This window comes from Vibrio anguillarum, assembly GCF_001989995.2.
Lineage (GTDB): Bacteria > Pseudomonadota > Gammaproteobacteria > Enterobacterales > Vibrionaceae > Vibrio > Vibrio anguillarum.
This window is the reverse complement of record NZ_JAHGUP010000009.1, coordinates 1-57671: the sequence shown is the minus strand read 5'-3', so window position 1 is coordinate 57671 and position 57671 is coordinate 1. Positions and strand designations below refer to the sequence as shown.

General features: G+C 45.5%; 44 protein-coding genes and 1 other annotated feature (1 of these 45 running past the window's edge). Of the genes, 27 read left to right on the top strand and 17 right to left on the bottom strand.

Annotated features, from left to right (window positions below; genetic code table 11):
* Positions 1-288, bottom strand: the 5' portion of a protein-coding gene (locus PL85_RS01800; protein WP_010317992.1) for a DUF721 domain-containing protein. Its footprint begins 168 nt before the window's first position; only the first 288 of its 456 coding nucleotides appear in the window; it begins with the start codon at positions 286-288; its stop codon lies beyond the left edge, outside the window.
* A 324-nt stretch (positions 289-612) separates the two neighbouring features.
* On the opposite strand from PL85_RS01800, the gene secA reads away from it, so the two are divergent.
* The 6 genes from secA (at position 613) to PL85_RS01770 (ending at position 10648) form a co-directional block, all read left to right on the top strand.
* Positions 613-3339: a preprotein translocase subunit SecA gene (gene secA / locus PL85_RS01795; RefSeq protein WP_081244968.1), complete on the top strand. Its 2727-nt coding sequence runs from the start codon at positions 613-615 to the stop codon at positions 3337-3339.
* 104 nt (positions 3340-3443) lie between these two features.
* A complete protein-coding gene (mutT, locus tag PL85_RS01790; RefSeq protein WP_029388464.1) occupies positions 3444-3842 on the top strand; it encodes an 8-oxo-dGTP diphosphatase MutT in 399 nt (132 codons plus the stop codon).
* Between the two features lie 104 nt (positions 3843-3946).
* Positions 3947-4756 carry a 4-hydroxy-tetrahydrodipicolinate reductase gene (gene dapB, locus PL85_RS01785; RefSeq protein ID WP_026027267.1) on the top strand — a complete coding sequence of 270 codons (810 nt, stop codon included), beginning with the start codon at positions 3947-3949 and terminating at the stop codon, positions 4754-4756.
* Between the two features lie 482 nt (positions 4757-5238).
* Entirely contained in the window at positions 5239-6378 is a 1140-nt protein-coding gene (gene carA, locus PL85_RS01780) for a glutamine-hydrolyzing carbamoyl-phosphate synthase small subunit (protein WP_017047461.1), read from the top strand.
* 16 nt (positions 6379-6394) lie between these two features.
* On the top strand, positions 6395-9625 hold the full coding sequence (gene carB, locus PL85_RS01775) for a carbamoyl-phosphate synthase large subunit (protein ID WP_017042643.1): 3231 nt from the start codon (positions 6395-6397) through the stop codon (positions 9623-9625).
* 243 nt (positions 9626-9868) lie between these two features.
* Complete coding sequence (locus tag PL85_RS01770; protein ID WP_064625867.1) at positions 9869-10648, top strand: TSUP family transporter; 780 nt, start codon at positions 9869-9871, stop codon at positions 10646-10648.
* Here the strand turns inward: PL85_RS01770 and PL85_RS01765 are convergent.
* The 10 genes from PL85_RS01765 to gltB (PL85_RS01720) form a co-directional block, all read right to left on the bottom strand.
* Positions 10572-11444, bottom strand: a complete 873-nt coding sequence (locus PL85_RS01765) for a LysR family transcriptional regulator (RefSeq protein WP_064625866.1) — start codon at positions 11442-11444, stop codon at positions 10572-10574. The two genes, PL85_RS01770 and PL85_RS01765, sit on opposite strands and share 77 nt — an antisense overlap.
* 102 nt (positions 11445-11546) lie before the next feature.
* Complete coding sequence (locus PL85_RS01760; protein WP_017046526.1) at positions 11547-12167, bottom strand: TRIC cation channel family protein; 621 nt, start codon at positions 12165-12167, stop codon at positions 11547-11549.
* A gap of 74 nt (positions 12168-12241) precedes the next feature.
* Positions 12242-13066 carry a vitamin B12 ABC transporter substrate-binding protein BtuF gene (btuF, locus tag PL85_RS01755; protein ID WP_115339273.1) on the bottom strand — a complete coding sequence of 275 codons (825 nt, stop codon included), beginning with the start codon at positions 13064-13066 and terminating at the stop codon, positions 12242-12244.
* The gene (locus PL85_RS01750) at positions 13067-14020 is read right to left on the bottom strand and encodes a cobalamin biosynthesis family protein (RefSeq protein ID WP_017050448.1); all 954 of its coding nucleotides are present in this window, start codon (positions 14018-14020) and stop codon (positions 13067-13069) included.
* 17 nt (positions 14021-14037) lie between these two features.
* Positions 14038-14733 (bottom strand): 5'-methylthioadenosine/S-adenosylhomocysteine nucleosidase, encoded by a 696-nt coding sequence (mtnN, locus tag PL85_RS01745; RefSeq protein ID WP_088729139.1) that lies wholly within the window; start codon positions 14731-14733, stop codon positions 14038-14040.
* 240 nt (positions 14734-14973) lie between these two features.
* Positions 14974-15399, bottom strand: a complete 426-nt coding sequence (locus PL85_RS01740; RefSeq protein ID WP_081244961.1) for a DUF1499 domain-containing protein — start codon at positions 15397-15399, stop codon at positions 14974-14976.
* A gap of 140 nt (positions 15400-15539) precedes the next feature.
* Positions 15540-16952 (bottom strand): FAD-dependent oxidoreductase, encoded by a 1413-nt coding sequence (locus PL85_RS01735; protein ID WP_026029144.1) that lies wholly within the window; start codon positions 16950-16952, stop codon positions 15540-15542.
* 18 nt (positions 16953-16970) lie between these two features.
* A complete protein-coding gene (gene gltB / locus PL85_RS01730) occupies positions 16971-21434 on the bottom strand; it encodes a glutamate synthase large subunit (RefSeq protein ID WP_115339271.1) in 4464 nt (1487 codons plus the stop codon).
* Between the two features lie 412 nt (positions 21435-21846).
* On the bottom strand, positions 21847-23316 hold the full coding sequence (locus tag PL85_RS01725; RefSeq protein WP_115339270.1) for a glutamate synthase subunit beta: 1470 nt from the start codon (positions 23314-23316) through the stop codon (positions 21847-21849).
* Entirely contained in the window at positions 23317-27864 is a 4548-nt protein-coding gene (gene gltB, locus PL85_RS01720; RefSeq protein ID WP_115339269.1) for a glutamate synthase large subunit, read from the bottom strand.
* Positions 27865-28402: 538 nt separating this feature from the next.
* Between gltB (PL85_RS01720) and mnmL the strand changes: the two genes are divergently transcribed.
* From mnmL to PL85_RS01705, 3 genes are all read left to right on the top strand, one after another.
* Positions 28403-29338, top strand: a complete 936-nt coding sequence (gene mnmL, locus PL85_RS01715) for a tRNA modification radical SAM protein MnmL/YtqA (protein ID WP_115339268.1) — start codon at positions 28403-28405, stop codon at positions 29336-29338.
* A 99-nt stretch (positions 29339-29437) separates the two neighbouring features.
* Positions 29438-31777, top strand: a complete 2340-nt coding sequence (gene arcB / locus PL85_RS01710) for an aerobic respiration two-component sensor histidine kinase ArcB (RefSeq protein WP_115339267.1) — start codon at positions 29438-29440, stop codon at positions 31775-31777.
* A 4-nt stretch (positions 31778-31781) separates the two neighbouring features.
* Positions 31782-32228 (top strand): hypothetical protein, encoded by a 447-nt coding sequence (locus PL85_RS01705; RefSeq protein WP_013856107.1) that lies wholly within the window; start codon positions 31782-31784, stop codon positions 32226-32228.
* 92 nt (positions 32229-32320) lie between these two features.
* Here the strand turns inward: PL85_RS01705 and arcA are convergent, their stop codons facing one another.
* Positions 32321-33037 carry a two-component system response regulator ArcA gene (gene arcA / locus PL85_RS01700; RefSeq protein WP_013856108.1) on the bottom strand — a complete coding sequence of 239 codons (717 nt, stop codon included), beginning with the start codon at positions 33035-33037 and terminating at the stop codon, positions 32321-32323.
* A 697-nt stretch (positions 33038-33734) separates the two neighbouring features.
* On the opposite strand from arcA, the gene PL85_RS01695 reads away from it, so the two are divergent.
* A complete protein-coding gene (locus tag PL85_RS01695; RefSeq protein ID WP_459559266.1) occupies positions 33735-34220 on the top strand; it encodes an RraA family protein in 486 nt (161 codons plus the stop codon).
* On the opposite strand, the gene PL85_RS01690 is transcribed toward PL85_RS01695, so the two are convergent.
* A complete protein-coding gene (locus PL85_RS01690) occupies positions 34217-34720 on the bottom strand; it encodes a hypothetical protein (protein ID WP_094129844.1) in 504 nt (167 codons plus the stop codon). The genes PL85_RS01695 and PL85_RS01690 overlap by 4 nt on opposite strands.
* Before the next feature lie 242 nt (positions 34721-34962).
* On the opposite strand from PL85_RS01690, the gene thrL reads away from it, so the two are divergent.
* The 4 genes from thrL (at position 34963) to thrC (ending at position 39839) form a co-directional block, all read left to right on the top strand.
* Entirely contained in the window at positions 34963-35040 is a 78-nt protein-coding gene (gene thrL, locus PL85_RS01685; RefSeq protein ID WP_100208354.1) for a thr operon leader peptide, read from the top strand.
* Positions 34978-35095: a sequence feature (Thr leader region), on the top strand. (Overlaps the previous gene by 63 nt.)
* 29 nt (positions 35096-35124) lie before the next feature.
* Positions 35125-37584: a bifunctional aspartate kinase/homoserine dehydrogenase I gene (thrA, locus tag PL85_RS01680; RefSeq protein WP_115339265.1), complete on the top strand. Its 2460-nt coding sequence runs from the start codon at positions 35125-35127 to the stop codon at positions 37582-37584.
* A gap of 18 nt (positions 37585-37602) precedes the next feature.
* Positions 37603-38559 carry a homoserine kinase gene (gene thrB, locus PL85_RS01675; protein ID WP_026027386.1) on the top strand — a complete coding sequence of 319 codons (957 nt, stop codon included), beginning with the start codon at positions 37603-37605 and terminating at the stop codon, positions 38557-38559.
* Positions 38556-39839 carry a threonine synthase gene (gene thrC, locus PL85_RS01670; protein WP_017047475.1) on the top strand — a complete coding sequence of 428 codons (1284 nt, stop codon included), beginning with the start codon at positions 38556-38558 and terminating at the stop codon, positions 39837-39839. Before thrB ends, thrC begins: the two co-directional genes overlap by 4 nt.
* 109 nt (positions 39840-39948) lie before the next feature.
* Here thrC and grcA read toward each other — a convergent pair whose 3' ends face one another.
* The gene (gene grcA, locus PL85_RS01665; protein WP_026027385.1) at positions 39949-40326 is read right to left on the bottom strand and encodes an autonomous glycyl radical cofactor GrcA; all 378 of its coding nucleotides are present in this window, start codon (positions 40324-40326) and stop codon (positions 39949-39951) included.
* Between the two features lie 298 nt (positions 40327-40624).
* On the opposite strand from grcA, the gene nfo reads away from it, so the two are divergent.
* The 3 genes from nfo (at position 40625) to PL85_RS01650 (ending at position 43133) form a co-directional block, all read left to right on the top strand.
* Positions 40625-41542, top strand: coding sequence for a deoxyribonuclease IV (gene nfo / locus PL85_RS01660; RefSeq protein ID WP_115339264.1), 918 nt, complete (start codon positions 40625-40627; stop codon positions 41540-41542).
* Between the two features lie 271 nt (positions 41543-41813).
* Positions 41814-42494, top strand: a complete 681-nt coding sequence (ung, locus tag PL85_RS01655; RefSeq protein ID WP_115339263.1) for a uracil-DNA glycosylase — start codon at positions 41814-41816, stop codon at positions 42492-42494.
* Between the two features lie 87 nt (positions 42495-42581).
* Complete coding sequence (locus PL85_RS01650) at positions 42582-43133, top strand: hemerythrin domain-containing protein (protein ID WP_115339262.1); 552 nt, start codon at positions 42582-42584, stop codon at positions 43131-43133.
* A 51-nt stretch (positions 43134-43184) separates the two neighbouring features.
* Here PL85_RS01650 and PL85_RS01645 read toward each other — a convergent pair whose 3' ends face one another.
* Positions 43185-43364, bottom strand: a complete 180-nt coding sequence (locus tag PL85_RS01645; protein ID WP_010318284.1) for a DUF3545 family protein — start codon at positions 43362-43364, stop codon at positions 43185-43187.
* A 710-nt stretch (positions 43365-44074) separates the two neighbouring features.
* Between PL85_RS01645 and PL85_RS01640 the strand changes: the two genes are divergently transcribed.
* The 9 genes from PL85_RS01640 (at position 44075) to deoD (ending at position 53706) form a co-directional block, all read left to right on the top strand.
* Entirely contained in the window at positions 44075-45499 is a 1425-nt protein-coding gene (locus PL85_RS01640) for an alanine/glycine:cation symporter family protein (protein WP_013856119.1), read from the top strand.
* 109 nt (positions 45500-45608) lie between these two features.
* Positions 45609-46382, top strand: a complete 774-nt coding sequence (gene yaaA, locus PL85_RS01635; protein ID WP_026027382.1) for a peroxide stress protein YaaA — start codon at positions 45609-45611, stop codon at positions 46380-46382.
* A gap of 16 nt (positions 46383-46398) precedes the next feature.
* On the top strand, positions 46399-46536 hold the full coding sequence (locus tag PL85_RS01630; RefSeq protein WP_174223804.1) for a hypothetical protein: 138 nt from the start codon (positions 46399-46401) through the stop codon (positions 46534-46536).
* Positions 46523-47311: a TatD family hydrolase gene (locus PL85_RS01625; RefSeq protein WP_105977211.1), complete on the top strand. Its 789-nt coding sequence runs from the start codon at positions 46523-46525 to the stop codon at positions 47309-47311. The genes PL85_RS01630 and PL85_RS01625 overlap by 14 nt, the downstream gene beginning before the upstream one ends.
* A gap of 208 nt (positions 47312-47519) precedes the next feature.
* The gene (locus tag PL85_RS01620) at positions 47520-48779 is read left to right on the top strand and encodes a NupC/NupG family nucleoside CNT transporter (protein WP_017043062.1); all 1260 of its coding nucleotides are present in this window, start codon (positions 47520-47522) and stop codon (positions 48777-48779) included.
* Between the two features lie 646 nt (positions 48780-49425).
* Positions 49426-50202 carry a deoxyribose-phosphate aldolase gene (deoC, locus tag PL85_RS01615; RefSeq protein ID WP_115339261.1) on the top strand — a complete coding sequence of 259 codons (777 nt, stop codon included), beginning with the start codon at positions 49426-49428 and terminating at the stop codon, positions 50200-50202.
* A 98-nt stretch (positions 50203-50300) separates the two neighbouring features.
* Positions 50301-51662, top strand: a complete 1362-nt coding sequence (gene deoA, locus PL85_RS01610; RefSeq protein WP_115339260.1) for a thymidine phosphorylase — start codon at positions 50301-50303, stop codon at positions 51660-51662.
* 21 nt (positions 51663-51683) lie between these two features.
* Positions 51684-52907, top strand: a complete 1224-nt coding sequence (locus tag PL85_RS01605) for a phosphopentomutase (protein WP_115339259.1) — start codon at positions 51684-51686, stop codon at positions 52905-52907.
* 79 nt (positions 52908-52986) lie between these two features.
* The gene (gene deoD, locus PL85_RS01600; protein WP_115339258.1) at positions 52987-53706 is read left to right on the top strand and encodes a purine-nucleoside phosphorylase; all 720 of its coding nucleotides are present in this window, start codon (positions 52987-52989) and stop codon (positions 53704-53706) included.
* A gap of 58 nt (positions 53707-53764) precedes the next feature.
* Here deoD and PL85_RS01595 read toward each other — a convergent pair whose 3' ends face one another.
* Positions 53765-54382, bottom strand: coding sequence for a YtjB family periplasmic protein (locus tag PL85_RS01595; protein WP_026027378.1), 618 nt, complete (start codon positions 54380-54382; stop codon positions 53765-53767).
* Between the two features lie 186 nt (positions 54383-54568).
* Here PL85_RS01595 and serB point away from each other — a divergent pair, with 186 nt between their 5' ends.
* A complete protein-coding gene (serB, locus tag PL85_RS01590) occupies positions 54569-55549 on the top strand; it encodes a phosphoserine phosphatase (protein WP_115339257.1) in 981 nt (326 codons plus the stop codon).
* 67 nt (positions 55550-55616) lie between these two features.
* On the opposite strand, the gene PL85_RS01585 is transcribed toward serB, so the two are convergent.
* Positions 55617-57671: PilZ domain-containing protein (locus PL85_RS01585; RefSeq protein WP_208895727.1), on the bottom strand; the 2055-nt coding region annotated here is incomplete at its 5' end.

The following is a 57671-nucleotide window of genomic DNA, read 5'->3' as shown; positions in this document are numbered from 1 at the left end:
TATCTTGAGCTCAATGCTGATCAATTTGGCAAATCCTTGGTTGCGTAACTGATTCAAAATGTGTAATCGGTCATAATCAAGCTTCATTTTTATTGATGCACTGGCCACTTCAACGATTAAGTGACCACCGCGAATGTTGGCGGCTCGGACATGATCGGCCGTTCCTTTGGGAAGCAACTTATTGAGCACTTTATTTAAAGCGAGGATCTCGGTGGCATGTTGCTGTATTTTCTTTAGAGATGAATCGCTGATCAGCTCTTTCGTTAACGTGGGACGGTGATCGCGCATGGTGTCTCCCTCTTAAGTTGCCATTCAATTCTATTGTGGTGCCTATGATGCGTATAGTAATAAATCTATTTTATTGCTTAAACAGTGCTCAAAAAGCGTAAAAATATTAAGTGTGCTTCAAACAAATAGTTTTGCTATTGGTTGTTGCCGCAAAAATTCCTTACACTATGCGTTACATAATTATTTAATACCTTGAAAATAAACCTCACCGTCACAATATCTGTGATACATGATTTATCTCAGTATCCTTAGTTCAAAACTGGTAGAGACTGACGGCATTAAGAGTAGATCGAAAACGATCTAATAAAGAGAGATTCCTGACACATGATAACTAAGCTACTGACAAAGGTTATTGGCAGTCGCAATGACAGAACGCTGCGCCGCCTTAAAAAAATTGTCAAAGAGATCAACAGCTACGAGCCTACTTTTGAAGCACTAACTGATGAAGAATTAAAAGCCAAAACGGTTGAGTTTCGTCAACGTTTAGAGCAAGGTGAAACCTTAGACCAATTACTTCCTGAAGCATTTGCCACCGTGCGTGAAGCGTCCAAGCGCGTATATGGTATGCGTCACTTCGACGTACAGTTGATCGGCGGTATGGTTCTCAACGCGGGTCAAATCGCAGAAATGCGCACTGGTGAAGGTAAAACGTTAACCGCGACTTTACCTGCGTATCTCAATGCCTTGCCTGGCAAAGGCGTGCACATTGTTACTGTCAACGATTATCTTGCTAAACGTGACGCAGAAACAAACCGCCCACTGTTTGAGTTTTTAGGCATGACGGTCGGTATTAACGTACCCAATATGCCACCACAAGAGAAAAAACTTTCTTATCAAGCCGATATTCTTTACGGGACCAATAACGAGTTTGGTTTCGATTACTTACGTGACAACATGGCTTTCCGCAAAGAAGACCGTGTACAGCGTGAACGTTTCTTTGCTGTAGTCGATGAAGTGGACTCGATTCTTATTGATGAAGCGCGAACGCCGTTGATCATCTCGGGTCCTGCAGAAGATAGTTCTGAGTTGTACATCCGCATTAATACCCTCATTCCACTTCTGCAAAAGCAAGATAAAGAAGATTCTGAAGAGTATCGTGGTGATGGTCACTACACGGTTGACGAAAAATCAAAACAAGTTCATTTGACTGAAACGGGTCAAGAATTTGTTGAAGAGTTAATGGTGAAAAATGGTTTGATGGAAGAGGGCGATACTCTTTATTCACCCACGAACATTAGCTTACTTCACCACGTCAATGCCGCATTGCGTGCGCATGTGTTATTTGAGAAAAACGTTGATTACATCGTGACAGAAGAGGGCGAAGTGGTCATCGTTGATGAGCACACTGGCCGCACCATGCCAGGTCGTCGTTGGTCTGAAGGTTTACACCAAGCTGTCGAGGCGAAAGAAGGTGTTAAAATCCAAAACGAGAACCAGACTCTTGCGTCGATCACCTTCCAAAACTATTTCCGTTTATACGAAAAACTTTCTGGTATGACGGGCACTGCCGATACCGAAGCGTTCGAATTCCAATCGATTTACGGTTTGGAAACCGTGGTGATCCCAACCAATAAACCTATGGTTCGTGATGATATGCCTGATGTGGTGTATCGCACTGAAGCTGAAAAATTTGCGGCGATCATTGAAGACATCAAAGCGCGTGTTGCGAAAGGTCAGCCAACGCTAGTCGGTACGGTTTCGATTGAGAAATCTGAACTACTTTCTAATGCGTTGAAGCAAGCTAAAGTGAAACATAACGTGCTTAACGCGAAATTCCATGAAAAAGAAGCAGAAATTGTAGCGCAAGCGGGTATTCCGGGCGCGGTGACGATTGCGACTAACATGGCAGGTCGTGGTACTGATATTGTATTGGGCGGCAGCTGGCAGGCACAAATTGAGCAGCTAGAGAATCCAACACAAGATCAGATCGATGAGATCAAAGCGAAGTGGAAAGAGGTTCATAACCAAGTGTTAGCCGCTGGTGGTCTGCACATTATTGGTACTGAACGCCACGAATCTCGTCGTATCGATAACCAGTTACGTGGTCGTTCTGGTCGTCAAGGGGATGCGGGTTCTTCACGTTTCTATCTATCGATGGAAGATTCACTGCTGCGTATCTTCACCTCAGATCGTATGGCAAGCCTTATCCAAAGTGGTATGGATGAAGGTGAAGCGATCGAAAGTAAGATGCTTTCTCGCTCGATTGAAAAAGCGCAACGTAAAGTCGAAGGACGTAACTTTGATATTCGTAAACAGCTTCTTGAATACGATGATGTTGCTAACGATCAACGTAAAGTAGTTTATGAGCTGCGTGATGAGCTCATGGAAGCAGACGATATCAGCGAAATGATTGAGCAGAATCGTCAAGATGTTCTGACTTCCGTTATTGACGAATACATTCCGCCACAATCACTTGAGGATATGTGGGATGTTAAAGGATTGGAAGATCGTTTGAAAAACGATTTTGATTTAGAGCTGCCATTACAGCAATGGCTAGATGCTGATGATAAATTGTACGAAGAAGCGCTGCGTGAACGTATTCTTGAACAAGCGGTTAGTGTGTATCGTGAAAAAGAGAAAGCAGTTGGGGCTTCTGTTCTGCGTAATTTTGAAAAATCGGTCATGCTACAAACTCTGGATACCTTGTGGAAAGAGCATCTAGCGGCGATGGATCATTTGCGCCAAGGCATCCACCTACGTGGTTACGCGCAGAAAAACCCAAAACAAGAGTATAAGCGTGAGTCGTTTGAGCTGTTTGAAGAACTACTGAATTCTTTAAAAACCGATGTGATTACTATCTTGTCGAAGGTGCGCGTACAGCAGCAAGAAGAAGTTGAACGTATGGAAGCACAGCGTCAAGCGCAGGCGGAAGAAGCCGCGCGTCGCCAACAGTTCCAGCACCAAAGTGCCGATAGTTCGGTTGCAGATGAAGCTTCTGAAGATCAAGGACACCAGCCTATGGTTCGTGAAGAGCGCAAAGTTGGTCGTAATGAGCCTTGCCCTTGTGGTAGCGGTAAAAAGTACAAACAGTGCCACGGACAGATCAACTGATCCCTTGAATGATCACCCCAAGAGTCGCTTAGGCGACTCTTTTTTTAACTCAATATTTCTCATCTTTATTTTCTAGGTTGGGAAGTCGGCGAATCGGAGTCTTTATGAAACGTGTTCATATTGTTGCGGCTATTATCTTCAATAGCGATAAATCAGAAATTTACATTACCAAACGACCAGATCATCTTCACAAAGGCGGTTTTTGGGAGTTCCCTGGCGGCAAAGTTGAAGCGGGAGAAACGATTGAACAAGCCATTTTCCGCGAGCTAGATGAAGAGATTGGTATTCATATTACTGAGCAATCTCCTTACCAATACCTTGAGTTTGACTATTCAGACAAGTCCTTAACTTTTGATTTTATTTGCGTGACACAATTTGATCATCAGCCGTATGGTAAAGAAGGGCAGCAAGGAGAATGGGTAGCGGTTTCTGAGTTGGCAAACTATTCATTTCCTGAAGCCAATGTGCCCATCGTCGAGCGCGTCATGAAAGAGTTTGCCTAAGTCGCTAGCCACCACAAGCAAATGTTGATAGTTTACAGAAACACCTTGAACGAAGAGAAACGATGCAAGCTTAAGCTGATGTCGTCACAATGGAGAATAACGCAATGGTGAGAATTGCGATTGCAGGAGCGGCGGGTCGAATGGGCCGCAATTTGGTGAAAGCCACTTATCAAAATAACCATGCTCGAGTGGGTGCGGGCTCAGAGCGTCCTGAGTCCTCGTTGGTTGGTGTTGATATCGGTGAGTTATGCGGTGAAGGGCGATTTGATATCGCGTTGGTGGATAACCTAGAGAATGCCGTAGATAACTTCGATGTCATCATTGATTTTACAGCTCCTGTGAGCACCTTAGCCAATATTGAGTTATGTAAAAAACACGGTAAGAAGCTAGTGATTGGCACAACGGGCTTTTCTGAAGCAGAAAGAGCACAAATCAATGCTGCCGCACAACAGATTGCGATTGTCATGGCTCCTAACTACAGCGTTGGGGTTAACCTTGTTTTCAAATTGCTTGAAAAAGCGGCTAAAGTGATGGGTGATTACTGTGATATTGAGATAATTGAAGCCCACCATCGTCATAAAGTGGATGCTCCGTCAGGAACCGCAATTGGCATGGGAGAGGCGATTGCTAATGCTATGGGCAACCAACTGAGTGACGTTGCCGTCTATGCGCGAGAAGGTATTACCGGTGAACGTACTAAAAATGAGATTGGTTTTGCTACGATTCGTGCTGGCGATATCGTGGGTGAGCATACCGCGATGTTCGCTGATATCGGTGAACGTGTAGAAATCACCCATAAAGCGACGGATCGTATGACTTTTGCCAATGGTGCAGTGAGAGCGGCGGTTTGGCTTGCTGATAAACCTGCGGGTTTTTATAGCATGACTGACGTGTTAGGTTTGAACGATCTTTGATTACATAATTATGCGTCAGTGTTTGCTGGCGCATCTTTGTTACACCTCTTTTTACCGATTTAATTATCTCTCTTTATTTTCACTTTACTGACTTACTTTTGTTGTATTTTTAGTTGGTATTGCTTTCTTTTTGTTTTAGATCTCTGAAATTGCACTTATTCTCTGCTTGATTAACGTTTGCGTGATTTTGTTTATCGTTGATTGTTTAAAATGCATCAAAGAGTTTCAGTTTGCTGATTCTAATTCCTCCATTCTCATTTTTTTACTCATCAAACCTATTTTTTTGCTGTCTTAGGTTCGCTTTTTATCTCTAACGCTTTAAATGTTGCCTTAATTTATTATGAAATGTTGACAGTAATCATGGTGGTCATTAGAATACCGCCAATTTGTCTAAATCACCCTATGGCGCGACTTTATGGCCTTAAGGAAGACAGGTTTGCAGTTTAATTTATATTTTTTGCATTTTTATTCTGGAGGTTGTCTTGAGTAAGTCAGCACTGTTAGTCCTAGAAGATGGGACGGTGTTCCACGGTGTATCCATTGGCGCTGATGGAATATCCGTTGGTGAAGTCGTCTTTAATACCTCGATGACGGGGTACCAAGAAATCCTCACTGATCCTTCCTATTCTCAACAAATCGTTACTCTTACTTACCCCCACATAGGCAATACCGGAACCAATTCCGAAGACGAAGAATCCTCTTCTATCCATGCACAAGGCCTTGTGATTCGCGATCTCCCTCTTATCGCTTCTAACTTCCGTAATGAACTTTCCCTTTCTGACTACCTTAAATCACAAAATATTGTGGGCATTGCCGATATCGACACGCGCAAGCTAACGCGCATTTTGCGTGAAAAAGGAGCTCAGAATGGCTGCATTATGGCAGGTGACCATTTAGATGAAGCATTGGCGCTGGTAAAAGCCAAAGAGTTCCCCGGTTTAAAAGGAATGGATCTTGCGAAAGAAGTTACAACAAAAGAAGCGTACCAATGGAAACAAGGTTCGTGGACGCTCGAAGGTGGACTTCCTGAAGCGAAAGATGACAGCGAGTTGCCCTATCACGTTGTTGCCTACGATTTCGGTGCAAAGCGCAATATCCTCCGTATGTTGGTTGACCGAGGATGCCGCCTAACTGTGGTACCAGCACAAACCTCGGCTGAAGAAGTTCTAGCGCTGAAACCTGATGGTGTCTTTTTATCAAATGGCCCTGGCGACCCAGAACCATGTACTTATGCGATTGAAGCAACCAAAGTGTTCTTAGAGAAAGGACTGCCTATTTTTGGTATCTGTTTAGGACATCAAATTTTGGCATTGGCGTCTGGTGCAAAAACAGTAAAAATGAAATTTGGCCACCATGGCGCGAACCATCCAGTGAAAGATTTGGATCGTAATGTGGTGATGATTACGGCACAAAACCACGGTTTTGCTGCTGATGAAGCAACGCTGCCTATCACGCTTCGTGCAACGCACAAATCGCTATTTGATGGTTCACTACAAGGAATTCACCGCACCGATAAGCCAGCCTTTAGCTTTCAGGGACACCCTGAAGCGAGTCCTGGCCCGCACGATGCCGCCCCTTTGTTTGACCATTTTATTGAACTAATTAAAAAGCACACAGCGTAATTCGGAGTAGTAGACAATGCCAAAACGTACTGACATTAAAAGTATTCTAATTCTAGGTGCTGGCCCGATTGTAATCGGTCAGGCTTGTGAGTTTGACTACTCTGGCGCTCAAGCATGTAAAGCCCTGCGTGAAGAAGGTTACCGAGTGATTTTGGTTAACTCGAACCCTGCCACTATCATGACTGACCCAGAGATGGCCGATGCGACTTATATTGAGCCTATCCATTGGGAAGTAGTGCGTAAAATCATCGAAAAAGAGCGCCCAGACGCGGTATTACCGACCATGGGTGGCCAAACTGCATTGAACTGTGCACTTGAACTGGAAAAGCATGGTGTTCTGGCTGAGTTTGGCGTTGAGATGATTGGCGCAACGGCTGATGCGATTGATAAAGCGGAAGATCGTTCTCGCTTTGATAAAGCGATGAAGTCAATCGGCTTAGCTTGTCCTCGCGCTGATACGGCAAAAACTATGGAAGAAGCTTACCGCGTTCAAGAGATGGTGGGTTTCCCTTGCATTATTCGCCCTTCATTTACTATGGGTGGAACCGGCGGCGGTATCGCTTACAACAAAGAAGAGTTTGAAGAGATTTGCCGCCGTGGCCTTGATCTTTCGCCAACCAACGAGTTGTTGATTGATGAATCACTCATCGGTTGGAAAGAGTACGAAATGGAAGTGGTTCGCGATAAAGCGGACAACTGCATCATAGTCTGTGCGATTGAAAACTTTGACCCAATGGGTATTCACACGGGGGACTCGATCACGGTAGCTCCTGCGCAAACGCTAACTGACAAAGAATATCAGATCATGCGTAACGCATCGCTAGCCGTACTGCGTGAAATCGGTGTGGAAACGGGTGGTTCGAACGTACAGTTTGGTATCAACCCGAAAGATGGCCGCATGGTGATCATCGAGATGAACCCACGTGTTTCTCGCTCTTCGGCTCTTGCATCGAAAGCGACGGGTTTCCCTATTGCCAAAGTTGCGGCCAAATTGGCGGTAGGTTTCACACTTGATGAGTTAATGAACGACATTACTGGTGGTGCAACCCCAGCGTCGTTTGAACCAACTATTGATTATGTTGTGACGAAAATCCCTCGCTTTAACTTCGAAAAATTTGCCGGTGCTAACGATCGCTTAACCACGCAAATGAAGTCGGTGGGCGAAGTGATGGCGATTGGTCGTAACCAACAAGAATCGCTGCAAAAAGCACTGCGTGGGCTGGAAATTGGCGTAAACGGCCTAGACGAAATGGTTGATTTAGACGCGCCAGATGCACTGACTAAAATTCGCCATGAGCTGAAAGAAGCGGGTGCTGAGCGTATTTGGTATATCGCAGATGCTTTCCGCGCTGGTTTGTCAGTGGATGGGGTCTTCAACCTGACTAACGTTGATCGCTGGTTCTTGGTACAAATCGAAGAACTGGTCAAAATGGAACAAGAAGTCAAAGCGGGCGGTTTTGCTGGCTTAAATGCGGATGTTCTACGCAAGATGAAGCGCAAAGGTTTTTCGGATGCGCGTCTCTCTTCACTGCTTGGCGTGGCTGAAAGTGAAATTCGTCGTATGCGTGACCAATATAATATTCATCCGGTTTACAAGCGTGTCGATACTTGTGCGGCGGAGTTTTCGTCTGATACGGCTTACATGTACTCCTCTTATGATGACGAATGTGAAGCACAACCGACCGATAGAGACAAAATCATGGTGCTCGGCGGTGGTCCAAACCGTATTGGTCAAGGTATCGAATTTGATTACTGTTGTGTTCACGCCTCACTCGCGCTACGCGAAGATGGTTATGAAACCATCATGGTTAACTGTAACCCTGAAACTGTTTCAACAGATTATGACACCTCCGATCGCCTCTATTTTGAACCAGTGACACTCGAAGATGTATTGGCGATTGTTCGTGTTGAAAAACCTAAAGGCGTCATCGTGCAATACGGTGGTCAAACACCACTGAAATTGGCTCGTGCACTTGAAGCCGCTGGAGTGCCTATCATTGGTACTAGCCCAGATGCGATTGACCGCGCCGAAGATCGTGAGCGTTTCCAACAAGCGGTTGATCGTTTAGGTCTGCTGCAGCCAGAAAACGCAACAGTGACCACAATGGAACAGGCGATTGAAAAATCGAAAGACATCGGCTTCCCGCTGGTGGTACGCCCGTCTTACGTTCTTGGTGGCCGCGCGATGGAAATCGTCTATGACGAACAAGATCTGCGTCGTTACTTTAACGAAGCGGTCAGTGTGTCTAACGAATCCCCAGTACTGCTTGATCGCTTCCTCGATGATGCAATTGAAGTCGATATCGATGCGATTTGTGATGGTGAGCGTGTCGTCATTGGTGGCATCATGGAGCACATCGAACAAGCGGGTGTTCACTCTGGTGACTCAGCTTGCTCTCTACCGGCTTATACGTTAAGCCAAGAAATCCAAGATGTGATGCGTGAACAAGTTGAGAAGCTGGCGTTTGAATTGGGCGTTCGTGGTTTGATGAACACGCAGTTTGCGGTTAAAGATAATCAAGTTTACCTGATTGAAGTTAACCCTCGTGCCGCTCGTACTGTACCGTTTGTGTCAAAAGCAACGGGCGCACCGCTTGCCAAAATTGCCGCGCGCGTGATGGCAGGGCAGTCTCTAGAGTCACAAGGCTTTACTAAAGAGATCATTCCTCCTTACTACTCAGTGAAAGAAGTGGTTCTGCCATTTAATAAATTCCCTGGTGTTGACCCACTGCTTGGCCCTGAAATGCGTTCAACGGGTGAAGTGATGGGTGTGGGTGCAACGTTTGCTGAAGCTTATGCAAAAGCGGAATTAGGTTGCGGTAATGTTTATCCTGAAGGCGGCCGAGCTCTGCTCTCTGTACGTGAAGGTGATAAACAGCGTGTGGTTGATTTAGCGTCGAAACTGGTGAAATTAGGTTATCAGCTTGATGCTACCCACGGTACAGCTGTAATTTTAGGTGAAGCCGGTATTAACCCACGTTTGGTGAATAAAGTGCATGAAGGTCGCCCTCATATTCTTGACCGTATTAAGAATAATGAATACACCTACATCATTAATACAGCCGAGGGGCGTCAAGCGATTGAAGATTCTAAAGTTCTTCGTCGTGGAGCATTAGCACAAAAAGTCAACTACACCACAACACTGAATGCTGCCTTTGCAACCTGTATGTCTCATACGGCCGATGCGAAGTCATCAGTTACGTCAGTGCAAGAGTTACACGCGCAAGTGAAAGCACACTTAGCATAAGCGTTAAAAAATAATAAATCAGTAGGTCTAAGACCTACATGACAACCTCATTGCCCGCTGAATTAAGCGGGCTTTTTTTATTCGGCCGAATTGAATCGTTTTACCAATGAAGAAGAGATTTGGCCTAGAGGATAGCTTTTTAATTGATGAAAAATGGGAATGGGTTGTTGTCTTGGCTTTCGCTGTTTTCACCTTTTAAGTGGTGCTATTGTTGGTTTTTATTGTTCAATGCGTTGATAAGAAATGGAACTTTCACTGGAAGTATTAGGCCTGTTGTTTTTGGTTGCAGGGATTGCAGGGTTCATTGATGCGATGGCTGGCGGTGGCGGTTTGCTTACTTTGCCGGCTTTGCTGGCAGTAGGCGTGCCACCGACTCAAGCGCTGGCTACCAATAAGCTACAAAGCTCATTTGGCAGTTTCTCCGCCACTTGGTATTTTGTACGCAATGGCATTGTGAACCTAAAAGAGATGAAGTTGGCGATAACTTGTACTTTTATCGGCGCTGCGTGTGGGGCTGAACTTGTGCAGCATATGGATGCCAGTTTGTTGACCAGCTTAATCCCGCTGTTGCTGATCGGCATTTCACTTTATTTTCTACTTGCACCCGCGACGAAAACCCACAATGGGCCTGCTCCATTGTCTGAAACGGCTTTTGCTTTTACGGTCGGTTTTGGTATCGGCTTTTATGATGGTTTTTTCGGTCCGGGCACCGGGTCTATTTTTACGGTCTGTTTTGTCGTGTTAGGTCATTTTTCGTTGATTGAAGCGACTGCAAGAACCAAGGTTCTCAACTTCACTTCAAACATTGCTGCGCTGCTTTTTTTTGTTATTGCTGGCTTGCCGATTTGGAAGATAGGGCTGGTGATGGCCGTTGGTGGTTTTTTAGGGGCGAGAATGGGCGCAAAGATAGTGGTGACTAAAGGGCAGAAATGGATCCGCCCATTAGTTATTGTGATGTCGATGTTGATGGCAATAAAACTTCTTTGGCAACAGCATCAGCAATGGTTGTTATCAATCTTTTGACTCTTGGCGAGCGATAACTATTGCTGCGCAGACAGAGATGAACAGGCCGAACCAAAGGTTGTAGTTCATCAAAATCAAAGTAATAGCGAGGTTCAATGTTCAGCGCTTTAATCACTGAAAGTGGCACTAAAGCAGGCGTCATGCCTCCTAATGCCAATTGCGCTGCGGCCGTATACGAGTCCATTTCCATCTGTGGCGTGATGGCGAGTTTCGCCAATATATCGACTTGATAGGCGTTCGCTGGGTTGGATAAATCATTGGTAACGAGCTGTTTAGGTAATGAAGATAAGGGTGTTTGGCTGACAATGTAAAAGGGTTCATCTACCAGATGAAACGTCATTAGCCCATGATTAGCGGGCAAGTAGCCTGCGCAAAATCCTAGTGTCGCTTTGCCTGATTGAACGTGCTGAACAATCCTCGGCGTATGGTTCGTGGTGATGGTGATGAACTTATCGTGCTTGAGGTACTGCCCCATTGTGGCATTAATATAGCCAGCGACTAACGTTTCTGAGCAGTCTATCCTGATCAATGTGGCATCCGTAAAAGATTGTTGATCGAAAATTAAACCGCATAACTCACTAAAGCTTGGGCCAATAGTTTCAACCAAGGCCTGTGCATCTGTGGTTAATTTAATCTGTCGGCCATCAGGCTCAATCAGCTTTTTACCGACCCTTTTTTCTAAATTAGCAATCCGCTTACTAACGGCGGACTGGCTAATGTAGAGTAGGCTGCCCGTACGCCCCATGGTTTTTTCTTTGCTCAGCACCAGCAAAGTTTCGATACCTTCTAGCAACATAATTAATGACGATGAGGAATAGATTAGCTCATCTTATCGCAAAGCGACCATAACCCATAGCGTCTGTACATGTTACTGTTTGTGGTTTTGATGAGATCGGCTTTATTTATTCAGTGCAAAAGTGGGCAGTGATAAGTGCCAGCGGATCGCGCCAAGTCGAATGATCAAGGTTGAGGCGACTCCGGCCAGAAAGGCGCTTGAGCTATCGTAGTCCATCGCCAGTGCTGTGGTATGAAACAGACCGCCGATGATACAAGCTGTAGCATAGACTTCGCTGCGTAGCACCATTGGAATCTCACGGGCCAGTACATCACGAATAATACCGCCGCCACAGCCAGTAATAACGCCCATGATTACCGCAACCATGGCCGAGTCTTGATAGTTCATCGCCTTTTCAACACCAATGCCAACAAACACGGCTAAACCGATTGCATCACAAACGGGTAAGATCCACCAAGCAACGCGTTTAGGCCTGCGAACCAGCAGCATGGTGAGTAAACAAGTGATGAAAATGACCCAAAGATAAGTGGTGTCTTTTATCCAGAAGACTGGCGTCGCACCCAATGCCATATCACGAATTGTTCCACCGCCAATTGCAGTAACGCTCGCAAGCACGACCACGCCAAACGGGTCCATTTTTAATCGACCAGCTAATAATACGCCAGAAATGGCAAAGATAGCCGTACCAAATAAGTCAATAAGATAGAGCAGCATGGAGTCCATGTTACTGGGTTCTCTTTAGTCGTTAATGGAACAAAATTCGGGCAGGAATTGTACGAGATTTTATTACGCAAGCGTTAGCGTTTTTGGCGAACGACGGAAAAGTACTCACACACTTCTTCTATCGCTTGCAGTGTTCTGGGCGTTGGTCGATTTAACCAATCTGAGGTCAGTGCCCACACAAAACCGTTTTGTACAGCGGGTAGTTGCTGTTGCCACTTTTGCCACATCGTGCCATTTTCTATCGCATGTTCAGAGGTGAAAATTACATCAGGTTTAGCCAGCAGCACTTGCTCAATCCCAACTTGAGGGTAGAGGGATGCGCTGTTGGCAAAAATATTTTCGCCGCCACAAAATTCAAAGACCTCACTGGGCCAACTGCCTTTGGCCAGTGTGATGATCGGTTTTTCACTGAGTTGATAGAAATAACGAACTTTACTTTGGCTGCCATAACTCTGTTTCAGAGTGATGAGTGATTGACGAAAATCACGCGCCGCTTGCTGGCCGATACTCGGATCATCGGCAAATTGGCTAAGTGCTTCAATATTATTGGCAATGTCATCGAGTTTTTGAGTTTTTGTCGTATAAATCGTCAGTCCTAACTGCTCTAATTTATCGAGCTCCTTCGCCGGATTACCTGCAGGCCAAGCAATCACTAAATCCGGTTTTAGGGTAAGAATGCGTTCTATATTCAACCCTTGGTAATTGGCCACTTTTTCGAGTTTGAGTGCTTGTGCTGGGTAGTCACTGTACTCGCTGACGGCCACCAATTTATCACCAAGGCCAGCCGCAAAGGCCAATTCCGTGGCATGAGGGGCTAAGCTAATGATGCGTTTAACTTGCGCTTGAACTGGAAAAGCCACGCACAGCGTGACGACAACATTGAGAAACAGTAAACGCATCTAAAATCCTTGATGGACGAGCAGCAGTATCACGCTCTCTAATGCTATCCACGCGAAAATACGCCAAGCTAGCAGTTTTTGGATTTGCGCAAGGTGGAAGGCTGATGGGGCGATACGTCCGCCTATTTTTACGCGCAGGGCTTTTTTATCACCGTAGATAGCTGGGCCACCTAAGGCCAGTGATAGTTTATTGCCGACGGCGGTTAACAACCATGCAGGCCCCGGGAGTGGCCATAAGCGGCTTTGTTGTAACATGGCTGAGAAGGTGTTTGATGCGTTGCGACCAATGATAATCAATAGGCTAAATAGGCGCAGTGGCACAAAGTCAAGCACAGCCAGCAAGCGTACCGATGGAATACCAAAAGGATGAAACGCCGCTCGCGAAGGCGCCCAAGCTCTGGCGAGTTCAGCGATGAGACGGTACATCAACGCGCCAATACCGCCAAGACAGGCGTACCAAAATAGCACTGCAATCACGTTGCGCCCATAGCCAACAATGACGGTTTCAGCCCCCGCCTTACCTAACCCCAGCGCTGACAAGCTATCGGTTTCACGATTCACAAAAGGGGCAAGCACGCTGCGAGCGTATTTTTTGTCTTCTTTGCTGAGTGCGCCGATAAGCTGATTGGCTAATAATTCTTGGCTACGCCAATCAAATGCGAGTAATAGTAGCGCTAAATCAAATAGTTGAGGTTGCCATACCAAAGGTTTTAACGCGACTAAGGTGACCCATGCGGGTAGGCACATCAATAGCCAAGCCAGTGTGCCGGAAAGTAGGCTTTGTGAATAACTGCTACTGGTATTGACTTTATCCGCTAATATTTCCGCAAATTTTCGCCACAAAGTGACGGGATGAGCGTTACGTGGGATGGGTAAAATAAGATGAAAGGCAACCGCTCCCCACATAACGAGGAGCGTACCGTTGGCATACAAGTAGGTGATTAACTCGTCCATGTTGAGTCTGTCACTGCTTACTTAAGCAGTTCGACCATCTTAATCACCATTTCTGATGAGCTTTGTGCGGCAAGCGGTAAAAATTCATCAAAGGACATCGGAGACGCTTTATCGGCTACATCTGAAATGGCGCGAACGACCACAAAAGGCACTTTGAATTGGTGGCAAGTTTGTGCAATTGCTGAAGCTTCCATTTCAACTGCAATCACGGTTGGGAAGTGTTGGCGAATAAAGCTTTGACGCTCAGCGGTACAAACGAAAGCATCCCCGGTACAAATCAGGCCGCGTACCGCGTGCTTATCTTTGATGTGTGTGAGTGCTTGTTCTGCAACGCGGATCAATGCATCATCCGCTTTGAAAGCGGCTGGTTGACCTGCCATTTGCCCCATTTCATAGCCAAATGCTGTTACATCGGCATCATGGTGACGAACTTCGCTTGAAATGACTACATCACCCATGGTTAAGCTTGAATCAAAACCACCTGCAGAACCGGTGTTAATCACTACATCTGGTTGGTATTCATTAAGTAAAAGAGTGGTGCCAATGGCTGCGGCGACTTTACCAATGCCAGATTGTAGCACCACCACATCCACCCCATGGATTTGACCTGAAAAATAGGTGCAGCCCGCTTTGCTGACTTGTTGAACATTGTCGATTGCGTCTTTTAATATCGCGACTTCTTGCTCCATCGCGCCAATAATGCCGATTTTCATGAGGTTTCTCTTATTCGGTTAGTAGTAAATATTAGGTTGATAGTAAATATCTGGTGAATATACCCTTCCTACTTGAAGCCGCAGCGGTGTTGGCTACGTTCGTTCACCCCAATAACATAGTTTGCCTATGCTTATGGGGACTCACTCACTTGCCGCCTACCTGCAACTCCAAGTTGTTTGGGTATAGCAAAATTGGCCGAAGTTTAGCACGAAACTTTCCGCCAGTGCGATATTGAGCAACTATTCAATCAAGCCTGCTTTGGTGAGGTTTTCTCGCAGTGTTTCTGCTCGCTTACGATTGACGCCCATATCTGAATAACCAATGCGCGATTCAGATCGTACGATTAAACGGCCGTTCTCTATCTTAAGTTCAAGATCATCCACAAATCGCCAAATACGACTGGTGCATTCAATGCGGAGATAATTGTCCTCTTTCACCGCCGTTTTAGAGCGAGGAATAGAAAGCGCAACCGCTTCAATTTTATCTAAAGAGACGCCTGTTTTGAGGATAAAGGGAGATAGCGAGAACGCGTTACGCTCATCTTGAGTTGAAACGCAATTCGGTTTATTTCCGCAAGGGGTCGCAGTGCGATCGGTCATAGTTGTCACTCCTTGGCTGCAAGCGGTTAGTGTGGCAAACATCAGTAAACTTAGTACTACGCGCATGATAGTCCTTATCAAATGAATCCTCATTACCAATCGCCAAAATACAAGCAAGCTGCAGTGTCGATGGTTGAAGGAAAATGGCCTAAGAAAAAAGGATTCACGTTACCATGAATCCTTCAAGGATATTAAGCAGTTAAGGCTTAAAGGCCTAAGTAGTCAAGTATTCCTTCTGCGGCTTTGCGCCCTTCGTCAATGGCCGTGACGACCAGATCGGAGCCGCGCACGGCATCCCCACCAGCAAAAATTTTTTCATTACTGGTTTGGTACTGGAACGATTGCTGCGACGCGGCCTTAATGCGTCCCCATTGATCAAGTTCAACGCCGAATGGCTCAAGCCATGGCATGGCATGTGGCTGAAAACCAAACGCCATAATGACGGCGTCGGCTGCCAACACATGTTCGCTGCCCGCAACTGGCTCGGGCTTGCGACGCCCAGCAGTGTCAGGCTCCCCTAAAGCGGTTTGCACCACTTTAACGCCACTCACTTGGCCTTGTTCATTGACCTCAATGGCGAGCGGTTGCAGGTTGAACATAAATTCTACGCCTTCTTCTTTGGCATTTTTCACTTCTCGGCGTGAACCCGGCATGTTCTCTTCATCGCGTCGGTAGGCACAAATCACTTTGGCGGCATGTTGGCGAATGGAAGTACGCACGCAATCCATCGCAGTGTCTCCGCCTCCAAGTACCACGACTTTTTTGCCCGCCATATCAATAAATGGTTGGGGCGATTCCAAACCCATCACTTTATAAGTATTTGATACTAAGAAGGGTAGAGCATCGTAAACACCGTTTGCCTCTTCATTTTCTAGCCCTGCGCGCATGTTTTGGTAAGTCCCTACACCGAGAAAAACCGCATCATATTCATTAAGCAGCGTTTGCAGTGTGATGTCTTTACCTACTTCGATGTTGAGCTGAAATTCGACGCCCATCTCACTGAAAATGCGGCGGCGGTTTTCCATTACGCCTTTTTCAAGTTTGAAAGAGGGAATACCAAAGGTTAGCAAACCACCAATTTCAGGATAGCGATCAAACACCACAGGCTTCACCCCGTTGCGCACTAAAATATCGGCTGCGGCTAGGCCTGCTGGGCCTGCACCAATGATCGCTACTTTCTTATCCGTCCACTCCACGTGCGACATGTCTGGTTTCCAGCCCATCTCAAACGCTTTGTCGTTAATGTATTTTTCGATGTTACCTATGGTGACCGCACCAAAGTCATTGTTTAGGGTACAAGAACCTTCACAGAGGCGATCTTGTGGGCAGACTCGCCCACATACTTCAGGCAAGCTGTTGGTTTGGTGCGATAGCTCAGCGGCTTCAATAATGCGCCCTTCGTTGGCCAGTTTTAGCCATTGCGGAATGTAGTTGTGTACTGGGCATTTCCATTCGCAGTAAGGGTTGCCGCAATCTAAGCAGCGATCCGCTTGAGCGGTCGCTTGCTGTTTAGTAAAGGGTTCGTAAATTTCGACGAACTCGATTTTGCGAATAGTGAGCGGCTTTTTTGCCGGATCAACTCGATTCACATCAATAAATTGGTATACGTTCTGGCTCATTAATCTGGCTCCTTCCAATTATTGCGCTTGAACGCGAAGTTCGGCGGCACTGCGGCTTTGATGGCCGAGTAGGGTTTGCAGATCCGCCGCTTGGGGTTTGATGAGATAGAACTTTGGAATCCATTCATCAAAGTTCGCTAAGATCTGTTCAGCATGCACCGACCCCGTCTCTTCCAAATGCTCGGCAATTAAACCACGTAAATGTTCTTGGTGAATGTAGAGATCTTGCAATGAAATAGCCTCTACTGATTCACTATTGACTCGACCTTGGAAATCACCGTTTTCATCCATCACGTAAGCAAAGCCGCCCGTCATACCCGCGCCAAAGTTAACGCCTGTTGCGCCCAAAATGGCGACGATTCCGCCTGTCATGTATTCGCAAGCGTTATCACCAGCGCCTTCGATAACTGTGATAGTGCCAGAGTTACGCACACCAAAACGCTCTCCCGCTTTGCCAGCCGCAAACAGCTTGCCGCCCGTTGCGCCATATAAACAGGTGTTGCCGATGATCGTAGCGTCGTTGCAGTTAAAAGCGGTACCAAGGTGGGGTTTGATGACCAGCTTTCCGCCTGCCATCCCTTTACCAACATAGTCATTGGCATCACCAGTAAGGTAAAGCTCAACACCACCCGCGTTCCATACACCAAATGACTGACCTGCTGTGCCATCGAGATAAATTTTAATCGGCGAGGCGGCTACGCCTTGGTTACCATAACGTTTGGCGATTTCACCAGATAGGCGAGCACCGAGCGAGCGGTCAGTATTTTGTACGTTGTAATACAAGCTGATCGATTGTTGTGCTTCAACTGCCGCTAAAGCGTCATCGACAAATTGTTGGTTAAGTTGTCCTTTATCAAACGGTGTATTGGGTTGAGTCCAGTAAAGCGGATGACCCTGAGCCGATACTGGCGCTTCCAATAAACCGGATAAGTCCAATTTGCTTTGCTTGGCGGTCATCCCTTCAAGTACTTCTAGTAAATCGGTGCGGCCAATCAGATCGGTGAGCTTTTCAACGCCCAACTGCGCCAAGTAACCACGGACCTCGTCGGCAAGACCGATGAAATAGTTCATCACCATCTCAGGTAAGCCTTTGAAATACTCTTTCCGCAGCGTTTCATCTTGCGTTGCTACGCCCGTCGCACAGTTATTAAGGTGGCAAATCCGTAAGAATTTACAGCCCATCGCGACCATAGGAGCTGTGCCAAAACCGAAGCTTTCGGCACCTAAAATCGCGCCTTTAATCACGTCCAGTCCTGTTTTTAGACCACCGTCAACTTGAAGTCGAATTTTGTGGCGCAGGCCGTTTGCGACTAACGCTTGTTGGGTTTCAGCAAGGCCGAGTTCCCAAGGGCTACCAGCGTATTTTACCGAGGTGAGCGGGCTAGCCGCTGTACCGCCGTCATAACCAGAAATAGTGATAAGATCGGCGTAGGCTTTGGCAACGCCAGTGGCAATGGTGCCAACGCCCGGCTCTGAAACCAATTTGACCGAAACCAAAGCTTTTGGGTTAACTTGTTTGAGATCGAAAATCAGCTGGGCTAAATCTTCAATCGAATAAATATCGTGGTGCGGCGGTGGCGAAATTAAGGTTACGCCTTGTACTGAATAGCGCAACTTGGCAATTTCTGCGGTCACTTTATGGCCGGGAAGTTGGCCACCTTCACCCGGCTTCGCTCCTTGCGCCACTTTAATTTGCAGTACGTCAGCATTGGTGAGGTAATGCGGAGTCACGCCAAAACGCCCTGATGCGACCTGCTTAATACGGGAGTTACGTTCAGTGCCAAAACGGCGTGGATCTTCTCCACCTTCACCAGAGTTGGAGTAGCCACCTAAGCGGTTCATTGCGGTCGCTAACGCTTCATGAGCTTCTGGGCTTAAGGCGCCAATCGACATCGCCGCAGAATCAAAACGTTTAAATAGCTCCGTACTGGGTTCAATTTTTTCCAGTGGTAGCGGTGTCGCTGATTTTTTTAAGCGCAGTAAATCGCGTAGCATCGCGACGGGGCGTGCGTTGACCTGCTGGGCAAAGCTTTGGTAATCGGCGCTTTCACCTGATTTAACTGCGGCTTGTAAGGTACCAACCACATCTGGGTTACAGGCATGGTATTCACCACCATGCACGTATTTTAATAAGCCACCTTGTTCGAGCGTTTTACGTTTGGTCCACGCTTTGCGCGCTAAATTAAATAGATCTTGTTGGAAGTCTTCGAAGTTAGCACCTTGAATGCGCGTGGTGACGCCTTTAAAACACAACTGAACTACGTCGCTATGTAGGCCAACCGCTTCAAACAGCTGCGAGCAGCGATAAGAGGCAACGGTTGAAATGCCCATTTTCGACATGATTTTCAATAAACCTTTGTCGATACCGTACCGGTAGTTTTGCATCACCTCGCGATAGCTTTTTTCCAACGTGCCATCATCAATCATTTTGCCGAGCGTTTCGTAGGCCAAGTAAGGGTAGACGGCGGTTGCGCCAAAGCCGATTAAGACCGCAAATTGATGAGGGTCACGTGCGGTGGCGGTTTCGATAATGATGTTTGCATCGCAGCGTAAGTTGGCTTCGACTAAGCGAGTGTGTACTGCGCCCACGGCCATTGCCGCTGGGATCGGCAGTTTATCCTTATGCAAAGCGCGGTCAGACAATACGATCAATACCGATCCTTGGCGTACAGCCTCCTCTGCTTGTTGGCAAAGTTCGAGCAAAGCTTGCTTGAGATCCTTATGCTGTGGATCGTAATTGATGTCTAAAATGGTATTGCGATAGTGTTTGTCGCTGAGCTCCAATAGCTGTTGCATGTCGGAATAGAGCAAGATAGGTGAATCAAAGGTAACACGATAAGCGTGACCATCGGTTTCACAGAACACGTTCATCTCTTGGCCGATGCTGGTGGCCAGTGACATCACGTGCTTTTCACGTAGTGGATCGATAGGCGGGTTCGTAACTTGGGCAAATTTTTGGCGGAAATAATCGGTAACCAAGCGCTCTTTCGAAGAGAGCACCGCCATCGGCGTATCATCACCCATTGATCCCACCGCTTCTTGGCCTACATCTCCCAGTACGCGCAGTACTTGATCAATCTCTTCGTTGCTCATTGCAAACTGTTTTTGATAGGTTTTTAGCTCGTCATTGTCAAAGCTGCGCTCGCCCACCAAGTCGTCACTGAGTTCAGAAAATGGCGTTAATCGGTGGACGTTATTTTTCATCCACTCGCCATAAGGGTGGCGGCTTTTGAGATCGTTATCAATTTCACTAGATTGCCACAATTTCCCATGGCGGGTGTCGATCACCAGCAGTTCACCGGGCCCAACGCGGCCTTTTTCAGCCACTTCATCGGGCGCGTAATCCCAAATTCCGACTTCAGAGGCGAGGGTGATGAGTTTATCTTTGGTGATCACATAACGCGCAGGGCGAAGGCCATTGCGATCAAGGTTACAAGCAGCATAACGGCCATCCGATAACACAATGCCTGCTGGGCCATCCCATGGCTCCATGTGTTTTGAGTTAAAGTCGTAAAAGGCACGAAGGTCTGGGTCCATATCAGGGTGATTTTGCCACGCCGGCGGCACTAACATACGCATGGCACGGAAAATATCCATTCCCCCCGCTAAAAACAGATCGAGCATGTTGTCTAAGCTTGATGAATCGGAACCAGTTTCATTGACAAATGGCGCGGCGGTTTGCAGATCCGGTAGTAGGGGAGAGGCAAATTTGTAAGCCCGTGCTCGCGCCCATTGACGGTTCCCTTCGATAGTATTGATTTCACCATTGTGCGCTAAGTAGCGGAACGGCTGTGCCAGTGGCCAACGTGGCTGAGTATTGGTTGAAAAGCGCTGGTGGAACAAGCAAATGGCTGATTCCATCCGTAGATCAGCTAGGTCAAGATAAAAGCGCGGTAAGTCAGCAGGCATGCACAAGCCTTTGTAAACAATGACTTGAGTCGATAGTGAGCAAATATAGAAATCACGATCTTCGGTGATTTGTTTTTCAATGCGACGGCGAGCAATGTAAAGGCGTCGTTCAATGTCTCGTTCACGCCAACCAGCGGGAGCACTAATAAAGACTTGTTGAATATCAGGCACAGATTCGGCAGCAATAGGGCCAAGTACAGCTTGATTCGTTGGTACGGTTCGCCAACCTGTCACTGTGAGTGTTTCTTGCGCCAGTTCTTTGTTGATAATATCGCGCGCTGATTGCGCTTTGACCGGATCTTGACTGAAGAAAATCATACCAATCGCATACTGTTTGGCGAGCTTCCAGCCTTTTTCTTCAGCGATGAGTCGTAGGTAACTATCTGGTTTTTGTAGTAATAGACCACAGCCATCACCGGTTTTACCATCGGCTGCGATGCCGCCACGGTGGGTCATGCGATCTAATGCTGAAATCGCGGTTCTGACTAATTTATGGCTGGTTTGGCCTTCCATGTGGGCGATCAAACCAAATCCACAGTTGTCTTTCTCTAAACTTGGATCATATAGAGCCATTGCAATTCTCCCTTTGCTTCTCTGTCATCCAGACAGTAAATGACTAACTATTCTATTTTTGTTGTTTTAAGTGGGTAATTATGCGTTCATTCTCAATTTAAATTTTAACAAAAATGATTATTTTAATTTTCACTGACTTCACAACCTATAGCTTATGGTGCAAAAGGTCAAGTTGTTGGTGAAAAATCATGTTGCAATGGGATTTACCACCTAATCATCTAGATTAATATAATATATTCAATGAGATAGAATTTTTGTTGTTACAGTTTGTTAACGTGGGTAATCTCATGGAATAAGAATTAGCCATAAAAAAGGCCAGCATTAAATGCTGGCCAAAAAGTAGAACGTTGGAAGGGATCATCGCTGCTTAGCGCTCTGGATCACCTTGAACTAGCGAAAAGAGCGCGAGGCACTAGGCTGAAAGCATCAATGAGTCGGCTTTCGCTTCTAAGTTGGTGTTGCCCATCAAGTAAGCGTCGATCTCGCGTGCGCACTCGCGCCCTTCATTGATACAACGTACGACTAACGATTGTCCTGTACGCATATCACCTGCAGCGAAAACACCGTTTTGGTTGGTCGCAAAACCTTGTGTTGCCACATTGCCACGCTCATCTAACTTGATATCAAGCTGAGCAAGTACACCATGTGGTTCTGGATGTAAAAAGCCCATAGCAAGGAAAGCCATATCACACGCAATAATACGTTCACTGCCCGCGACTTCATCAAAGTTCGGGCGCTCACCCGGTTTTGCATCTTGCCAAACGATATCAGCAGCACGTAGCCCCGTGACTTGACCTTGCTCGTTGCCGAGGAACTCTTTGGTTAGAATATTCCAATGACGTTCGCAGCCCTCTTCATGGGAGGTTGAGGTGCGCAAAATCATTGGATATTGCGGCCAAGGCATATTGGCTGGGCGTTTATTGGCTGGGATCGGCATGATTTCAACTTGCGTGATGCTTGCGGCGCCGTGTCGGTTTGAGGTTCCGACACAGTCAGAACCAGTATCCCCACCACCAATTACCACCACATGTTTGCCCTTAGCGTGGATCTCATCAGTTTTAAGATCCATGTTATTCGCGCGGCGGTTATTTTGTGCCAGAAACTCCATCGCAAAATGAACCCCTTTTAACTCGCGCCCCGGAATCGGCAGGTTACGAGGCACGGTAGAGCCACCTGTAAGCAAGATGACATCAAACTCTTGGCGCAGTTGCTGTGCGTTGATATCAACACCGATATGTGCATTTACTTCAAACTTGACGCCCGCTTCTGCCATCAAATTGATTTTGCGATCAATAACGTCCATACCCAGTTTGAAATCCGGAATGCCAAAACGCAGCAGGCCGCCGACTTTTTCATCACGTTCAAACACAGTAACTGAGTGACCCGCGCTGTTCAGCTGCTCAGCTGCGGCCAAACCCGCCGGGCCAGAGCCAATGATAGCGATGGTTTTTCCAGTACGAGAACGCGGCTTTTTCGCTTTGGCATAGCCTTCGCGATAAGCCGTTTCCACGATGGTTTTTTCGATATTACAGATGGTAATGGGATCTTGGTTGATCCCGAGTACGCACGAACTTTCGCAAGGTGCAGGGCACACGCGACCAGTAAACTCGGGGAAGTTATTGGTTGAGCTTAAGATCTTCCAAGCTTCTTCCCAACTATCACGATAAACGGCATCGTTAAATTCAGGAATAATGTTACCGATAGGGCAACCGTTATGGCAAAACGGTACTCCGCAGTCCATGCAACGAGACGCTTGAGTATTAATTTTGCTACCAAACTCTTCGTTGAGGACAAACTCTTGGTTGTTTTGAATACGAACCGTTGGATCGAGCTTTTTTGGCAGCTCGCGGCCATGTTCTAAAAATCCAGTAGGCTTACCCATTTATACGGCCTCCACTTCTTCCGTTTGTACTTGCGCAGCTGCAGCCTTGCGTTTTTGAAGAACCGCTTTGTAGTCACGCGGCATCACTTTTACCATTTGGGTAAGATTTGCTTCAAAATTATCAAGGAATAACTGAGCCACTTCACTTCCTGTGAACTGAACATGCTTGTTGAGCATCTCACGTAGCAGATCGGTATCTTCTTGTTGCAGTGGGTCGAGATCAACCAATTCAGCGTTAAGCTTAGTTTCGAAGTCTCCATGTCGATTCCACACGTAGGCTACACCGCCGCTCATACCAGCCGCAAAGTTACGTCCTGTCGAACCGAGGATCACTGCGACTCCACCTGTCATGTATTCACAGCCGTGATCGCCGATACCTTCTACGACCACTTTAGCTCCTGAGTTACGCACGCAGAAACGTTCTCCAGCAAGGCCGCGAATATAGGATTCACCAGAAGTTGCGCCATAGAAACAGACGTTACCCACCACAATGTTATCTTGCGCAATGATGGTTGAGCGCGTGTCAGGGTAGAGCACTAACGTACCGCCAGATAAGCCTTTGCCCCAATAATCGTTGGCATCACCTTCCACTTCAAACGTCACCCCTTTAGCAAGGAATGCCCCGAATGATTGTCCTGCGGAGCCGTTGAATTTAACTTTCATTGGCTGAGGTAGACCTTGGTCTTTATATACCTTCGATATTTCGTTCGACAGCATAGTACCCGTGCTACGGTCAGTGTTGACGATAGGGAAGACTGCGTTAACCGCTTCGCCTTTCTCAAGCGCGGGGTTGGCTACTTGAATTAGCTGACGATCTAGCACGTTTTCTAGATGATGATTTTGTTTGGTTTGGCAATAAACACCATCTTCTGCACGAGGCTCTTGAATGTACAACACTGGTGACAAATCGAGGTTTTTGTATTTCCAGTGGTTGATGTTGTCACGCACTTTCAGTTTATGCGATTGGCCAACCATTTCATCGATAGTACGGAAACCCAGTTCAGCCATGATTTCACGTAAGCCTTGCGCCATGTATTGGAAGAAGGTGACCACATCGTCTACGCGGCCATCAAAGCGCTCACGCAAGGTTTTGTTTTGTGTCGCAATCCCTACTGGGCAGGTGTTTTTATGACACTTACGCATCATGATACACCCTTCAACCACTAGCGCAGCGGTGGCAATTCCCCACTCTTCCGCGCCTAACAATGTCGCCATTGCAAGGTCACGTGGTGTTTTCATCTGACCGTCACTTTGCACCACAATGCGATTACGCAGGCCATTTTTAAGCAAGGTTTGGTGCGTTTCAGCAAGGCCGAGCTCCCAAGGCAAGCCTGTGTGACGAATCGAAGACATCGGTGATGCACCCGTGCCGCCATCATAGCCGGCAATTAATACCACATCCGCTTTGGCTTTAGCCACACCGGAGGCGATAGTACCAACCCCGGCTTCGGAAACTAATTTCACGTTGACGCGGCCGGTACGGTTCGCGTTTTTCAAATCAAAGATCAGCTGCGCCAAATCTTCGATCGAATAGATATCGTGATGTGGTGGTGGTGAAATAAGACCGACTCCCGGAGTCGAGTGGCGTGTCGCGCCGATCCAATCATCGACTTTATCACCCGGCAGTTGCCCACCTTCACCTGGTTTCGCGCCTTGAGCCATTTTGATCTGTAGTTCATCGGCATTGGTGAGGTAGTAGGAGGTCACGCCAAAACGACCAGAAGCGACCTGTTTAATTGCAGAGCGTTCCCAATCGCCATTTTCTTTGCGTTCAAAGCGTGCTGGATCTTCACCGCCTTCACCCGAGTTGGATTTCGCGCCAATACGGTTCATCGCCACGGCTAACGTTGAGTGCGCTTCGTAGGAGATTGAACCAAACGACATGGCACCGGTTGCGAAGCGTTTTAAAATACGTTCAATCGGTTCCACTGCCTCAATGGGAATCGAACCGGCTGGATTTTTAACAAAATCAAGCTGGCTACGCAGCGTGGCAGCGTTGTCGCCTTGGTCATCTACCGCTTTCGCGTATTGCTTGAACTGCACATAATCTTTGTTGCGTGTTGATTGTTGCAGCAACGAAATCGTCTCTGGGTTAAACAGGTGTTTTTCGCCACGCTGTTTCCACTGATAAACGCCGCCCACATCCAACACTTGCACTGGAACTTCGCGAGTCGGGTAGCCCACGCGATGGCGAACTAACACCTCTTTTGCGATGTCATCAATGGTCAAACCTTGGATGCGCGATACAGTGCCAGTAAAGTACTTATCTACCACTGATTTGCTGATGCCCAACGCTTCAAAAATTTGCGCACCGTGGTAAGACTGCAGTGTGGAAATGCCCATTTTGGAGAAGATCTTCAGCAGCCCGCCGTTGATGCCTTTGCGGTAATTGTCAAACAGATCTTTTGCTGCAATGGTCGGGTCGAGTTTTTTGACTCGTTGTAAATCGATAATGGTTTCAATGACTAAATACGGGTTAACCGCATTTGCGCCATAGCCAATCAATGTCGCAAAGTGGTGTGTTTCACGCGCGTCGCCGGTTTCTACCACTATGTCACATTTAGCTCGTAAGCCTTTACGGATCAGGTGGTGATGAACCGCACCGACAGCGAGCATTGCAGGGATCGCCGCATGGTTTGAGTTTACCGCGCGGTCAGTCAATAAAATAATCGAGTAACCATCGATAACCGCATCTTCTGCATATTGGCAAATGCGTTTCAGCGCGCGTTCCAATTTGCCTTGATCTTCACTGGCTTGAAATACGATATCTAAGGTTTTCGCTTGCAGATGTTCGTTATCAATAGCGCGCAGTTTCTCAAGCTCAGAGTTGGAAAGAACCGGAGATTCCAATTCGACTTTTAAGCAGTGCAGGGGCGTCTCTGTCAGTAAGTTCTGATCTTTACCGAGGTAAGTATTGAGCGACATCACCATTCTTTCACGGATCGGGTCGATCGGTGGGTTGGTGACTTGAGCAAACAGTTGCTTAAAGTAGTTGGAGAGATGCTGTGATTGATGCGAAAGCACTGCCAGAGGCCAGTCTGCACCCATGGCCGAAAGCGGTTCATAACCGGTTTTTGCCAAAGGAAGAATGATTTCATTCACCTCTTCTGAGCTGACGCCAAACGACTGTTGGCGGGACATTAGACGCTCAGGAGCAGGTTGGCTGTACTGGTTGCTCGCTTCAGGCAGTTTTTTCAAGCTGAGGAGGTTCTCTTCAACCCATTTGGCGTAGGGCTGTGCATTGGCAATGCTGTCTTTCACTTCCTCATCAGAAATGATGCGTCCTTGCTCTAAATCCGCGACAAAGATACGTCCGGGCTGTAAACGGCCACGGTATTCCACGTTCTCTGGTGCAATTTCAACCACGCCAGATTCTGAAGCCATGATCAGAAAATCATCTTTAGTCACGGTATAACGTGATGGGCGCAGGCCGTTACGGTCCAGTGTTGCGCCAACTTGTACACCATCAGTAAAACATACTGATGCTGGGCCATCCCACGGTTCCATGACGTTAGCATGGTATTGGTAAAATGCGCGGCGGGTTGGGTCCATATTTTTATTTTCTTGCCACGCTTCAGGGATCATCATCATCAGGGCGTGTGGCAGGCTGCGGCCAGACAGAACCAATAACTCTAATGCCATATCGAAGTTGGCGGAATCTGAACTGCCTTCTTGGCAAATTGGCAGCAGCATGTCGATTTCAGCTTGTGTAAACAAATCTGATTCGAGGATCGCTTCGCGCGCTTTCATCCAGTTTAAATTGCCGCGTACTGTGTTGATTTCGCCGTTGTGCGCAATGTAACGGAAAGGTTGAGCTAAGCGCCATTTAGGGAATGTATTGGTCGAAAAACGAGAATGCACCAGTGCCAGCGCGGTCACCATGGTCGGATTTTGTAGATCAAGGAAGTACTGTGGTACTTGCTCTGTGGTGAGCTGACCTTTATACACCAAGGTTTTGTAAGACATGGAGTTGATGTAAAAATCATCACCAATGTTGGACACACTTTCTAAGCAGACTCGAACGGTGTAATTACGCAGAACGTACAATTTACGCTCTAATTCTGCGGGGGTGGTACTTGGGCCACCGGAGATGAAAACGTGCTCAAATTGAGGCTCAGTGCTAAGTGGGTCTGCGCCAATCATGGAGTTATCGGTTGGCAAAACGCGATAACCCAGTACTTCTAAATCGAGTCTCTTGGCGTTGCGTTCTAAAATATCACGACACTGGGCGCGTTTGTGCTCATCTCTTGGAAACAGCACCACGCCGACGCCGTACTTTTCAAACGAAGGCAGTTTTAAGCCAAGTTTAACGGTCTCTTCAAGTAAAAACTCATGGGGTTTTTGTAATAAGATACCTGCGCCATCACCAGAACATGGGTCACAGCCTTGGCCACCACGGTGTTCCATACGAGCAAGCATGTCTAAAGCTTGAGTCACAACTTGGTGAGACTTACGGTTTTTCAGGTGGGCAACAAAACCGATACCACAAGCGTCATGCTCCAATTCAGGAGTATATAGACCTCGTGAATCCTGCTCTCTATCTACCATAGATACATCCTTCCAGTTCAATTTAGACGCACGTGTGCTAAGGCATACTTAGCGATGCGACTTGTCCTTTAATTGTTATCAATCTAAACCTGCCTGTGTTGGCGGGTTCGAATCCTTTCCGTCTCTCGCCGGAAAAATATGGCGAGAAAAACATTCCTTAGTGATATTCAATTTATTTATGCCACTTGCTAGTGGTTTGTATAGGAGGGGTGCGAATATCACCGATTTTTCCACAACTATTTATGTAAGGAATATCACAAAAAATAGGGCGGATGTGTAAGTATCCTACAATTTTGTTTATAGGAATTCCAACGAAAACTCATTTTAGTCGCCCATTTTTTTCGTTAAAAATGCATGTACTGTTTAACATTGGTGCAACATTAAGCAAATAACGCTGTTTTTATGAATGTTTATTGATTTTTGTTAGGTTGGAGAGTGTTTGATACGGCTACTCTTTGTGAATTTATTTTGCAGGGATGTAATTTAGTTACATAAATCTAACTGAGATTCATTACTATCTATAAGCGGTATTTCTTCAATGCAATTACATCAACTGGTTAACACGATCGGCCAAGATCTGCAGCGCCGTTATGGCGAAAAAGTTCACAAGCTGACCCTGCATGGTGGTTTTAGCTGTCCGAATCGAGATGGCACGATTGGGCGAGGTGGTTGCACCTTCTGTAATGTCGCTTCTTTTGCTGATGAAGAAACACAAGCCCAAAGTATTGAGCAGCAATTGACAGAACGCGCTGGTGAAATCAAACGTGCCAAAAAATATCTCGCGTATTTTCAAGCTTATACCAGTACCTATGCAGAAGTGCAGGTGTTGAAAAATATGTATCAGCAAGCGCTTCAATCGGCTGACATTGTTGGGTTATGCGTTGGCACTCGGCCTGATTGTGTACCCGATGCTGTGCTCGATTTATTGGCCGATTATGTGCGACAAGGTTTTGAAATTTGGCTCGAACTGGGTTTGCAAACCGCCAATAATCAAACACTCAAACGGATCAACCGTGGTCATGATTTTGAATGTTATGCGTTGATCACTGAGCGCGCTCGAGCCTTGGGGATCAAAGTATGCACGCATCTCATTGTGGGGCTACCTAAAGAAACGCGTACCGATAATCTTCAAACCTTAAAGCAAGTCTTAACGGTAGGCACTGATGGTATCAAGTTACATGGGTTGCATATTGTTGAAGGCAGTACGATGGCCAAAGCGTGGCGAGCAGGAAAATTACAAGCGCCAACGTTAGAAGAGTATGTTTCCATTGCGAGTGAATTGATTCAAATGACGCCACCTGAGATCATTTATCACCGAGTCTCGTCAGCCGCCCGGCGGCCGACCCTGCTTGCGCCACTGTGGTGTGAAAATCGTTGGCTTGCGATGACCGAAATAGGTCGAGCACTTAATCAAGGTGGAGCACAAGGCTCACGCTTAAGTCGACCGTTTGTCTATACGCTTCCAAACAGCTAAAGATTCAAGCAATTTCGCAAATCCTTGTGATTAACTTGGCTGACGAATCGACGTTAAACGCGTTAGACTAGTGGCACTGTTATTACATGGAAGTGTTTAATGAAACCCATGAAAAACCTTGCCCAGTACTATGTCGACCTATTGGTCAAACTGGGCATTCTCCGTTTCTCCATTCTTCTAGCGCTCGCTTTAGTGGCCTTGGCAGTGGTGGTGCAAGTTGGTATCACGTTGGTGCTCAATGGTTATGTTGATGATATCGACATCGTTCGTTCCGTCTTTTTTGGTTTATTGATCACGCCTTGGGCGGTCTATTTTCTTTCAGTGGTGGTCGATCAGTTAGAAGAGTCACGTCAACGCCTCTCGAAGTTGGTTTCTAAGCTCAAAGACATGCGCTCACGAGATCAGGAGCTCAATTATAAGCTTCAGCAAAATATCGAAAAACTCAACCAAGAAATTGAAGAGCGAATTAAGGCAGAGGAAGCGCGTGAAGAGGCGATGGCCGATTTAGAAAATGAGGTCTATCAACGCGAAAAAACGCAGCTTGAATTGGCAGAAAGAACCGCCTTATTGCGCTCTTTTATCGATGCCTCTCCTGATCTGATTTACTACCGTAATGCGAACGGCGTTTTTTCTGGCTGCAACCGAGCGATGGAAGAGCTAACGGGCAAGCGTGAGCATCAGTTAGTTGGGTTAACTCCGTGGGATGTCTATAGCAAAGAAGTCGCGCAACAGATCGTTGAAACTGACGAAAAAGTGTTTGCTGACAATCAAGCCATCACTTATGAGCAGTGGCTTGAATACCCTGATGGCCGCAAAAACTATTTTGAACTGCGTAAAGTCCCTTTTTACAGCAAAGATGGCCGCCACTTAGGGTTGGTGGGCTTTGGGCGAGACATTACCGAACGTAAACGCAATCAAGAGTCTTTGGAAAAAGCGAGCCGGGATAAAACCACCTTTATTTCGACCATCAGCCACGAATTGCGCACACCACTCAACGGTATCGTTGGTTTGAGCCGCATGTTGCTCGATAGCCCCATGACCCCAGAACAGCGTAAGTACATGCAGACCATTAATGTCAGTGCCATTACGTTAGGTAATATTTTCAACGATATCATTGATATGGATAAGTTTGACCGCCGGAAACTAGAACTACTGCCAGCGCCGTTGAATTTTGAAGAATTTGTTGCTGAAATTGAAAGCATCTCGGCGTTGATGGCAGAGCAAAAAGGGCTTAGGTTTGATCTCGAACGGCTCAGTGATTTACCTGTTGCGATTGAAGTGGATGCTACGCGCCTGCGTCAGGTATTGTGGAACCTGATAAGCAATGCGATGAAATTTACCAAAGAAGGTGGCGTCGTCATGACGGTCTGCGCTGACATTGAGGATAAGTTTGCGCGCATTACCATGGAAGTTGAAGACACAGGCATTGGTATACCGGAAGCTGAACTCGATAAAATCTTCGCCATGTATTACCAAGTTAAATCGGGTAAGGACAATTTACACGCTGTTGGCACGGGGATTGGCTTAGCGGTATCTCGCCAGTTAATCAACTTGATGGATGGTGATATTTCTGTGAGCAGTGAAGAAGGTTTTGGTAGCACTTTCACCGTTTCAATTCGTGTGCCTTTGGCACAGGATGACCAATTCAAACCAACGTTACCCGTTCCTCAAAAAAGTTTAGCCATTTTTATGGTTGAAGATATTGAGCTCAATATTACAGTTGCTCGTTCTTTGCTAGAAAGTTTAGGACACACGGTTACCGTCGCTATGACAGGTGAAGAAGCCAAACAAAAATTTGTGCCGCAAGAGTACGATCTGGTTTTCCTCGACATTCAACTGCCAGACATGACCGGGTTTGATGTCGCTGCGTTTTACCGAGAAACTTATGATAACCTTCCGCCATTAGTCGCATTGACCGCCAACGTATTGAAAAATAAAGCTGAATATCTAGAGAAAGGGATGGATGACGCGATCAGTAAACCATTGTCAGTACTGGCGATTCAAGAGGTGATTGCAAAATTCACCCATAGTGAGGCGATTCAACTTGCCGACGCTAAGTTTAAGGCTGCTTCAAAAGAACACAGTGAGTTGAACACGCATTTGCTCGATCTTGAAATGCTTGAGTCTTATATCGATATTGTTGGCCCGAAACCTGTGCTGGAAAGTATCCAAATGTTCGAGCAGATGATGCCCAGTTACGTTGAAGTGCTAGATTCCAATATGGTAGCAAAAGATCAAGCAGGCATTGTTTCAGAAGCACACAAAATCAAGGGTGCTGCGGGTTCAATTGGTTTGAAACACATCCAAAACGTTGCACAAAAGGCACAGTCGCCAGAGCTACCTGCTTGGTGGGAAAATATTGGTGACTGGATAGATGAAATTAAAAATGGGTATCAACACGATATTCAAGTCTTGAAACAATGGTTAACTCAAAGGTAATGGTATGAAAAAAATCGGGTTGGCTTCATTAGTCATGGCGCTACTATCTGGCTGTAGTTCACCGCAAGTGAATTGGCTGCAGGACAGCAGTGCCGTGATATCAAATATCACCATTGGGTTGAAAAGTAACCTTTGGATCAATCAAATGCCTACAGCTAATGAGAGCGAAATACCTCTTGTGCATGGGACATTAAGATTGGATTCGTCGGCAATATTACCTGCCAATTTAACGATCGATGCGTTGATGGTCCAGCAAAGGGATAAAAATTGGCTGGTGGGCAGTGAATCGTTAGATTTACGGACTCAAAGTGAAGATCAATGGGAAGTTGTGTTTGAATGGCCGATGCAGCTTAATGTGGATAAGCCCGTTAATGTAGCTTTGCAATTGAGCGATGGTACAACAGCGCAGTGGCTTATCGAAAAGAGTGTCTTCATCGACAAAGTCTATTAGATTTATAGAACGGCTCCACGCGCAGTAGTCAGCCATGAAAAAAGCCCTTTAACCTGAGGTTAAAGGGCTTCTAACTATCTGGGGGTAGACGCTTAGTCTTCTAGATCACCACAGAAGCGGTAGCCTTCGCCATGAATTGTGGCGATGATCTCTGGCGTACCTGATACTGATTCAAAGTGTTTACGGATACGACGAATCGTCACATCTACTGTTCTGTCGTGTGGTTTCAATTCACGGCCAGTCATCTTTTTAAGCAAATCTGCGCGAGTTTGGATTTTTCCTGGGTTCTCACAGAAGTGCAGTAAAGCGCGGAATTCTGAGCGAGGAAGCTTGTAGCCTTCACCATCCGGATTCACTAAAGAGCGGCTATTGATATCCAATACCCAACCGTTGAACTCATATTTTTCCACACTGCGTTTCTCTTCTTGAGTCGTATTGGTATTCATTGAACGACCTAGAAGATTACGAGCACGAATCGTCAGTTCACGTGGGTTAAATGGTTTGGTGATGTAGTCATCAGCCCCGATCTCTAAACCGAGGATTTTATCAACTTCATTATCACGACCAGTCAAAAACATCAGTGCAACATTAGCCTGTTCACGAAGCTCACGAGCTAACAGAAGGCCGTTTTTACCTGGTAAATTGATGTCCATAATGACCAAGTTAATGGGGTTATCAGACAGCACATGGTGCATCTCTTCACCGTTACTGGCCTCAAAAACAGCGTATCCCTCTGCTTCAAAAATACTCTTAAGAGTGTTACGAGTTACTTGCTCATCTTCAACGATAAGAATCTGCGGGGTTTGCATTGGCGGTACCTAAACTTGTGAAAAAATTGTGCTAATAGAATTAATTGTAGGCAAAAAATTGCAACATACAGGTAATCTGCTGCCGATAATAAACTAAAGTTTTGAAAAAAACACTTACTTCAGTTGCCCGCCGTCCTTAGGCATATCTTGCATTGAGGTCTCCATACCCTCGGTGTTCTACTAGTCTTTAAGGCGGATTCTATAATGTTAACAGCATGCTAACAACGGCAGAATGTTAATTCCAATCACTTTGTTGATTTACATCAAGAGTTCTAATGTAACAAATATTAATCGTCTTAAGCAGTTGTAAATTTACACCACATTACCCATGCAAATAGCATGCTTTTTGGGGATTTTCGCTGGGGATGGTAGCATTAGGCGTAATGGGCTTTACCTCACATAGAAATTTACCAGCAAAGAACTTGTTAACTCGATACTTGTCAAAAAATGGGAATTGCGTAAAAAATCAACGTTTACAGCGGGGGATATCGCACTATTATGGATGTCACCAATATGAATATTCAGTCTTTTAAATGCAGTTGGCCGCCAAGTTATGCTCATTCTCAGCGGGTTTTTCTTTGCATCGTTTGTATGAATAGGTGAGTAAAGTATCTGGCATTATGGTTCATTGAGCTGTGGTTTTACAGCGCGTCTAATGTGTCAGATGAAAATAATAAACAATAATCAAGGAAGAAGGATGATAGATATCACACCAGATATTTGCGATAAATTTGAATCGCAAATCAATATATTGGATTTGCCTTTGCAAACTTTTGGTTTAAGGAGTGCTTTTTGGGGGCAAATTGTCACCGTGCGTTGCTATCACGATAACTCTAAAGTTCGTGACGTATTAAGCCAAAATGGTAAAGGTAAAGTTTTAGTCGTCGATGGTAACGGTTCGTGTCAAAGAGCCTTATTGGGTGACCAACTGGCGATCATGGCGATTGAAAACGGTTGGGAAGGGGTCATCATTTATGGAGCGATACGCGATGTTGCTGCGTTATCGCAAATGGATTTAGGCGTGAAAGCGTTAGCGAGTTGTCCACTTAAGACCGATAAGAGAGGTGCAGGCGAAATTAATGTGACGCTGACTATCCTCAACCAGATGATTCAGCCGGGTGACTATGTTTATGCCGATTGGAATGGTGTTTTAACGTCAACTCAAGTGCTAGACTGGCACTAGAATCTGAAACCCACCCCAAATTGAACGCCTTGTTGCCACTCTTGATAATCAAGGGTGGCATGTAAATCAACGTTTTCTGACAGTTGAAGTCGGCTAGATAGCTCCGCCGCCATAGCATCAGCACTGCTCGTATTATTCGGATTACTGGCGGCTGAACGCAAGGTGCTTTTTAGTGATAATTTGGGGGTTAGCTGGTAGCTGAGGCCACTTAAAAAACCACTTTCGGATCCGTAGTCGGAATTATTTATCCTCGCTCCAATGTACAGATCTAAATTGTCAAAAAGGTTATAAGAATAACCGCCATCAATAGTCCAACTATCAAATTGTTGACCATCACTTTCGCTTGAAAGAAATAAGCGATGTGGAGATTGGCTCTGTGAAGAAGGAAGTGCAGGTAAGGTATTGGCCATGCTAGATAAAGAAACAAGCAGAAATAAACATAGTGCAACTTTTAGTTTCATCTGCCTCTCCTTATTCTTGTTTTGAGTTACTGCGTCCACTGCGGTAACAACAATTAAAGCACAAATTTCACACGATGACAGCGTTATGTATATAGCATTTTGTTATTTGCTTATGTGTAAAATGGTTGTGCTTAATGTGCAATAAGTATCTTATTTGTGTTGTGTTTTTTAATTTGATTAATTCGGAATGACTATAAAAAATAGCAGATTTTCGTTGACTAATGATGACGAAGTAAGGTAAACGTAAAGGCAATTAAACACACGAGTATTTAAATTTTTCTATGTTACAGCGCAGCCTAGTAGTAATGACAACCACCATTATTATTACCGACATGACACATGTTGGGGCGGGCCGCTGAGCGAAAAGTTTTTACAAAAAAGGCCTGTATCCCACCAGATACAGGCCTTTTTTTATACCAATTTGAACTGTTTTGGAGGAAGGGATGCGAGTATTAAAGTTTGGAGGTTCATCGTTAGCCGATGCTGATCGTTTTTTAAGGGCGGCAGATATCATCGTTAACAATGTACAGCAAGAAGAAGTCGCCGTTGTGCTCTCTGCACCGGGAAAAACCACCAATAAATTAGTGGCAGTTATTGAGAGTGCTTTGCGTAATGGCGAAGCAGAACGCCAAATAGCGGAGCTTGAATTCTCATTTTTCGATCTACTCGCTGGCATCAAAGCACAATTACCTAATGTGGATTCGGCCGCTTTTGACAATCAAGTAAAAACGTCACTGTCTCAGCTGCGTCAATTTGTACACGGCATTAATTTACTCGGTATGTGCCCAGACAACGTCAATGCGCGCATTATCAGTAAAGGTGAGCGAGTCTCTATCCAACTGATGAAAGCGGTACTTGAAGCAAAAGGACAAGCGGCTGCACTGATTGATCCAGTACAATATCTTTTTGCTAAAGGAGAGTACCTTGAGGCAATGGTTGATGTTGAGATCTCCACGCAAAATTTCAAGCAAAATCCACTTCCGCAAGCGCATGTTAACATTATGCCGGGTTTCACGGCTGGTAATGAAAAGGGTGAATTGGTCTGTCTAGGCCGTAATGGCTCGGATTATTCTGCAGCCGTGCTTGCGGCATGTTTACGTGCAGATTGTTGTGAGATTTGGACCGATGTCGATGGCGTTTATAACTGTGACCCACGTTTGGTTGCGGATGCTCGTTTATTAAAATCACTCAGCTACCAAGAAGCGATGGAGCTTTCGTATTTTGGCGCGTCAGTGTTACATCCCAAAACCATTGCACCGATTGCACAATTTCATATTCCGTGTCTTATCAAAAACAGTTTTAATCCTCAAGGCGCAGGCACGCTGATTGGTCAAGATACAGGTGAAGATAAGCTGGCTATCAAAGGTATTACTACACTCAATAATTTGACTATGGTCAACGTCTCCGGCCCTGGCATGAAAGGCATGGTCGGCATGGCTAGCCGTGTGTTTGGCGCGATGTCTGCCGCAGGCGTTTCTATTGTGCTGATTACACAATCTTCTTCAGAATACAGCATCAGTTTCTGTATTGAGGCGCAAGATAAAGCCCTTGCCAAAAGAGCATTATCGGAAGCGTTTGAACTGGAATTAAAAGATGGCCTACTTGAGCCTGTCGAGTTTATGGATGACGTTGCGATTGTCACTCTGGTTGGTGACGGCATGCGCACTTCGCGCGGAGTGGCTTCTCAATTTTTCTCATCGCTGGCTGAAGTTCACGTCAATATTGTTGCCATTGCACAAGGCTCTTCCGAGCGAGCTATTTCGGCGGTGATTCCAGAAGATAAAATTTCAGAAGCGATCAAGGCTTGTCATGAAAATCTTTTCAATTCTAAGCATTTCTTGGATGTGTTTGTGGTCGGTGTCGGCGGTGTCGGAGGCGAATTAGTTGACCAAATTCATCGTCAGCAAGCCAAACTAGCCGATAAAGGAATTGTGATTCGAGTGTGTGGCCTTGCGAATAGTAAGGCACTATTGCTGGATAGCGAAGGCTTGCCGCTGGAGCATTGGCGTGATCGAATGCATAGCGCGAGTGAAGAATTTAGCCTCGCAAGGCTTATCTCTCTAGTGCAGCGTAACCATATCATTAACCCTGTCTTAGTTGATTGTACTTCCAGTGAAGTGATTGCCAACCAGTACGCCGAATTTCTGGCTGCGGGTTTTCATGTTGTGACGCCTAATAAAAAAGCCAATACCGCAAGCATGGCCTACTATCACCAGCTGCGTGAAGTGGCGCGCAACTCGCGCCGTAAACTGATGTACGAAACGACGGTTGGTGCTGGTTTACCTGTGATTGAAAACTTGCAAAATCTCATTGCTGCTGGTGATGAGTTGGAAAAATTCAGCGGTATTTTATCTGGCTCTCTCTCGTTTATTTTCGGCAAGCTGGATGAAGGTATGACTTTTAGTCAAGCTACGCAGCTAGCTAAAGACAAAGGTTTTACTGAGCCTGACCCTCGTGATGATCTGTCGGGAATGGATGTGGCTCGTAAGCTGTTAATTTTAGCTCGTGAGGCGGGAATGCCTTTAGAACTGGATGACGTAAAAGTCGATCTTGCTTTGCCACCGGGTTTTGATATTTCGGGTACAGTTGAAGAGTTTATGGCGCGCTTGCCGCAGGCTGATGCTTATTTCCAAGAGTTATCCACTAAGGCAGCAGCCGAAGGTAAGGTATTACGTTATGTTGGTGAAATATCAGAAGGCCAATGCAAGGTGAAAATTGCAGTGGTCGATGAAAATGACCCAATGTTTAAAGTCAAAGATGGTGAGAATGCACTGGCGTTTTATAGCCGTTATTACCAACCGATTCCATTGGTGTTGCGTGGTTATGGGGCGGGTACAGAAGTAACAGCAGCAGGGGTGTTCTCTGATGTGATGCGCACCTTAGGTTGGAAGTTAGGGGTTTAATTGATGAGTTCAAGTGACATGAGTGTGGTGGTGTATGCCCCAGCTTCAATTGGTAATGTGAGCGTTGGGTTTGATGTTTTAGGGGCGGCTGTGTCGCCAATTGATGGCAGTTTATTGGGGGATCGTGTTGAAGTTAAAGCGGGCAGCGAACCTTTTGTACTCGAAACTGCAGGTCGCTTTGTCGACAAGCTGCCAGAAGATCCAAAGCAGAATATTGTTTACGATTGCTGGCTTGTTTTTGCCAGAGAGCTTGAAAAAAAGAGCATTGCAGTAAAGCCGTTGCAAATGACGTTAGAAAAAAATATGCCGATTGGTTCAGGCTTAGGTTCGAGTGCTTGTTCAATTGTTGCAGCTTTAGATGCGTTGAACCAGTTTCACGGTAACCCACTTAATCAGACTGAGCTTTTAGCGCTGATGGGTGAAATGGAAGGTAAAATTTCAGGCGGTATACATTATGATAACGTTGCCCCCTGCTACTTAGGCGGCGTGCAATTGATGCTTGAAGAGCTAGGTATCATCAGCCAAGAAGTGCCTTGTTTTGACGATTGGTATTGGGTGATGGCGTATCCTGGGATTAAAGTTTCCACAGCCGAAGCGCGAGCGATCTTACCTTCACAATATCGTCGACAGGACATCATTGCGCATGGTCGTCATCTCGCAGGTTTCATTCATGCTTGTCACTCAGGTCAGCCTGAGCTAGCGGCTAAACTGATCAAAGACGTGATTGCTGAACCGTATCGTGAGAAACTTCTGCCCGGCTTTTCGGATGCGCGTAAATACGCTGCATCAGCCGGAGCGCTCACCACTGGCATTTCCGGCAGTGGCCCAACACTGTTCAGTATTTGCAAAGAAAAAGAGGTTGCCGAGCGAGTTGCTCGTTGGCTTGAACAACATTATGTACAAAATGAAGAAGGATTCGTCCATATTTGTCGCTTAGACAAAAATGGCTCGACCGTTACAGGAAGTGCTCTATGAAGCTTTACAACATAAAAGAAAATGATGAACAAGTCTCTTTTGGCCAAGCCGTACGCCAAGGGTTAGGACGCAATCAAGGGCTGTTTTTCCCAGCAGAGTTGCCTCAGTTTGAAGATATTGACGCGTTACTAGCCGAAGATTTTATCTCTCGTAGTACAAAAATTCTCAGCGCCTTGATTGGTGATGAATTACCCGCAGAGCAAGTGAATGCGATGGTTGATGCGGCTTTTCAGTTTCCAGCACCGATTAAGCAAGTGAAAGACGGCATTTATGCTCTAGAGCTTTTCCACGGCCCAACGCTGGCATTTAAAGATTTTGGTGGTCGCTTTATGGCGCAGTCACTGGCCGCCGTTTCAAATGGTGGACAGATCACCATTTTAACCGCGACTTCTGGTGATACTGGCGCTGCGGTGGCTCATGCCTTTTATGGAATGCCCGACATCAAGGTCGTGATACTTTACCCTAAAGGTAAGATCAGCCCGTTACAGGAAAAACTCTTCTGCACTCTGGGCAACAATATTCACACTGTCGCGATAAATGGTGACTTTGATGCTTGCCAAGCGTTAGTTAAGCAGGCTTTTGATGACGCTAAGCTTCGCCAAGAGATCGGTTTAAACTCTGCAAATTCAATCAATATCAGCCGATTAATGGCACAAATTTGCTACTACTTTGAGGCCGCATCACAATTAAGCAAAGCGCAGCGTGAAAACTTAGTCATCTCCGTACCGAGTGGCAACTTTGGCAACCTAACCGCTGGTCTGTTGGCAAAAGCATTGGGCTTACCAATCAAGCGTTTTATCGCGGCAACCAATGCCAATGATACCGTTCCTCGTTACTTAGAAACGGGTCAATGGGATCCAAAACCCACTGTCGCGACCACATCGAATGCGATGGATGTGAGTCAGCCGAACAACTGGCCGCGCATCGAAGAGCTTTGTCGCTTAAAGGGCTGGGGGCTAGATACCTTAGGTAAAGGTGCGGTATCTGATGCACAAAGTGCGGATTCAGTTCGTGAACTTTACGCGCAAGGTTATTTGTGTGAACCGCATGGTGCCATTGCGTATCGAGTTTTGGATGAGCAGTTACAAGCGGGAGAAACGGGGCTATTTTTGTGTACTGCGCACCCTGCCAAATTTAAAGAAGTCGTTGACGATGTGCTAGGCACTGACATTGAATTACCAGCTCCTCTTGCAAAACATGCAGTGATGACGTTGCTTTCTGAAGAGTTAGACAATGATTTTGACGCTCTAAAAACGGTGTTAAGACGCGTTCAGCCTTAAAGAGATCCTGATTTCATCTTATTGAAGTCAGGATGATATTCCTCTAACGATAAAAATGGCGCTCATTGAGCGCCATTTTTGGATATGAATATTCTCATCAACGCTATGATTATAGCGTCTCAGTGAAAGTACGTGCGATAACGTCACGTTGCTGTTCTTGAGTCAATGAGTTGAAACGAACAGCGTAACCAGAAACACGAATCGTCAGTTGCGGATACTTCTCAGGGTGTGCAACGGCATCTTCAAGAGTTTCACGCTTAAGAACGTTCACATTTAGGTGCTGACCGCCTTCGATGCGAGGTGCTGTTTCAATCGCAACTTCACGGCTTTCATACTCACCAAGGTCGCTGACCGCGATAACTTGATCTGCTTGGTAGCCTGCGTTAGCGGCAACGCAACGTGCTTCATTCTTTTCGTTATCGAGTAACCAGATAGAATTTAGTAGGTTGTCGTTTGCTGCTTTTGTAATTTGAATGCCTTGAATCATCACTATCTCCTAGTCCACTTAAGTGGCGTTATTGGTGTTTATTTTCTAACTTTGTTGAGTTGGTTATTATATAGCTAATATCCTTAAAATTAATATTGATTTAGGTCAAAAAACAACGATAAACATTGATAATATGGGGTTTATTTTATTGATTTAAATCAATAAAGCATTTAAAAACAACGAGTTCTATTTTTTTTTAATACATAAAATATTTTTTATATATTGTTTTGTTGTAATTTTACTACATTTTTAGCGCGTGTTTGACCTAAGTAACAGAAAATCAGACAATTGAAGTCCAATGTTGAAAGTACAAAGTGATTTAATGACAAATAGAATTCAGGGCCGTGGAATGAAATTTATTGGTGCTCATGTATCGGCCTCTGGTGGCGTTGACCAAGCCCCATTGAGAGCGAGAGAAATTGGAGCAAATGCATTTGCTTTATTCACTAAAAACCAGCGCCAGTGGGTTGCTAAACCGCTCGAAGAGGCAACCATTCGCGCTTTTAAGGCTAACTGTCACATGCTTGGTTTTAAAAGTGAACACATTTTGCCGCATGATTCATACCTTATTAATCTGGGCGCGCCAGAAGCCGATAAGCTTGCTAAGTCACGCGAAGCTTTTATTGATGAAATGCAACGTTGCCAGCAACTGGGGCTGACGCTTCTGAATTTTCATCCGGGTAGTCACCTTAAACAAGTCTCAGAAAGTGAATGTCTTGCGACAATTTCAGAATCGATAAACCTTGCACATCAAGCCGTGCCTGAGGTCGTTGCTGTGATTGAAAACACCGCAGGGCAGGGGACGAATCTAGGCTGGCGTTTCGAACATTTAGCCGAAATTATCCAGCAAGTTGAGGATAAATCGCGAGTAGGTGTGTGCCTTGACACGTGTCATACTTTTACTGCAGGTTATGATTTGCGCACAGTTGAGGCGTGCGAGGCAACCTTTTCAGAGTTTGATAGCGTGGTGGGAATGCACTACTTACGTGCAATGCACATCAACGACTCAAAGGCAAAGTTTGCCAGCCGTGTTGACCGCCATCATTCTCTAGGGCAAGGCGAAATTGGTTGGCCATGCTTTGAATTTATTGCCAAAGATGCAAGGTTTGATGGTATCCCATTGATTTTAGAGACAATCGATCCAGACATTTGGGCCCAAGAAATTCAAACATTAAGAGATCTACACGCACAATCGGTAGATTCAGTAGCATCTTGAATAAGTTGGCATCTTTCTTTCATAAAGACAAAGGCATAGCCGCGTCAAAATGAAGGAGGATGTCACTATGTTTCATTTGATCTCACGTTCATCATCAATAGCTCGACCACCAGTCCGATTGCCTATACCTAACCGACATGTGAACGGTCAAGGGCATACTCGAACGCCACAAAAATCACATTAACTGGCAAAAGCTCTGTGACATTGACTCATGCAGTGGTGGCTTTTTATGGTTACAATGCGGTAATTAGTTAATTTGCAGAGCGTTGTTATGACTCAATCATTGACTTGGCACGATGTTATCGGCCATGAAAAACAGCAGGAGTATTTTCAACAGACGATAGTGTTTGTTGAAAAGGAAAGGCTGGCGGGGAAAGTGATTTATCCACCTGCTGCTGACGCGTTTAATGCGTTTCGTTTTACCGAATTTGGCGATGTTAAGGTTGTGATTTTAGGGCAAGATCCTTATCACGGGCCAAATCAGGCTCATGGGTTATGTTTTTCGGTGTTACCCGGCGTTAAAACCCCACCTTCACTGGTGAATATCTACAAAGAGCTGATGCAAGATATCCCCGGTTTTGTTACTCCTCAGCACGGTTACCTAAAAAGTTGGGCCGAGCAAGGGGTGCTATTGCTCAATACCGTATTGACCGTTGAACAAGGTATGGCGCATTCGCACGCTAATACTGGTTGGGAAACCTTCACCGATCGGGTGATTGAGGCGGTAAATCAGCAGCGTGAAGGTGTTGTCTTCCTGCTGTGGGGTTCACACGCGCAGAAGAAAGGCAGCATGATTGATCGCAGTAAACATCATGTATTAGTAGCACCGCATCCTTCCCCTCTTTCTGCGCATCGAGGCTTTTTGGGCTGTAAACATTTTTCAAAGACTAATCAATTACTTATTGAGCAGGGAAAAGCGCCGGTGAGTTGGCAACCCGTATTGGATAAGTGATTAATTGATGTTTTTTCGAGCAGGGTCAAAACAAGCACGCTGAAGCTTTTATACACTAATCTAAAATAAGTGTAATGGAGAAGCACAATGATGATTGAAAGGATCCGTAGAGAACACGGGTATATGGCGCGTTTGCTTGCCATTTTGCGAGATAAACAACGGCAATTGAGTAATGAACAAAGTATCAACTACTCTTTAGTGAGAGAGATTATTGACTACTTGGCGACACATTCAGAGTCAGTACACCACCCCAAAGAAGATATTCTCTATCACTATTATATTGATCATTATGGTCAACATAATGATATTCAAAATTTAGCGAGAGAACATGTAGAACTTTCTGAGAAAACTCATGCTTTTCTAGAGATTGTCGATATGATTTTGCAAGATGCTGTTGTACCACAGCACGTGTTCATCGAGCAGCTTGATGCATTTATTTCTTCCCAGAAGCGTCATCTGGAGTTAGAAGAACAATCGGTTTTACCTTTGATCAGCCGCACCTTTAATGTGGCTGATTGGCAAGCGGTGGAGGCGAGCTGGCAACAATCCGAAGATGATCCAGTATTTGGTGAGACAATTGCCGAGCAGTACCAGCAATTAGCTCACCGAGTTCGGCAAACCGCACAAGAGTGCCAGTAATCTCTGCTGATTTAGCTAAACAAAAAAGGCACTGTTGAAGTGCCTTTTTGCTCAGAGTTTGATTTGATCTGCTTCAAAGCAGACATCCATTTCCATCAATTCTCTTTGTAACCGTTTTTGATCCTGAATCGCTTCAATTTCTCGCCACATTCTTTTTACTGGTTTAGTGCGACTAGAGCGGAGTTTTGTGATTTCCATTTCCAACATTTCGTCAAATTGCAAGCTTTCCATAAGCAACCCCTTGTTGTTGTTATTACGCCATGTCGTGCTCTCTAGATAGCACAGTTTTCGCTAGCCTAGCTATGATTTGTTTCTCATTTGTTTCCTTTTGATGAACCTTTTATTGGATTTTGACCAGAATTTCACAGTTTCAGTGGGATTCTTTAGTACAAAAAGGGAGCGGTTAAGCGACGCAAACGATTTTATTTGCATTTTGAAATGTTAAATAAATGTTGTTTTGAAAATTTACAATTGCCTGGTTGGTTGTTTTATGACCATTCAATAAAAAATTATCATAAATTTATGCAAGATTTAGTGGTGAAACTGATTAGCCCTTTATTCTCAAGGGGTGAGATTAAGTGAGTGCAACTGGGTTTTTATGGTTGTTTTTTATCTTTCAATGTTTCCAGTTTGGGTTGTTTTGGTTGCCAATCTGTTGCCGTGTTGGTTTGTTAAATGTTAATCAAAGGTGATTTTATAGTGAAAAATAACATTTTAACTAAACTTGTTGCATATTGATTTTTGTTCTTTCAGGTTGCATTATCCGCCCGTCAAAAATACGTTGCCCCTTCAAAAGTTGAGACTCCTCACTTTTTGGACGAATAAAATGCATTGCATAATATCGATAAAAACATGCTGGTTAGAACGTTGACTCGCAGCATGTGCATTTTTTCGTGAAGCTTTTCGCTTAGGTCAGCGCTATCACTCTATGAGAGGTTCTTGTGACAGACTTAATCAATTTAATGAATGATTTACTTTGGGGATCCATCCTTGTTTATCTTTTAGTCGGTGTTGGTGTGTACTTCACCGTTCGCCTAGGATTCATTCAATTTCGCCATTTCGGCCACATGTTTAGTGTGTTGAAAAACAGCCGCAAAGCAGATAAAGCCGGTATTTCTTCTTTCCAAGCACTTTGTACTAGCCTTGCTGCGCGTGTTGGTACGGGAAACATGGCCGGTGTAGCCGTTGCTTTAACGGCAGGTGGTCCAGGCGCGATTTTCTGGATGTGGTTGATTGCTATGCTTGGTATGGCGACTTCATTTGCTGAAAGCACGTTGGCTCAGCTATACAAAACCCGTGACAAAGATGGTAACTACCGCGGTGGCCCTGCGTACTATATGGAAAAAGGCCTTGGTATGCGTTGGATGGGTGTGCTGTTTTCCATCTTCCTGATTATTGCTTTTGGCCTAGTATTCAATGCCGTTCAAGCTAATTCAATTGCAGGGGCTATGAAAAATGCTTTTGGATTTGATCCGCTGTATGTCGGTATCTTCATCGTTGCAATTTCGGCTTTCGTCATTTTTGGTGGTATCCGTAAAATTGCGCGTACCGCTGAGTTGATTGTACCTTTCATGGCATTAGCTTACTTAGCGATTGCGATGTTTGTCATGGTCACTAATATAGAAAAGCTACCAGCCGTATTAAGCCTTATTTTCAAAAGTGCATTTGGCCTTCAAGAAGCGGCCGCAGGCGGTTTAGGTTACGCGATTGCTCAAGCCATGATTAACGGCATCAAACGCGGTCTGTTTTCCAATGAAGCGGGTATGGGTTCAGCACCTAATGCAGCGGCTTCTGCAACGCCTTATCCGCCGCATCCTGCTTCTCAAGGTTACGTGCAAATGTTGGGTGTTTTTATTGATACGATTGTGATCTGTTCAGCAACCGTCGCCATTATTTTGATGTCGGGTGAATATGTACCGCACGGTGAAATTACCGGTATCGAGCTGACTCAGCGCGCATTAAGCTCACAAGTGGGCAGTTGGGGTGGGATTTTTGTTGCTTTTGCGATTTTCTTCTTCGCCTTTACTTCAATTATTGCCAACTACTCTTATGCCGAAACGAACCTGATTTTCTTAGAGCACAACAATAAGAAAGGGTTAACGTTGTTCCGTATTGTTTTCCTTGCCATGGTGATGTTTGGCTCATTGGCGACCTTGCCTACCGTATGGGCAATGGCGGATGTCTCGATGGGGTTAATGGCGATTGTTAACTTGGTGGCGATCATTCTGCTCTCTGGCATTGTGATTAAGCTCGCGAAAGATTATAACCGTCAGCTAGCCGCAGGTAAGGTTCCCACCTTCGATGCTAATGATTACCCTGAGTTAAAATCTCAGTTGGAAGATGGCATTTGGTACAACAACAAATAGCCTGTTATCGTTACTGACGATTAAATAGATTGAAAAAGCCATGCAGACACCGCATGGCTTTTTTTGTACTCTGTGAGCCATAAAATAAGAATAGAAAGGAAGGAAAATTATGCTCATTGTTGTTTCCCCAGCCAAGACGTTAGATTACGAATCCCCGTTGGTGACAAGCAAATATACTCAGCCGGAGCTTATTGACCATTCAGCTCAGTTGATCGATGTTTGCCGTCAATTGACTCCTGCCGATATCTCAGCGTTGATGAAAGTGAGCGATAAAATCGCTGGGCTCAACGTGGCTCGCTTTGCGCAGTGGAGCCCAACCTTCACGTTGGATAATGCACGTCCCGCCATTTTGGCGTTTAAAGGGGATGTTTATACAGGATTTGAAGCAGAAACATTATCGGATGCCGGATTTGAACATGCACAACAGCATTTAAGAATGCTCTCTGGCTTGTATGGTGTATTAAAACCACTGGATCTGATGCAACCATACCGTTTAGAGATGGGCACGAGATTGGGTAACCCGAGGGGGACTAACCTGTACCAGTTTTGGGGGGATATCATTACCGATAAACTCAATCAAGCTCTGAAAGAGCAAGGCGATGATGTGTTGATTAATCTCGCTTCCAACGAGTATTTTAAAGCGGTTAATCCGAAAAAGCTTAAGGGGAGCATCATTACTCCGGTATTTAAGGATTGTAAGAAAGGGCAATACAAAGTCATTAGCTTCTATGCTAAGAAGGCTCGTGGCATGATGGCGCGCTACATTATCGATAAACAAATCTCTTCTGTAGAGCAATTGGCTCAGTTTGACAGTGCTGGCTACTATTTTGTAGAACAGGAGTCATCAGCAACTGAGTTGGTCTTTAAACGCGAAGAGCAGTGATATAAGAGAGGCGGTTATGTGGCAATGGTTGAAAAAGCAGGTTGCGCGTTATGATCGCTGGTGTGAGAACATGGGTTTAACACCAGATAAAAAACGTAGCTGTATTCCTTATCGTCAAGATCCTGTTCAGAGTAAAGAACGTGAGCGAGAATAAGAAGCTGCGTTTATTTGATACGCATTGCCATCTCGATTTTTCTATCTTTGAGCGTGAGTTTGAACACCATTTACATTTAGCTCGCCAGCAGGGGGTTGAGAAAATAGTGATTCCCGCCGTTGGTCCAAGTAACTGGCAACGAGTGGCCGAGCTTGCTAACGGTTATCCTGAACTCTATTTTGCTCTCGGGTTCCATCCCTGTTTTTTATCAACCTCTTCCCCTGCGGATATCGACGAGCTTGAGCAAAAGCTACTTCAAAAACCAGCCCAATGCGTTGCTCTGGGGGAGTGTGGATTAGATTTTGCGACTGATATTGCTCCCGCTTTGCAAGAAACAATGTTTGAAATGCAACTAGAGCTTGCGAAACGAGCCAGACTTCCATTGATATTACACAGCCGCAAAGCGCACAACCGCTTAATACAACTGTTAAAAAAACATCAATTTAGCCAAGGTGGAGTGCTGCATGCTTTTTCTGGCAGCGTTCAACAGGCAAACCAGTTTATTGAACTGGGTTTTAAGATTGGCGTGGGTGGTGTTATTACCTATCCAAGAGCCAACAAAACCCGTCTTACTATCGCGGCACTCCCCATCGAAAGTTTAGTGCTAGAAACAGATGCTCCTGATATGCCGCTCAATGGTTTTCAAGGGCAAGCTAATCACCCACAAAAACTGCCGATTATCCTGCAAACGCTTGCGTTGCTGAAGAACCAATCAGAGCAAACGGTTGCTGATGTTTTGTGGAAAAACAGCCATTCTCTGTTCTTTCCGGTGTGAATAAATTCGAAATGAAATGTAGGTTTAATGATTCTAGTGTCAGTAAACATTGAACGTGCTCACATAAATGAGTGAATGGGCAGTGAATCTTATAAGAAAGTGTGAGGCTGGCATTACTTTATCTTAGTGGTGATGAGTATAATCACCCCGCTTCATGAGCTCCATTTTATAACACGCCAACAATAACCTAATAAGGAAATCATAAACTATGAGCCTGTTTATGAGCCTAGTCGGTATGGCAGTTCTGCTAGGACTTGCAGTTCTACTGTCTGATAACCGCAAAGCTATTAATCTAAGAACAGTGGGTGGTGCTTTTGCTATCCAATTTATTATCGGTGGTTTCGTTCTTTACGTACCATGGGGTCGTGATCTCCTTGCTGGTTTCTCTGCGGGTGTTCAAAACGTCATCGACTTCGGTAAAGACGGTACTGGTTTTCTATTCGGCAGCCTAGTTAACTTTTCAGTTGACGGTATTGGCTTCATCTTTGCTTTCCAAGTTCTACCTACTCTAATCTTCTTCTCGGCACTTATCTCTGTGCTTTACTACATTGGCGTTATGCAATGGGTAATTAAGATTCTAGGTGGTGGTTTACAAAAAGCACTCGGTACCTCTCGTGCGGAATCGATGTCTGCTGCAGCCAACATTTTCGTAGGTCAAACAGAAGCGCCACTCGTGGTTCGTCCGTTTGTACCTAAAATGACTCAATCTGAGCTGTTTGCAGTAATGTGTGGTGGTTTGGCTTCAGTTGCGGGTGGTGTACTTGCTGGTTACGCATCGATGGGTGTGCCGCTAGAGTACCTTGTTGCGGCCTCTTTCATGGCAGCACCGGGTGGTCTACTGTTTGCAAAAATCATCAAACCAGAAACCGATACTCCAGATGAAGAACTGGGTAGCGATATGGATGGCAATGATAAACCTGCCAACGTAATCGATGCTGCTGCAGGTGGTGCTTCTGTTGGTCTGCAACTTGCGCTAAACGTAGGTGCAATGCTACTTGCCTTCGTTGGTCTAATCGCGTTAGTTAACGGTATGCTTGGTGGTGTGGGTGGTTGGTTCGGTATGCCTGAACTGACTCTAGAACTACTGCTTGGTTGGCTTTTCTCTCCATTAGCATTCCTGATTGGTGTGCCATGGGAAGAAGCGACGCTAGCGGGCTCTTTCATCGGTCAAAAACTGGTTGTAAACGAATTTGTTGCTTATCTAAACTTCGTACCTTACGTGGGTGATAACGCACAGATCGTTGCTGCTACTGGTGCAGTGATGTCTGAGAAAACTCAAGCTATCATCTCATTTGCACTGTGTGGCTTTGCCAACCTTTCTTCTGTTGCGATTCTACTCGGTGGTTTAGGTGGTCTTGCTCCTAACCGTCGTCACGATATCGCGAAGATGGGTGTAAAAGCCGTTTGTGCTGGTACACTGTCTAACTTAATGGCAGCAACCATTGCTGGCTTCTTCCTTTCTTTCTAATTAAACAAGAGAAAGAGATATAGACGCCGTTTAACATCGCCCCGTAGCAAGAGATTGCTGCGGGGCTTTTTTGTTTTGGCGAAAGGAATACTTTGATTCACTCTTTAGTCGGGTGGTCAGTGTTTATCACCTCAAGCTCTCTTTTATAAGTTAGCTTTTAATGGATAGATCAGAGTTTATCGGTAAACGAGATTATCGTTGACGCTGATCTTTTTTGAGATACAAACCGTTTGCTCTATGAATGACGCTACAGTTTTGTAGTGAAAATCTATACTGTATCAGTGAGATTCATTTTCAATAGAAGAGTGAAGATATCAGCTAGCGCCAATCAATACATGGAGTATGATTTGACGCAAAGGCAGTCCGTTTTATCATGTCGTGTTGCTTTGATATAAATTAGATACGGGTATAAGTTACACACGGATATACGTTAGACACGGCGATGAGTGCAAATAAGCGGCATATCATGGTTGTGCCATAGGCCAAATTGGTACTGTGCGGTGACAGGGATAGCAATTGAAATGCAAGTGCATTTCGAGTCTTCAAGGAACCAAGTCCGTTCATTTGTGGCTAGCAAGCCATCTCGCTCTCAACACTGAGCGTGGTTTACTAGTGAACTATTTGAATATATTGATCGGAGATAGAAATGAGCGATTTAAAAGCAGCCGCACTACGTGCACTGAAATTGATGGATTTGACTACGCTAAACGATGATGACACGGATGCGAAAGTGATTGCCCTTTGTCATGATGCCAAAACGGCTGTAGGTAATACCGCTGCAATTTGTATTTACCCTCGCTTTATTCCTATTGCGAAGAAGACACTTCGTGAGCAAGGCACGCCAGAGATTCGTATCGCAACCGTTACCAACTTCCCACACGGTAATGATGATATTGAGATTGCCGTTGCGGAAACGAAAGCCGCTGTTGCGTACGGTGCTGATGAAGTCGACGTTGTGTTCCCTTACCGCGCATTAATCGCCGGTAATGAGCAAGTCGGTTTTGATCTTGTTAAGCAATGCAAAGCCGCGTGTGGTGACATTCTGCTTAAAGTGATCATCGAAACTGGTGAGCTAAAAGAAGAAGCATTAATCAAAAAAACGTCTCAAATCTGTATTGAAGCGGGCGCTGATTTCATCAAAACCTCAACGGGCAAAGTCCCTGTGAATGCAACACCAGAATACGCACGTATGATGCTAGAAGTGATTCGCGATATGGGCGTTGCCAAAACTGTAGGCTTTAAACCTGCGGGCGGTGTACGCACAGCGCAAGATGCTGCATTGTATCTCGCGATGGCTGATGAGCTACTTGGCGCAGATTGGGCCGACAGCATGCACTACCGTTTTGGGGCCTCAAGCCTGCTAACCAATCTTTTGAATACATTAGAAGTAACAGACCAAAAAGCCGATCCAGCTGCGTATTAATTATGCGCTGAAGTAGGACTGATAATAATAAGTCTGACTCGTGGAGCTGAGCCATCAGCTCCCGATTATTACCTCTTTACCTTACTGACCAAAGCATCATGCTTGGGAGGCAACTAATGTATTCAACTCAAACTTTTTTACCTCAAGAAATCATTCGTAAAAAGCGTGACGGCGAGATCCTCACCACCGAAGAAATTAACTTTTTTATTCAAGGTGTGGCGAATAATACCGTCTCCGAAGGCCAAATTGCGGCCTTTGCCATGACGATTTTCTTCAATGAAATGACTATGCCAGAGCGCATTGCACTGACGTGCGCTATGCGTGATTCTGGGATAGTGATCAACTGGGATGCGATGAACTTCGGTGGCCCTATCGTTGATAAACACTCAACTGGCGGCGTGGGCGATGTTACTTCGCTGATGCTTGGCCCCATGGTTGCAGCCTGCGGCGGTTTTGTTCCTATGATTTCAGGGCGCGGCCTTGGTCATACGGGCGGCACGCTGGATAAATTGGAGTCGATTCCCGGTTATAACATCACGCCAAGTAATGACGTATTTGGTCAAGTAACCAAAGAAGCGGGCGTTGCTATCATCGGCCAAACGGGTGATCTCGCGCCAGCGGATAAACGCGTATACGCCACACGTGACATTACCGCAACGGTCGACAATATTTCACTCATCACCGCCTCGATTCTTTCTAAAAAATTAGCCGCTGGGTTAGATTCCTTGGTGATGGATGTCAAAGTCGGTTCTGGCGCATTTATGCCGACTTACGAAGCTTCTGAAGAGTTGGCTAAATCTATCGTCGCAGTGGCTAACGGCGCAGGTACGAAAACCACGGCTATTTTGACGGATATGAACCAAGTGCTGGCCTCTTCGGCAGGTAATGCCCTTGAAGTGCGTGAAGCGGTACGCTTTTTAACTGGTGAATATCGCAATCCTCGCTTACTGGAAATTACCTTGGCCTCTTGCGTGGAAATGTTGTTATTAGGCAATTTAGCAAAAGACAGCAGTGATGCTCGTGCGAAACTGATGGCCGTTCTTAATAACGGAAAAGCGGCTGAATGCTTTGGCAAAATGGTCAAAGGGTTAGGCGGCCCCGCTGATTTTGTTGAAAATTACGATCACTATCTTGAAAAAACCGAGCTGGTTAAGCCCGTTTACGCTCTAGAAAGTGGCGTCGTATCGGCAATGGATACTCGCGCGATTGGCATGGCCGTGGTGGAGATGGGCGGTGGACGCCGCGTCGCAACTGACACTATTGATTACGCGGTTGGGTTTGACCAATTTATTCGCCTAGGTGACGTTGCCGATAGCAGCAAGCCGTTGGCGGTGATCCATGCGCGTAATGAAGCGCAATGGCAACAAGCGGCCAAAGCATTACAAAGCGCCATTCAAATTGGCGGAGAATACACACCAACACCCGATGTCTACGGCCAAATTCGCGCAGAAGACGTATAAAAATATCGGTTGGAGAGAGCAATGAAAAGAGCATTTATTTTAGTATTAGATTCATTTGGTATCGGCGAAACCGCTGATGCACCACAATTTGGTGATGTTGGCGCTGACACTTTGGGCCACATCGCAGACCAATGTGCTAAAGGCGAAGCGAATAACGCGGATCGCCAGGGCCCATTGACGCTGCCAAACTTATCGAAACTGGGGCTTGCCATCGCGCATAAAGAGTCAACGGGGCGTTTTGCTCCGGGGCTTGATGCCAACGCTGATATTATCGGTGCGTACGGCCACGCCGCTGAGCTTTCATCAGGTAAAGATACTCCTTCGGGTCACTGGGAAATTGCTGGTGTTCCTGTGCTGTTTGAATGGGGTTATTTCAGCGATAAGCAAAATAGTTTCCCGAAAGAGCTGACAGATCGCATTATTGAACGCGCAGGTTTGGATGGTTTTCTTGGTAACTGCCATGCATCAGGCACTCAGGTTTTAGATGATTTGGGTGAAGAGCACATGAAAACGGGTAAACCGATTTTCTATACCTCAGCTGACTCAGTGTTCCAAATAGCTTGTCACGAAGAGACGTTTGGTCTTGATCGTTTGTTAGAACTTTGCCAGATCGCACGTGAAGAATTGGCGGATTACAACATTGGCCGCGTGATTGCGCGCCCGTTCATTGGCCCGAAAGCGGGAGAATTTGCTCGCACTGGCAACCGTCGTGATTTATCCGTTGAGCCGCCAGCGGCGACCGTGCTGCAAAAGTTGGTTGATGAGAAGCAAGGTAACGTGGTTTCTATTGGTAAAATTGCCGATATTTACGCCTACTGCGGCATCACTCATAAAGTCAAAGCGACAGGCATCCCAGCTTTATTTGATGCAACACTAGAACAAATCAAACAAGCGAAAGATAACACCATCGTCTTCACTAACTTCGTTGATTTTGATTCCGCTTATGGTCATCGCCGTGATGTAGCGGGCTACGCTGCGGCACTGGAGTACTTTGACAAGCGTCTGCCACAAGTGCTTGAGTTAATGGAAGAGGACGATGTACTTATTCTTACAGCGGACCATGGTTGCGATCCAACTTGGCCGGGTACGGATCATACGCGTGAGCACATTCCAGTGTTAGTTTATGGTCACAAAGTGGCCCCCGGTTCATTGGGCCGCCGTGAGACGTTTGCTGATATTGGTCAGTCACTGGCGCACTATTTCGGTACGTCTGCGATGGATTACGGCACCAATTTCTTACAGTAAGCGTAGCGATTCATTTTTTGAGGATGAATAGAGAGATCACTCTCTATTCTTTGGTCAATTTAGATAAAGGATACTTTTAATGGCAACTCCACATATTAATGCTGAAATGGGTGCATTTGCAGACGTCGTTTTAATGCCGGGTGACCCACTTCGCGCAAAATACATCGCAGAAACTTTCCTTGATGATGTGGTTCAAGTGTGTGATGTCCGTAACATGTTTGGTTATACAGGCACGTACAAAGGTCGTAAAATTTCGGTAATGGGCCATGGCATGGGGATCCCTTCATGCTCAATTTACGTGACGGAACTTATCAAAGATTTTGGCGTGAAAAAAGTGATCCGTGTCGGAAGCTGTGGTGCGGTCAGCGACGATATCAAAGTGCGTGATGTTGTGATTGATATGGGGGCTTGTACCGATTCCAAAGTTAACCGCATCCGTTTTAAAGACCACGACTTTGCTGCGATTGCCGATTACAAAATGGTTAAAGCCGCAGAAGAAGCGGCTACGGCGCGTGGTATTAACGTGAAAGTGGGTAACTTGTTCTCCGCAGAGCTTTTCTACACGCCAGATCCAGAGATGTTCGATGTGATGGATAAATACGGCATTGTTGGTGTAGAAATGGAAGCGGCAGGAATCTACGGCGTAGCGGCGGAATATGGCGCAAAAGCACTGACGATTTGCACTGTCTCTGATCACATCAAAACTGGCGAGCAAACGACTTCAGAAGAGCGTCAAAACACTTTCAATGAAATGATTGAAATTGCGTTAGATTCAGTATTGATTGGCGACGCTCAATAATATTCTTTTATAAAAAACCTCAGTGTCGCAACTGAGGTTTTTTTATTTACAAAGCCTGCTAAGTCATATCATCCACATTCTGTAGCAGCAGGTTCTCACCACCACTTTTCGGTTTTCGACGCAGTAGTAGCAGCGTGAGCAATACACCGCTGACAAAGCTGGTTAGCAGCATGAGATACATGTAGCGATCACTTTTACGATAGTGGTGATCTGAAATCGCCGTGACGCGGCCAGTTTCAAAAGTAATGCGGATAAAACCAATGATACTGCTTTCATGATAGACAGGCTCAACCAGTTGCTGACGGCCAATGCTGGCCGTGCGCAGTGGTGTATCCAATCCTAATACTTCGCGTACGCTTAACGCGTTATCGCTGGCGGCTAATTTGACCCCTTCGGAATCATAAATGGTGGCATCAAACACCAGTTTGTCTTGAGCTAACTGGTTGGTAAGGGCTAGCAGGCGCTCTTGATCTTGCTCTGATATCATGCTGCCCGCAGATAATGATGCCTGTGAAATCAAAACCTTAGTTAATGTTTCTAGTTGGTTGGCCTGAATTCGTTCGTTACCTTTACTGATCACAACGCTGTTTTTTACGGTAAAGAAGAACATGCCTGCTAATAAAATGACGGTAAGCACACGAATTGCGACGCGAAATGAAAATAAAGAGCCGTCCATAACCCACCTGATTGGATAAATAAAAACTTTACTCATATTGAGACTTGCGTTTTTAAATTGCAATAGGGTAACGTCAGGGGCATACACCCATTTATTGATACTCGAGCATTGAATCGAGTTGATCCCATTTTGCTTGTGGTGCGTTTAAGCAGGCTGAAGGAAAGGATTGATTAAGGAATGATAAACATGGATGCCCTCAAAACATTGCCGATCAAAAGGCACACAACGCTGCTCAACCGCTTGCCTGAAACTCGTTTCTCTTCACAATTTGACAAAGCAAAAGCAAGTTGGATTGTTTTTGCACCTTATCTCTCCACTCAACACTTTGATGATATTGACTTTTTTACCGGTTACTACAACGCTGTCCTCGATATGTGGAAAGTGGGACATTATGAAGTGGCGCTGATGTCAGGTGAGCTGACGACAGAGCACGAGAAAATTTTACAAGGGCTCGAAATTGATTATGCCCGTTTGTGTGAAGTACCAGACCTTTCTAAACCGGGTTTGATTGTGATGGATATGGACTCCACGGCGATTCAAATTGAATGCATTGATGAGATAGCTAAGTTAGCGGGTGTCGGAGAGGAGGTAGCCGAAGTCACTGAGCGAGCGATGCAAGGTGAATTGGATTTTGAGCAAAGCTTGCGTCAGCGGGTTGGAAAGCTTGCTGGTGCCGATGAGTCGATTCTTGAAGCGGTTCGCTCTACATTACCCATGATGCCCGATTTACGTGAACTGGTGGCGACACTGCATGCATTGGGGTGGAAAACGGCGATTGCATCCGGTGGCTTTACCTATTTTTCAGATTATTTAAAAAGCGAACTGCAACTTGATCATGCGCAATCCAATACGCTGGAAATTGTTGATGGCAAGCTTACTGGTCAAGTGCTAGGTGATGTCGTTTCGGCACAAACCAAAGCCGATATTTTGGTTGAGTTAGCACAATGTTATGAGATTGAATTGCACAATACTGTCGCGGTTGGCGATGGGGCTAATGATTTAGTTATGATGGCTGCGGCAGGGTTAGGCGTTGCTTATCACGCTAAACCTAAAGTTGAAGAAAAAGCACAAGCGGCGGTCCGTTTTGCAGGCCTTGGCGGCGTGCTCTGTATTCTCTCTGCCTCATTGGTGAAGCAGCAAAAACTCAGTTGGAAAGTGAAGCCTTAAGTAAAGCTCAACAGCAAGAGATAAGAGAGTGAGCGATGCCCACTCTCTCTTTTATCCACACTCTCTTTTACAAGGTCAGCTCTAAGCGGATCAATACTTCTTCTGTAATATCGATCACCTCTCCATAACCAATGATTGAGGTGATCTCTTTTTCTAGCGTACGAGCGTGATGAAGACTAATTTGTGCCAACTCATTGAGATCACTGCGCAGCAGCGTAGTGATTGGGTCAAAGACGGGTGCACTGCAAATCCTCAAGATGTAAATTTCACCCATGTGCTGCGCTTTTTGAATGAAATCAATACGCTCTTTAGTGTTTTCAAAATCACTTAATAATTTCGATTGGATTGATTGAATACGCGTGCCAAATTTGATTGCCGCAATATAAACGTCGTGATATTGCGGTATCGCTCCTTCAATGCGCCGCATCGGTTTAGCCAGTAGAGTATTGGTGTGACCTTTGAATATTGGCTCTAACGTGATGCGATTTTCTTGGCCTAATTTAGCCAGTAACACCAGATGAGGCGGCAAGGGATAATTCACGCCAATCACTTTAGGGCGTAAATTTGCACCGTGTTTATCAACGAAAATCGGCGAACTTATCATCTTATCAAGCAAAATGTTGTGCAACCCTTCCAGCAAGTTATGACTTGGTAGCACTTCTTCTTTCTGTAACAACTTATCTTGATTGTTTTCAATAATGCTATTGAAAAAAGCGATTGTTTTGATGGTATGTATATTTTCTTCTATCACCAATTGTAGACGCCGACCTTCGGGCCCAATACGAATAACATTATAGGGAAGGCTATGCAGTGGCAGCTTTTTGTCGTAAAGCTGTAATTCGTGGTAATTGATGGTGACGTTATCGCCTGCTTTCACGGGCAGTGGTGTATCCACAATAATACTTAAACCACGTTTAGATAAATCAACCGTATGGCCAGTCGCATTTACCCCAGATCCTGAAGTGATGGTTAGCGGTGTCTTGAATTGGTAACGAGGCTCTTTTCTACGCGAGCGAGCATCAAAATAAATGCCTGTAGGTTGACCAATGATTTGCCTTGGATGACGAAATTTATTGAGTTCGCTATTGGGTAAATTGGGTTTGTCAGTCAATAGGTAATCTTTTGCCGAATCCTCATCGCCAATTTCTTGTAAAACGCCACAGTGCGTTAAGTGGCTTGAGCGATCTGACAATTCATGGGCATGAACCGCAAGTTCTTGACGCTCTTCATCCGAGAGTTCAAAGACAAATAAGCGAAACGCTTTCCAACTTTGTCGACGAGCGCCAACATGCCAAAACATTTTTCTTTGTTCACGGTTAGCCTCTGGCATCATCATTGAAAAAAAGAGCGTTTTTTCCTGATGTTCATGCTTGAAAGCATAAAGCACATTATTGCTACCCCGCATCCCCGGCTTGGTTAACTGTTCCATCCGCTCTTTATTGAATAACGAACCGAGTGCTTGTTGATTACGCTCGTCGTGCCAGTATTGCCAGATCGGTTGGTTATTTTCAGTCAGCAGCACCAACTTCAATTCACTGCCACTAAAAAACACTGGTAAGTTACAGGTGTGTTTTAAATAGGTGTGCTCGTAACCACGGGTTCGAGCTCGGATTAGTTTATCTTGGTTATCGTGGCGCGCTTTTTGAGTGTTATTTTGCAGCGATTCAGTAATCACTTTTTCGATGATGTTAGTGTCGGAAAGTTTTAGTGTACGCAGAAATTTCACGGCATCGTTATCGTAAGACTCATCAATACCTAAAATACGATATTCAATGGCGTGGTGCAGTCCAACCACTTCTGACGTTTTGTTGAGTTCGGAAAAATAGACTTTGATCACCTCACCGAGCTTGTAGTTAAAAGCGGCGGGAACTTTAAATTTTGCACCCGAAACGGATAGATCAACACTGAGGCCATTGACCAGCTGTTTACTAGGTAGGTGAATCTCAACTTGTGAGGTGACTTTTAAGCGATTTTCTTGACGCTTGAGATCATAACCAAGCTTAATTGGCTCAGCCTCAAAAAACGTACTGCCACCACCGTCTTTTTGTGGGTTTTGGGCACCACGTTGTTGCATCACACGGAAGTTGTTTGGCGTATTGTTTAATGCTTCCCATACACCTTC

Excerpts from the sequence above, each read along its gene's own strand:
- secA (WP_081244968.1), top strand. The coding sequence starts at position 613 with ATGATAACTAAGCTACTGACAAAGGTTATTGGCAGTCGCAATGACAGA.
- mutT (WP_029388464.1), top strand. The coding sequence starts at position 3,444 with ATGAAACGTGTTCATATTGTTGCGGCTATTATCTTCAATAGCGATAAA.
- dapB (WP_026027267.1), top strand. The coding sequence starts at position 3,947 with ATGGTGAGAATTGCGATTGCAGGAGCGGCGGGTCGAATGGGCCGCAAT.
- carB (WP_017042643.1), top strand. The coding sequence starts at position 6,395 with ATGCCAAAACGTACTGACATTAAAAGTATTCTAATTCTAGGTGCTGGC.
- PL85_RS01770 (WP_064625867.1), top strand. The coding sequence starts at position 9,869 with ATGGAACTTTCACTGGAAGTATTAGGCCTGTTGTTTTTGGTTGCAGGG.
- PL85_RS01765 (WP_064625866.1), bottom strand. The coding sequence starts at position 11,444 with ATGTTGCTAGAAGGTATCGAAACTTTGCTGGTGCTGAGCAAAGAAAAA.
- PL85_RS01760 (WP_017046526.1), bottom strand. The coding sequence starts at position 12,167 with ATGGACTCCATGCTGCTCTATCTTATTGACTTATTTGGTACGGCTATC.
- btuF (WP_115339273.1), bottom strand. The coding sequence starts at position 13,066 with ATGCGTTTACTGTTTCTCAATGTTGTCGTCACGCTGTGCGTGGCTTTT.
- PL85_RS01750 (WP_017050448.1), bottom strand. The coding sequence starts at position 14,020 with ATGGACGAGTTAATCACCTACTTGTATGCCAACGGTACGCTCCTCGTT.
- mtnN (WP_088729139.1), bottom strand. The coding sequence starts at position 14,733 with ATGAAAATCGGCATTATTGGCGCGATGGAGCAAGAAGTCGCGATATTA.
- PL85_RS01740 (WP_081244961.1), bottom strand. The coding sequence starts at position 15,399 with ATGCGCGTAGTACTAAGTTTACTGATGTTTGCCACACTAACCGCTTGC.
- PL85_RS01735 (WP_026029144.1), bottom strand. The coding sequence starts at position 16,952 with ATGAGCCAGAACGTATACCAATTTATTGATGTGAATCGAGTTGATCCG.
- gltB (WP_115339271.1), bottom strand. The coding sequence starts at position 21,434 with ATGGCTCTATATGATCCAAGTTTAGAGAAAGACAACTGTGGATTTGGT.
- PL85_RS01725 (WP_115339270.1), bottom strand. The coding sequence starts at position 23,316 with ATGGGTAAGCCTACTGGATTTTTAGAACATGGCCGCGAGCTGCCAAAA.
- gltB (WP_115339269.1), bottom strand. The coding sequence starts at position 27,864 with ATGGTAGATAGAGAGCAGGATTCACGAGGTCTATATACTCCTGAATTG.
- mnmL (WP_115339268.1), top strand. The coding sequence starts at position 28,403 with ATGCAATTACATCAACTGGTTAACACGATCGGCCAAGATCTGCAGCGC.
- arcB (WP_115339267.1), top strand. The coding sequence starts at position 29,438 with ATGAAACCCATGAAAAACCTTGCCCAGTACTATGTCGACCTATTGGTC.
- PL85_RS01705 (WP_013856107.1), top strand. The coding sequence starts at position 31,782 with ATGAAAAAAATCGGGTTGGCTTCATTAGTCATGGCGCTACTATCTGGC.
- arcA (WP_013856108.1), bottom strand. The coding sequence starts at position 33,037 with ATGCAAACCCCGCAGATTCTTATCGTTGAAGATGAGCAAGTAACTCGT.
- PL85_RS01695 (WP_459559266.1), top strand. The coding sequence starts at position 33,735 with ATGATAGATATCACACCAGATATTTGCGATAAATTTGAATCGCAAATC.
- thrL (WP_100208354.1), top strand. The coding sequence starts at position 34,963 with ATGTTACAGCGCAGCCTAGTAGTAATGACAACCACCATTATTATTACC.
- thrA (WP_115339265.1), top strand. The coding sequence starts at position 35,125 with ATGCGAGTATTAAAGTTTGGAGGTTCATCGTTAGCCGATGCTGATCGT.
- thrB (WP_026027386.1), top strand. The coding sequence starts at position 37,603 with ATGAGTGTGGTGGTGTATGCCCCAGCTTCAATTGGTAATGTGAGCGTT.
- thrC (WP_017047475.1), top strand. The coding sequence starts at position 38,556 with ATGAAGCTTTACAACATAAAAGAAAATGATGAACAAGTCTCTTTTGGC.
- grcA (WP_026027385.1), bottom strand. The coding sequence starts at position 40,326 with ATGATTCAAGGCATTCAAATTACAAAAGCAGCAAACGACAACCTACTA.
- nfo (WP_115339264.1), top strand. The coding sequence starts at position 40,625 with ATGTTGAAAGTACAAAGTGATTTAATGACAAATAGAATTCAGGGCCGT.
- ung (WP_115339263.1), top strand. The coding sequence starts at position 41,814 with ATGACTCAATCATTGACTTGGCACGATGTTATCGGCCATGAAAAACAG.
- PL85_RS01650 (WP_115339262.1), top strand. The coding sequence starts at position 42,582 with ATGATGATTGAAAGGATCCGTAGAGAACACGGGTATATGGCGCGTTTG.
- PL85_RS01645 (WP_010318284.1), bottom strand. The coding sequence starts at position 43,364 with ATGGAAAGCTTGCAATTTGACGAAATGTTGGAAATGGAAATCACAAAA.
- yaaA (WP_026027382.1), top strand. The coding sequence starts at position 45,609 with ATGCTCATTGTTGTTTCCCCAGCCAAGACGTTAGATTACGAATCCCCG.
- PL85_RS01630 (WP_174223804.1), top strand. The coding sequence starts at position 46,399 with ATGTGGCAATGGTTGAAAAAGCAGGTTGCGCGTTATGATCGCTGGTGT.
- PL85_RS01620 (WP_017043062.1), top strand. The coding sequence starts at position 47,520 with ATGAGCCTGTTTATGAGCCTAGTCGGTATGGCAGTTCTGCTAGGACTT.
- deoC (WP_115339261.1), top strand. The coding sequence starts at position 49,426 with ATGAGCGATTTAAAAGCAGCCGCACTACGTGCACTGAAATTGATGGAT.
- deoA (WP_115339260.1), top strand. The coding sequence starts at position 50,301 with ATGCTTGGGAGGCAACTAATGTATTCAACTCAAACTTTTTTACCTCAA.
- PL85_RS01605 (WP_115339259.1), top strand. The coding sequence starts at position 51,684 with ATGAAAAGAGCATTTATTTTAGTATTAGATTCATTTGGTATCGGCGAA.
- deoD (WP_115339258.1), top strand. The coding sequence starts at position 52,987 with ATGGCAACTCCACATATTAATGCTGAAATGGGTGCATTTGCAGACGTC.
- PL85_RS01595 (WP_026027378.1), bottom strand. The coding sequence starts at position 54,382 with ATGGACGGCTCTTTATTTTCATTTCGCGTCGCAATTCGTGTGCTTACC.
- serB (WP_115339257.1), top strand. The coding sequence starts at position 54,569 with ATGGATGCCCTCAAAACATTGCCGATCAAAAGGCACACAACGCTGCTC.